We start from the raw sequence: 56,711 nt of genomic DNA, 5'->3' as shown, positions 1-56,711 counted from the left end.
ACCGAGCTCGTGATCGACCTGTACGACCCCGAACTCGGCCAGAACTACGTCCCGCGCCGCCTCGTCACCTCCACCACCCTGCCGGTCGCCGCCGGCCGCCGACAATGGCTCAAGACCGGCCTGGACTGGTCCCCGGACACCCCGCGCAACGCCTTCCTCGTCATCCGCGCGAATGACGCGATCGCCCTGCACCGCGCCGACCGGCCGACCCCCGGCGTCCTGTGCTTCACACGTGTCCCGTTGCGTCCCCAGGACGAATCCCCACAGCTGCTGCGCGAGTGGACGGACGCCGGTCTGCTGCGCCGTACCTTCTGCTTCCGTGCGGGGGAGACGGCGGCGTACGCCCCGGCCAAGGCCGTCGACGGCTACGCCCGCCCGTACGCGGGACCGCACATGTGGGTCTCCGCACCCCTGGCGGACGATCCCTCGCCCTGGCTCTCGCTGACCTGGCCCGAACCGGTCACCCTGGGCCGTATCGAGGTCATCGCCGACGACGACGTCAACGAGGACCTGATCAACCTCCACCACCACCGCACCCCCTTCGACACCCTCCCCACCCTCCTGTGCGACTACCGCGTCGAGGCGCGGGACGCGGACGGCACCTGGCGCGTGATCGCGCGCGCGGCACAGAACCGACGGCGCCGCGTCACGCACGCACTGGCCGGTCCGGTCACCACATCGGCGATCCGGATCGTCGTCGAAGCCACCAACGGCACGGACTCGGCGCACCTCGTCGCCGTACGCGCCTACGCGGCGGGGGAGTGACGCGATGGTCAGGAGAGTGCTGGTCACCGGGGCCGCCGGGCGCATCGGGCGAGCCGTCCTCGCACTGCTCGCCGAGCGTGGGACCGAGGCGAACGCTCTGGTTCTCGACGATCCCGGTGATCTCGCGGCACGCCTGGTCGTCACCGGTGACGCGGCCGACCCGAAGACCGTACAGGCGGCCATCGACGGCGCCGACGCGGTCGTCCACCTGGCCGCGATCCCAACTCCCGAACGCAACAGCGCACGTGAGGTCTTCACGGCCAACAGCCTGACCACCTTCACCGTGCTGGAGGAGGCCGGTCGGGCCGGGATCCGGCACGTGGCACTGGCGAGCTCGTGGGGCGTCACCGGTCTGCCCTGGACGGCGGCCGAGAATCCGCATCCGCCGTACGTTCCGGTCGACGAGGCGATGGACTCCCAGGTCGCCGACGCCTACGGCCTGTCCAAGCAGGTCGACGAGCTGACCGCGGGGATGATGGCGCGACGGCACGGCATGAGCGTGGTGTGCCTGCGCTATCCGTACGTGGGCGGCTTCGAGGAACGGCTGCTCGCGCACGCCGCCCGGCTCACGGCCGACCCGGCCGCCGGCGCCAGGGACCTGTGGACGTACCTAGAGGTCCACGACGCGGCGAGAGCGGCACTGCTCGCGCTGGACGTGCGTGGCAGCGGCGCGCACGCGGTGCACCTCTGCGCCCCCGAGATCATCGTCCCGTACCCGACGGAGGAACTGCTGCGCCGCTACCACCCCGGCACCGTGCTGCGCGGCCCGCTGCCGGGCCGCGCAGCCCCGGTCGACACCTCGGCGGCGCGCAGACTCCTGGGGTTCACGGCCAGGAATCTTGTCGACCGCGAGGGTGTCGCTTCTTGCTGAAGCGACACCTTGAGGTCCCCACTTCCGATTTATGCCGCGAGGTCGAGAACAAGCGCGGCACGGACCCGGGTGTGATCAACCAGGGGCTGTTCTACCTGAGCTGGCTCGTGGACCACTTAGCCGCGTTCGAGCACCTGGTCCGCGACCGGCTCGGGGGCTGGCGCGCGAGCCGCTGGGCCGGCGACCGGCCACCCTGCCGGTGACGATCCGCCGGTACCGGTGCACCGGGTGTGGGCAGGTGTGGCGCCACACCCGCCGCAGGGACAAGTGCGGCACCGTGATCATCGATCTCACGCCGGTACGGGTCCGGCGAGGCTGCTGGACATGATCCCGGGCCGCTCCAAGGCCGCGTTCAAGGCCTGGCTCATCCAGCGCGCCCAGGCGGTGGCGCGAGGCCGTGGAGATCGTCGCGATGGACGGTCTACCGGCTTGCTCCTGCTGGGGGTCGGCCAAGATACGACGGAAACCGGCAACCAGTGATCTTGAGTTGAAGTTGCCGCAGACGGGGTGCTGGGCCGGAACGGCGTCGGCTGCCCGACCAGCGACAGCGATGCGCAGACGCAGCCGGAGGCCCGATCTCGTGTCACCGTTCGCAGCGAACTTCTTCGCGTACCCGCTCAGATCGGTCAACGGCGCACCCGATAGCGCACGTGAAGCACCCGGTTGCCCTGAATCACCACAGGGTCAGCATCTCGTGCGGTCCGTCCGCCGTGGCCAGCAGCGGATCTGACCGGCTAGTAGTCGGCTCAGGCAGGGGAAGCGCCGGTGATCGGCGGCGGGTCGTACGTGCCGTCGAGGACTTCGGGCCGCGGCTGGTACATACGCAGGATGGGACGGAAGGCTCCTGACGGAGTAGGCAGCCAGTTTGCCGCCGCCTCGGGGGTGACGGGCCGGTCGGGCTGGAGGTACAGGGTCAGGGCGCCGTCGTCGGCGTAGTGGAGGCCGGGGGTGCGGTCGCCGATGGAGTAGCGGTCGATCGGGTTCTCGACGAGGTAGTAGTCCGGGGTGTCGTACATGGTCAGCGACCAGAAGGCGTCCACCGGGGGCGGAGAGTCGAAGCGCAGGGTGTACGCCTTCCTGCCGTCCAGAGGGTGTCCGTCCCCGTCTTTGTGGACGATGGCGTAGGCGGCCTCGTAGCCGTGGTTGCCCCACAGACCGGCGCGGGCGGCGCCGGCGCGCTGCAGGTGGGCGGCCTCGTCGTCCTTGATGATCCACTGCGGGTCGTCCAGGGTGCCGACCTCGAAGAAGTCGCGGTTGTAGTCGAAGGCGTGGATGTTGAGTTCCCAGCCGGTCCCCGGCGCGTGCGCTCCGCCCATCAGTCCGCCTTCCACAAGTCTCCGGCCGGCCTGGAGCCCCGCCCGCAGCGCCCGCGCCAGGGCGTCGTCGGGCTCGGCGTAGGGCGTGGAGGGTTCGAGCAGCCCCAGAGGTGCGAAGCGCTGCTGGTACGCGAGGTCGGTGGGCGACGGAGGGAAGGCCCGCATCCACACGCGAAGCTCTTCGAAGAACCGCAGGTCCTCGTCCACGCCGGCGTCCGGCACGGGCAGACCGTCCACGGGACCGGGTGCGCCGAACGGCTCCAGGGTCGTGGCCTGCTGCAGGGCCCGTACGGCGGCGACGTCGTCGGGCCCCGCGCAGGCCCAGCGGCCCACGATCGTGGCCACCGAGGTCGGGGCGGAAATCTGCCGGATTCCGTCGGTAACGTCGCCGGTCCAGCCGGGTCCGGTCAGCAGGAAGGCGCCCGCTCCGGTGCCGGTGGCCCGTCGCCCCAGGTAGGCGAAGTTGTTCGTCCAGGCGTCGACGAACTGCATCACGTAATAGCGCCCGGCCGTGTCCGGCACCCGCAGCAGCAGCGGCCCTCCGCTGAGATCCAGCTGGGCCAAGGAGTAGACGGTGTCGTTGTTGACGCTGACGAAGGTGTCCCGGGGCCCGGCCAGCGCGCTGGCGTGACTGAGGACGTTGAACGGGGCCGCGGGCAGCGCGGACATCCCGTCCTGGACGAAGCGGGACACCTGCTCGAGGTCGAAGACCAGCGGGAAGCCGTAGACGTACGCCTCGGTCGCAAGCTGTTCGAGATCTTCCGTCATGCGCGCACCGCCTTCGTGGGGGACTGCCCGTCGTCGCCATCCTCACCCCGTCGGCCGAGCCCCGCCACCGCGCCACGGGGCGGCGCCGGGCCCGGCCCGTGCCACGCCGGCCGGACCCGCTTCGGCCGCAGCAGGCCGCCCCTTCCCTCCCGGACGCCCGCCTTGTCCACAAGACACCCCTCAGGCACGCAGCCGGGCGGCCGGCTCGCTCATCCAGGCGCCGGAGGTGTAGGGGGCAGGGGGGCCACCTCCATGCCGAGTTCGGCGAGGGCGAGTACGAGCCGGTCCTCCTTCAGGGGCAAGGTGAGCAGGTCGTGCAGTTCACCCGTCAGTCGGGCGACCAGGCCCGGTTCCGTGGTGCGAGGTCCGGCGGCGCGTAGAAATCGCCGAGTGGGAGCCTCCGTGTCCCGCTTCAGCACGACGCGGGCCGCCCGTACCTCGACGGGCTCCTGTCCCGCCAGCATCATCGCCTGGAGTCGTCGGCATGGCGGTGTCGACGGCAGAGTACTTGACCCTCTTGGAGCGGTCGGAAGCCGCAGTGACGGCAGTCAGGGTGTCAGGGCTGTCCCGGTCGTTCGCGTACGCCTCGCGCCGGGCCGGGCTCCACGGAGCCTGTTCGGCCGACGGGGAACGTCGCCCTGCGCATCGCGTCGTACGCCGTGATCACCAGTGCCTGGGAAAGGCTGGTGTCGGGCCGGCACGGGAGTCGGGTGCCGCGGCATTCGGAGGAGCTGGACGGGTGGGTGGAGACGCGGAGACGGGAGCACTTCGGCTGCCGGCATGCGAGGAGGTCGACCCGGTTCCGGAACGCTCCGGTGTCCGGCGGCGGACGCCAGGGGCGGTGTGATCCGCCGATGGCGACCATGCGCCGTTCGTGTGTGACGTCAGGCGTATTCTCCTGGCGGAGAACCTGGGGGGACGATGACTGACGACCGCAAGACGACTGTGCCCGTGTGGACGCTGGCAACCGCTGATGTCCGAATGGCAGGGCTGACCGCGGGCGAGTCCATGACGGCTGAGCGTCTGGCTGAACTGCGCGGAGTGCTGGCCGTCCTGGCCGACGAGCCGATCGTCACACTTGAGGTGCATCCGCTGCCCGACAAGATCGACCGAGGCCGCGGCATTCCGCTCGACGTCGTGAGTCCCCTGGCGCAGCACCTCTCCCAGATCGTCACGCAATCGGCGCGAAGTTCCCTCACGGTGGCCAGAGCGACCACTTCCGGCGAGAGCCTGTATCGCATGGTGGTTCCGGCGAAGGTCGCCGCCCAGTTCGGGCAGGGCCTCGTTCGCCCGATGGTGTCCAAGGGGGGTGCCGGTGGCATCTTCGGTGGGCTCGTGAACTCGACGGGCACGATCGCCGCCCAAGCGCGGTTCGTGCCGGTCGGGGGAGCGGCAGCGGCGGGCACGGTCGGCGGGGCCGGTGTGACCGCCGGTGCCGCGGCCGTCGGCGGCACCGCGCTCACCGTGGCCGCTCCGCTCGTGCTGATGGCCGTGGCGGTGGGGGTGAGCGCGCACGCCGACCACAAGCGCCAGCAGGCCATCGAACACATCACGGGACTGCTCGAGCAACTTCATGAGGACAAGCTCGACGACGAGCTCAGCGAACTCGACGCCTGCCGCAACGCCATCGACAAGGCCACCGCCATTCTGCTCGACCAGGGCAGGATCGGTGTCTCGCTGGGACTCGACTCGGCGGTGCATGCCATCAATACGGCGCTGAGCAGAACCGACCGCCGCCTTGCCCGCTGGCAGAGCGCACTTGACAGACTGTCCGAGGGCGAGGCCGTCGAACTCAGTACGTTGACCAAGTCGTTCCCCGGCGTCGATGACCAGGGCGGCATGTTCCGCACCCACCTCGAACTCGCTTCCCTGGCCATCGCGCTGATGCGGCGAGTGGTCGTCCTTCAGGCCGTCGACCACGCCCAGAGCGAGCCCGGCAATCCGTTCGAGAACTTCACCCGCGCTCTCAGCCGCGATCAGCAGCGCCTCGACGAACGGGAATCGAGCATCGCCGATGTCCTGGTACGCCTGTCGGCACTTGAGCTGGCCCGCCCGAACGGTTTGCGACCCGTCTTCACGACCGGTGAAGTCGATCGCCTCATGAGCGCGGCACACCGGATTCACAAGCTGGGCGAGGGCGTCACCGTCAACAGCCGCACGACGGACGTGGCGATTGAGATCGCGCGCTACGAGGACGGCTCGGTGGTCGTGTTCCCCGCGCTGCCCGCGTAGACGCAGGCCGAGGCGCGATCGCACGGCAGGCGCGGGCCCGCCGGCCCGCCGCGCCAAGAGCACCCCGGAGCAGGCCGGGCTGCCCACCAGCGGCCGGCGCCGGGTCCCGGGGGCGCGAGGAGGTCGCCGTCCTCGCCGGCGTGAGCACCGAGTGGTACACCCGGCTGGAGAAGGGCCACATCAGCGGCGTGTCCGACGAGGTGCTCGCCGCGGTCGCCGACGCGCTGCAGCTGGACGAGGACGAGCGCACCTACCTGTTCGACCTGGGTCGGGCCGCCCGGCCCGCCCGCCGTCCCGCCGCCGGGACGTCGAGGTCCCGCCCCGCGTCCACCGGCTGCTCGACTCGATCACGATGTCCGCCGCCTTCGTACGCAACGGCCGCCTGGACGTCATCGCCCACAACGCGCTCGGCCGGGCCCTGCACGCGCCGATGTTTGACAGCCCCACCACCGACAAGCGCGGTCGGCCCACCTTCGCCCGCGACCACTTCCCCGACGGCGGCTCCCGGGACTTCTTCGTCGACTGGGACTCCGGCGCCGCCGCCACCGTCGCGCTGCTGTGCTCCGAGGCGGGCCGCTAGCCCCATGACCGCGCCCTGCGCGAGCTGGTCGGCGAACCGTCCACCTTCGGCCCCGACTTCCGCACCATGTGGCCCGCCCACGACGTGCGCATCCGCCACGACGGCACTGACCGTCAGGGTGAACCCACACGCCTGCGCGCGGCCCCTCTCGCCCGCGGCGAGGTCCCGCCACGGATTCATGGCGGCCCGGGTCGCGGCATGGGTGCAGGGGTAGGAGGGGTCCGAGGACAGCCACGCGGAAGGATCCGTCCGTGTCCAGTCGGCCGGGTCCGTCCGTGTCCCGTTGGTCGGGGCGGAGGCTCCAGTCGGCCGGTACGGAGGCTCCCGTTGGCATATCTTCGCCAATGGCGCTTATGGTGCACTTGTCGCGGGACGGGAGGTACACCGGTGGGTGGAGCCGATACCGAGGGGCGTGGGGAGGGGCCGGACTCCGCCGTGCTGGAAGCCCTGTTCACGCAGTCCCCGCTGGGCCTCTTCCTCTTCGACGAGCGGTTGCGCGTGCGCCGCTACAACGCCAGTCCCCGCGGCCTCAGCGGCATCTCGGCGGAAGAGGTGATCGGACGTACCTTCGCTGAGGTCGACACCGGCTTCGACACGACCGAACTCGTCGTCCTCGCGGGGGAGACGCTGCGCACGGGCCACTCCGTGATCCACCACACCGTGAAGGGCAGCCCCGTCGGCCGGCCGGATCGGGAGATGGCGGTGTCGGTCTCGCTGTTCCGCGTGGAGGAAGCCGCCGACGGGCGACCCGGGGTCGTGATGGCGGTCGAGGACGTGACCGAGCGCGAGGCCGCCCGCGCCAGGCTGGACCTCCTCCACGACGCGCACCGCCGGATCGGCACGACGCTGGATGCCACGGTCACCGCGCGTGAACTGGCCGAGGTGCTGGTACCGGCCCTCGCCGACGCCGTGACCGTACACATCGTGGACGCCGTACTGCGCGGCGAGCGGCGCCGCCCCGGCCCGGTGGACGCCGGGCAGCCGTTGCGCAGAACGGCCTTCCTGGCCGGACCCGGGGCGCGCCCCGAGGAAAGGGACACGGTCCTGGAGACGCTCCCGTTCGCCACCCCGTTCACCAGGACCCTCGAAGACGGCACGCCACGCCTGGTGGCACGGCTGGACGCGGCGGGCACCTGGCCCCCCGAGATGTCCGAGCACGCCCGCGCCCTCGCCGCCGCCGGGGTCCACTCGGTGATGACCGTCCCCCTCGCCGTACCCGAGGCGGTGCTCGGAGTCGTCACGCTGTACCGCTCGGAGCGGACCCAGCCGTACACGCGACAGGACCTCGACCTCGCCGCCCAGGTCGCCTCACGGGCCGCCCTCGGTATCGACCACGCCTCCAGCTACGCGCGCGAGCGGAACACGGCCACCGCCCTCCAGCGGCATCTGCGGCCGAGCCGCACTCCCCGGCTGACGACCGTCGAGACGGCTCACCTGTACCTGCCCTTGACGGCCGGCGGGGACTGGTTCGACGTGATCGAACTGTCCGGGGCCAGGGTCGGCCTCGTCGTCGGAGACGTCACCGGACACGGCATCGAGACGGCGGCCACCATGGGACGGCTCCGTACCGCGCTGCGCACACTCGCCGATCTGGACCTGGAGCCGGACGAAGTGCTGACGCACCTCGACGAGATCGCCGCCCGGCTCGCCCGGGAGGGCGCCGACGGTGACGGGCACGGAGACGGCACCGGCACCGGCACCGGCACGGCGGTCGCCACCTGCGCGTACGCGGTCTACGACCCCGTCACGCTCCGGTTCTCCCTCGCGTCCGCCGGGCACCGCGCCCCTCTGCTCGTCTCGCCGGCGGGCGAGGTGACGACCGTGGGGATCGATGCGGGTCCTCCGCTCGGCACGGGCCACGGCACGTACGAGACGGTCTTCTGCGACCTCGACGACGGCGCGGTCCTCTGCCTCTACACCGACGGACTGCTCGGGGGCCGTGACGACGCCAAGGACACGCTCCGGCGGGTCCTCGCGTACCCGGACCGGGCGCTGTCGGAGACGGTCGACGCGGTCGCCTACGCACTGGCCGACGAGCACGCCGAGGACGACACCGTCCTGCTGCTGGCCCGCACCCACGGGCTCACCGAGGACCAGGTCGCCCAATGGGACCTCCCGGCCGACCCCTCGGTGGTCTCCACCGCCCGCGCCCTCACCGAACGCCAGCTTGCGGCCTGGGGGCTGAGGGACCTCGCCTTCGAGACCGAACTGATCGTCAGCGAACTGGTCACCAACGCCATCCGCTACGGAAACGGGCCGGTGCGGCTCCGCCTCATCCGGGACCGGTACCTGACCTGCGAGGTCACCGACGGCAGCAGCACCTCGCCGCACATGCGGCGCGCCCGCGACACCGACGAGGGCGGGCGCGGTCTGTACCTGGTGATGAGCCTCAGTCACCGCTGGGGCACGCGCTACGCGGCCCGGGGCAAGACGGTGTGGTCGCAGCAGGCGCTTCCCGGCGCTCCCACGTGACCCACCGGGCATGCGGTGCCGAGGGGGGTGTGGTGCTCCGATGGAATCCGTACGCCTCAGAGGGGCCGTACCGATGGCTCAGTACGCCCTCAGAGGTGGCCGTCCAGCAACTCCCGGACCTCGACGGTCGTCATGACCCCCGTGCCGTGCGCCACCGCCTCTCCGTCCTTCAACAGGACGTAGGAGGGGGCTCCGGTGACCCCGTACCGCTCGGTCGCGGCCGGGCAGCGCGTGATGTCGGTACGGACGACCGTCAGGCGGTCCGCGTACTCGTCGGCGATGCCACCCACGACGAGGTCCATGGCCCGGCAGTTCTCGATCGCCTTGGGCCAGGTCCCGGTGAAGTACGCGAGGACCGGCACTCCGCTCATCCTGAGGACGAAGTCGAACTCCGCGTCCTCTCGGGGCTGGTGAACCCGCTTCGCCATGAATGCTCCTGACCTCGTGTTCCGTCGTTCCAGCCCCATGATCCCTCGCGTGGAACGAGCACGAAACCCGCACCGCGCGAGCTGGTTCTCCCAGGGCCTGTCGTCACACTCCCGCCTGCGGGGGACGACGGGAGTGTGACGACAGGCCCTAGGGGGCGACCCCAGCACGTTTCCGGGATCTCCCGGAGTGCGCCGAGGCGTCCGCCGCTCCTAGCGTGGAGGCATGCCACGATTCCGACACATCAAGACCTTCGCTCTCTGCGCGGCCGTACTCGCCGCCACCACCACGATGGCCACCACCACTACCGCAGTCGCCGTCGATCCGGACCCGTTAGCCCGGTTCCACGGCCGGCACGTCGACTGGCACGCCTGCGCCCTCGGCGCGGACGACGAGGTCGGCCGGGCGCTGGACGCCGCGGGCGCCGACTGCGGCGACATCACCGTGCCGCTCGACTACGCCGACCCCGGCGGCCGTACGATCTCCGTCGCCGTGTCCCGCCTGAAGGCCACCGACACCGAGCACCGCGTCGGCCCGCTGCTGCTCAACGACGGGGGACCGGCCGGCGCCGGCCTCCACATGCCGCTGTCCGTGTCGAAGGTGATGGGGGAGGTCGCCGACCGCTACGACCTGATCGGCATGGACCCGCGCTTCGTCGGCCGGAGCACCCCGCTGGACTGTGGCTGGGACATCGGCTCGGCCCCCATGCGCTCCGCGGGCGCCGACCGGGCGGCGTACCGCGAGGAAGTCGCCCTCGCGCGTGACCTGGCCGGGCGGTGCGAGCGCGCCCACGGCGATGTGCTGCCGTACGTCACCACCCGCAACACCGCCCGCGACATGGACGTCATCCGCGCCGCCCTCGGCGCGGACACCCTCTCCTACCTCGGTTACTCCTACGGCAGTTACCTCGGCGAGGTCTACTCGCAGCTCTTCCCCGGCCGCACCGACCGCATGGTGCTCGACGGCGTGATGTCCCCGGACCGCTACGGTACGGCGCTGCTGCACGGCGCCGAGGCGGCCAACGAGGGGGCCCTGCGCGCGTGGGCGTCGTGGGCTGCCGCGCGGCACGGCACCTACGGGCTGGGTGCCACACGTGCCGAGGTCCTGGCGACGGTCGACCGGATCCTCGCCGCCGCCGAAGAGGAGCCGCTACGGATAGGGAAGGCGTACCTCCTGGACGAGCACGTCCTCCCCGCCGTCCTCATCGGCGGCCTCGGCAGCGACCTCGACGTACGGCGCGCCGACCTGGCCGCGACCGTCGGCCTCCTCGCGCGTGCCGCGGACAGGGAGCCGGTCGAGCCGTCCCAAGAGTTCGCGGGGCAGCTGGAGTTCCTGCTGACCTCGGCGGGCTCCGCTCCCGCGAGCCAGATGACCGCGATCATCTGTGGCGACGTGGCCGAGCGGCGCGGTGCCGCCGCCTATTGGCGTGCGGTCGAGGAGTCGCGCGAGCGGTACCCCCTCGCAGGGCCGCTGGCCGTCAACATCACCTCCTGCGAGTTCTGGGACCGGCCGGCGGAGCCGCCGACGGTGCTCGACAACGACGTCCCGGCCCTGCTCGTGGCCGCCACCGGCGACCCCCGCACCGTCTACGCCAGTGCCCGGACCATACGCGAGCAATGGCCGAGCTCCCGCCTGCTCACGGTGAAGGGCGCCCGCCAGCACGGCCTGTACGGCGAGTACGGCAACGCCTGCGTGGACGCGCGCGTCAACGCCTACCTGAACACGGGCAGGCTTCCCGCGTACGACCTCACCTGCGAGGCGCGAGGCTGACATCGAGCCTGCCTCGGCAACGGCCTGGGCCTCGGTAGCTGCCTCGGTAACGGCCGCTGCGACGGCCTCGGCCTCCGGCGGGGCGGGCGTCGCCCTCCATGACGCCCGGCTCGTCCGGTGGGCCCTGATCCGGCGCCCCGAGCGGGCCGGCGCGTCAGCCGGTGTGGAGGATTCGGAAGCGGTCGGGTGCCGACGGGTCGCGGTCCACGACCTGCACGGGCGGCCAGGCCCACTGCAGGACGTCGATGCCCGGCGGGCGGGAGAAGCGGATCTGGCCGCGGGTGCCTTCGACGGCCACGTGTGGCCAGGACTCGGCGATGCGGGACCGGTCCACGCCGTGGGAGCGCAGTACGTCCGCGAGGACCGTGATCGTGTCGTAGCCCTCGAAGGCGACGAAGGAGGGTGCCTCGGCAAGCCGTTCGCGGAGGGTCGCCGCCACGCGCGTGCCGAGGGGGCCCGGGCGTTCGGGCAGGTAGCGCAGGAACGGGATGGCGGCGCCGTCGTCGCCCAGCAGCGCCGCCCACTCGGCGAACTCCGGCTGCCCGGCCGGCGCGCCGATCAGGATGTCGGCGAGGCGGCGGTCCCGGCGGACCGCCCTGACGATCGGCACCGCCGGCTCCGGGTGGCCGACCAGGAGGAGGAGGGCGGTCGCGCCGCTGTCGACGAGGGCGTCGCACAGCGCCGTGGGGGTGAGCGTGCGCGTGTCGAGTTCGGTGACGTCGCCGCCGCGAGGCGCGAGACGGTCGCGCAGGATGCGGGCCCCCGATGCCCAGTAGACGCTCGGGTCGGCCGCCACGGCTATGTGCCGGTGGCCCGCTTCGAGCAGGAAGTCCGCGTAGATCCGCCAGCCGTGGGACTGCGCGGGGGCGATGCGCGCGACCCGTGCCGTCGGCCGTTCGGTGAGCGCGTCGAGCACCGCCGACGAGCAGAGGTACGGCAGACCGAGGGCGTCGGCCCTGGTGGCGGCGGTGCGGGCGACGACGCTGTGGTACTCGCCCGCCAGGGCGGCCACCCCCAGGTGGGCCAGCTCGTCGACGGCGGCCAAGGCCTTCTCCGGGTCGGCCGCGGTGTCCCTGACTACCAGCTCCAGCGGCCTTCTGCCGATCCCGCCGGAGTTGTTGACGTCCTCGACGGCCAGTTCGAGGCCGGCGAGCAGCTGCCGCCCCGCCGTGACCCAGCCGGGCCGGGTCAGCGGAACCAGTGCGCCGATCAGGACGGCCGGTTCGGCGGCCCGTGTGGATGCAGGCGGCGATGGGGGCGTGGTCATGGGCCGGAGTCTCCCGAGCGACGTTGGGGTGGGTGATCGGACGTATGTCCGGATCATCGAACGAACGTCAGATGGCGCCGAGAGTAGCCGAGCTGACGGCGCCGGCCCCGGCCGCGGCCCCGGCTCCCCGGGCATGGGCAACGCGCCGGCCGTACTGCTCGGGCCGACGCGTCGGTGTGCCGCGATGAGGTCACTGCTCGCTGATGTTGACCATCCATGTGATGCCGAACTTGTCCGTGCACATGCCGAACACGTCGCCCCACATCTGCTTCTCCAGCGGCACCGACACGGCACCGTCGGCGGACAGCTTGTCCCAGTAGCCGCGCAGTTCGGCCGCCTCGTCGCCGCTGAGGCTCACCGCGAAGTTGTTGCCGGGGTTGTTCTCCATCCCCGGCGGGTTGTCGGCGCCCATCAGCGTGAATCCGGCGGAGGTCTCCAGCAGGCCGTGCATGACCTTGTCCGCGTAACCGGGCGGTGTCTTCGCTCCGAACGAGCCGTAGGTGTTGAGGGTCAGGTTGCCGCCCAGGACTTCCTTGTAGAACTCCATGGCTTGCTTCGCTTCACCGGTGAAGGTGATGTACGGGTTGAGACGGGAGGCCACAAAACGCTCCTTTCGTGACGAATGGTCAGAGTCGGCAGCGTACGTCCGGCCGCGTGGGGCGGGGGTGACCCCGGATCGTCCGAGCGGTGTGGTCACCCGGCTGGGCGGCCGACTCCCGGCTCCCGTCCCGCCCGGCCTCCGTTTCGCGTCCGGCCCGGCCCCCGGCCCCGGGCCCCCGGCCCCGGGCCCCAGGCCCAAGCCCCCATCCCGCCCTCGCGGCCCGACGGTCGTTGTTTCTAATCCTCTAAGCAGATTAGTATTCGCGGAGCCTTCGCTCAGCCGGTCGCCCGTCCGGGGCGGCGCCGAGGGCACCGCCGTGCGCGCTGTCCCCGCGCGGACCCCGGGGCACCGTACGGACCCGGCAAGGCGGACGAGGAAGAAGGAGCTCCACCGTGGCTTCCCACCGCCGCCCGAAGCAGTCCGGTCCGCGATGCACCGGCGTCCTCACCGTGGCCACGGCGGCGGCCGTGGCGTTCGGCACGCAGTCCGCTTCGGCCGACCCGCTGCCCGACCCGAACAAGAAGGGCGTGGAGGCCCAGGTGGACCGCCTCTACGAGCAGGCCACCCAGGCCACCGAGAAGTACAACGGGGCCAAGGAGAGGGCGGACCGGCTCAAGAAGCAGATCGCGGTCGTGCAGGACGAGGCCGCCCGCAAGCAGGGCGAACTCAACGAACTCCGCCAGCGGATCGGCGGCCTGGCGGCCGGTCAGTACCGGTCCGGCGGAATCGACCCCTCCATACAGCTCTTCCTCTCCGAGGCTCCCGACACCTATCTGGAGAAGGCTTTCGCCCTCGACCGCGTAGGCGAGCGGCAGACGGCCGTCCTGCAGCAGTTCCTCTCCCGGCAGCGCGCGCTCCAGCAGCAGCGCCAGGAGGCCTCGGGCAAGCTGCGCGACCTCGACGCCGTACAGAAGGACCTGGGGAACCGGAAGAGGGAGATCCAGGGCAAGCTGAGCGAGGCCCGACGCCTGCTCAACACCCTGTCCGCGAAGGAGCGGGCGCGGATCGACGAGGCGGAGGACCGTGCTAACCGCGCCGGTGAACGCGTCGACCTCGGGAGCGAGGCGAGCGCCTCGCAGCGCGCCGCCGCGGCCTTCGCCGCCGCTCAGGGCCGGGTCGGGCTGCCGTACGTCTGGGGCGCGAGCGGCCCGAGCTCCTTCGACTGCTCCGGGCTCACCTCCTGGGCCTTCCGCCAGGCCGACGTGTCCATCCCCCGTACCTCACAGGCCCAGGCGAATGTCGGTACGCGCATCAACTCCCTCGGCGACCTCAAGCCAGGGGACCTGATCATCATGCGGACCGACCTGAGCCACGTCGGCTTCTACGCGGGCAACGGACAGATCCTCCACTCGCCCAAGCCCGGTGCGAAGGTGCGCTACGAGTCGATCGCCCGCAGCGGCATGCCCTTCATGTGGGGCGTCCGCATCGGCTGACCTCTCCCGCCCCCGCCGGCTCGGTCGCTTCGGCGGGGTACAGCGGCCGGTGCCACCGTGAGCTGGCCGTTTACCATGAGGGCCGAACGAGGACGAGCCCAGTGGAGAGGAAGCAACCCATGCGTCGGCTGGGGGAGCTCGAAGCGGAGATCATGGACCGCTTCTGGAGATGGAACCGCCCGGCCACCGTGCGCGAGGTCGTCGACGACCTCAACCGGCAGCGGGACGCGGCGTACACGACCGTCACCACCGTCACCAGCATCCTCTTCCACAAGGGCCACCTCACGCGTACCAGGGAGGGACGGGTCTGGCTGTACGAGGCCGTCGCGACCCGCGAGGCGTACTCGGCCGCCCTCATGGAGGACGGCCTCGGCGCCAGCGAGGACCGGCCCGCGGCCCTCGTCCACTTCGTGGAGAACCTCGACGAGGACGAGATCGCCGCGCTCCGCAAGGCCCTTCGGGACGTGGAACGACGGGCGAAGGATTGAACGCCGCCCCCGCGCTCCTGGGCTGCGCCGCGATCGTGGGCGTCGCCGCCCCCCGGCTGATGGCACGCAGCGCCGTACCGTACGGGGCACCCGCGCTCGGCGCCGCCCTGTGGATCGCGCTCATGATGTCGTTCACCCTCACCACCGCCCTCGCCGCCTCCCAGCTGGCGACGCCGACGGAGCACCTGCACGCGGGGATCGTGCAGCTGCTGCACGCCTGCGGCCTGGGGGAGGGGACGGAAGGGCCGGACCCCAGCCCCACGACCGCCGATCGTCTCGCCCTGACGATGCCCCTCGCGGTCCTGGCCGCCTACGGCGGCGCGTTCTTCTACCACCTCGCCCGCGCCGGACGCTTCCGCGCCCGCCACCGCGACCGGCTCGACAAGGTGGGAGTACGCTCCGACCGTCTGCGCGCGACGGTGTTCGCGCACCGCGTTCCCGTCGCGTACTCCCTCCCGGGCCTCCGCTCCCGGGTCGTCGTCAGCGACTCGGCGGTGCGGCTCCTCACGGACGAGCAGCTCGGCGCCGTCCTGGAACACGAGCGCGCGCACGTATCCGGCCGCCACCATCTGCTGATCGCGGCCGTGGAGGCGTTCTCCACCGTGTTCCCGTGGCTGCCGCTGGCCCGGCACGCGCGTGCCGAGATCCCGGTGCTGCTGGAGATGATCGCCGACGACCGGGCGCTGCGGAGCCACTCGCGGCAGGCGCTCGCGACGGCGCTGTTCGAGATGGCCGCAGGCCGGACGCCCGCGGGCGCGTTCGCCGCGGGCGGCTCGACGGCGCTCCTCCGGATGAAGCGTCTGCTCGGCCCCCGCAGAGCCCCGCACCCCGTGCTGCGGGGCTCGATGGCGGCGGCCACGCTCGCCGTTCCGCTGCTGCCGGTACTGGCCGCCTGCCCGCCGGGCGTCTGAGCGGGCGGCCCCGCCCCGCCGGCACCCGACCCGCTCAGGCCGTCGGCGTCCCCGCCGGCAGCCGGGCGATGATCCCGCCGAGGTCCGAACGGGCCGGAAGCGTGCCGAAGGCCAGCCCCCGGTCGCCCGCCAGGCGGGAGGCGCAGAAGGCGTCGGCCACCGCGTGCGGCGCGTGCCGGACGAGGAGCGAGCCCTGCAGGACGAGCGCCAGGCGCTCCACCAGGCGGCGGGCGCGCAGCTGGGCGTCCTCGGTGAGGACGAGTTCGCCGCGCAGTTCGCGCCAGGCGGCGTCCAGTCGTGCGTCGGCGCCGGCGGCGGCCTCGACCTCCGTACGGAAGGCCTCCAGGGAATCCGGTTCGCGGGTCAACGCCCGCAGGACGTCGAGGGCGTTGACGTTGCCGGAGCCCTCCCAGATCCCGTTCAGCGGGGCCTCGCGGTAGAGGCGGGGCATGCCGGACGCCTCGTCGTAGCCGTTGCCGCCCAGGCATTCGAGCGCCTCGGCCACGGCGGCGGGCTGGCGCTTGCACACCCAGTACTTGCCCACGGAGGTGGCCAGGCGCAGGAACGCGCGCTCACCCGCGTCGCCGCGCTGCGCGCGGTCCGCCGCGCCGGCGATCCGCAGGGCCAGGGTGGTCGCGGCCTCCGACTCGACGCCCAGATCGGCGATGACATTGCGCATCAGCGGCTGGTCGATGAGCTTCGCCCCGAGCACCGAACGGTGCCGGATGTGGTGGGCGGCCTGCGCGAGCGCGGCGCGGGTGCCCGAGGCCGAGCCGAGGATGCAGTCGAGGCGGGTCATGGTGACCATGTCGATGATCGTCCGCACGCCCTGGCCCTCGGCGCCGACCGGCCAGGCGACGGTGTCGTCGAACTCCGGCTCGCTGCTTGCGTTGCTGCGGTTGCCGAGCTTGTCCTTGAGGCGCTGGATCCGGAAGGTGTTGCGGCTGCCGTCGGGGAGCACCCGGGGGACGAGGAAGCAGGACAGGCCGCCGGGCGCCTGCGCCAGGACGAGGAAGAGATCGTTCATCGGGGCGCTGGTGAACCACTTGTGGCCGCGCAGCCGCCAGGTGCCGTCCGCCGCCTCCACCGCCGTGGTGGTGTTGGTACGGACGTCCGTACCGCCCTGCTTCTCCGTCATGCCCATCCCCGCGAGCAGGCCCCGCTTGCCGGCCGGGGCGCGCAGCCCGGGGTCGTACACCCGGCTGGTGAGCAGGGGTTCGTACTCCTTGGCGAGCGCCGGGGCGGAGCGGAGGGCCGGGACGACGGCGTACGTCATGGACACCGGGCAGCCGTGGCCCGCCTCCGTGGTGCTCCACACCATGAACCCGGCGGCGCGGGCCACATGGGCGCCGGGCCGGTCGTCGGCCCAGGGGGCGCCGCCGAGGCCCTCGCCGATCGCGACGTCCATCAGGGAGTGGTAGGCGGGGTGGAAGTCGACCTCGTCGACGCGGTTGCCGTAGCGGTCGTGGGTGCGCAGCTCGGGTTCGTGGCGGTTGGCCTCCTCCGCCCACCGCTGGACCTCCTCGCTGCCGGCGCGGCGGCCGATCCGGTGCAGGTCGTCGAGGTACCACTCGGCGCCCTCCCGGCGTACGCCCTCCAGCAGGACGGGGTCGTCGGCGATGTCGTGGCCGACGAGGGGCGGGGCCTGGTTGGTGACGTCGTGGGTGTGCGCGGTGGGGTTGCTGCGCAGCGGCGGCACTCCGGCGGTCGCGGTCATGGCGGGCTCCTCCTGGTCGGCGGGACGGGTCGGCGGGACGGGTGCGGGTGCGATGCGGTGGGGCGGGTCCTTCGTGCGGGTCCGGCTTGCGGTGCGGTGCGGTGTGGTACGGGGGACAGCCCGGCCGGGTCGGCGGCGCGGGGTCAGCGGGGCGGGTCGGCCGGGTGGGCGCCGGTGCAGCGCAGAGTCATCGCGGTGAGTTCGGTGAGCAGCTCGTCGACGGCGAGGTCGGCGCCGCCGTCGGCCCCCTCGACGGGCGCGCCGAGCGGGTCGACGAGCACCTCGCCGACGGCGCCGGTCAGCGCGGCGGCGGTGACGCGGGCGTCCTGCGGGGGCAGCAGCCCGGCGGCCGTGCCCTCGCGGACGACCTCGGCGAACAGCTCGTGGTAGCGCCGCCGGAACTCCAGGCGCTCGGCCCCCAGGGCGGGTTCGGCGGGCGCCGCGAGCAGGGCGTAGGCCAGTCCGGGGCGTTCCAGGGCGCGCCGGGCGAAGACCCGTACGCCGTCGGTCAGCCGCTCGACCGGATCGCCGTCCCCGTGGAGGACCTCGCTCAGCACCTCGGCCTCGCGGCCGGACGCGCGGCGGAAGACCTCCACGGCCAGGGCGGCCTTGGAGGGGAAGTGCTGGTAGACGGAGCCGGCCGCGATGCCCGCGGCGGCGGCGACGGCGGTGACCGAGGCGTTCGCCCAGCCGACCTCGGCCACGACCTGGGTGGCCTGGTCGACCAGGCGCTCACGGGCGGCCTCCAGCCGTTCGAGTTCCGCGGGGGTCTTCCGATAGGCCATACAAAGAAGTGAACCACCATTCAGCTCTTCGTTCCAGCCCCCGGAACCGAGTCGTTCGATCCCGAAGGGATGAATGTGCCGCGATGGCGCTCCGCCGGACAGAACGGGACGCCACGCTTCTGACGTGCGCAGACAAGGCAGCAAGGTGGTTCCCGCCCAGCGGAACGCCGCACCGGGACCGACGACCGGCCGGGCCGTGGTCCCGCCCGTGCCCCGGGGGCTCCCCCTCCACCGGAGCGGGCCCGTCGAGGCCCGTCTCCGCTACTGGTTCGACACCACCCTCAGCCGCGGAACCCCCGCCCTCGTCGGCTGGCTCGCCCTCGCCTGCCTCGCCCTCGTCGTGCCCGTGAGCGCGCTCCTTGTGTGGACCGACCACCGCGCCCCCACCACCCCCAGCGCGAGGATCGCCGCCGTGTGGCGGAACACGGGACAGACCCTGCGGCTCGGCGGCGAGGTCGGGCCCCCGCTGCGCGTCGCCCTGTCGGTCCTCCTCGCCCTCATCGCGCTCTTCTACGTCTCCACCCTGGTCAGCCTCATCACCACCGGCATCACCGACAAGCTGCTCGCCCTCGACCGGGGACACGCCAGAGTCGTGGAGAGCGGCCACACCGTCGTGCTCGGCTGGTCGGAACAGATCCCCACCGTCGTCGCCGAACTCGTCGCCGCCCACGCCCAACGGCGCCGGGGAGTCGTCACGGTGCTCGCCGACCGGGGCAAGGCAGACATGGAGGACGAGTTCCGCGCCACCGTCGGCCCGGTCGGCCGTACCCGGCTCCTCTGCCGCAGCGGCCGTCCCACCGACCCCGTCGCGCTCGCCCGGGTGAGCCCGGCGACGGCGGAGTGCGTGCTCGTACTGCCCAGGGACAGCCCCGGCGACGACGCCGAGGTCGTCAAGACACTGCTCTCCCTCACGGCGGCCGTGGGAGAGGAACACCCGGTGCGGGTCGTCGCGGCCGTACGAGGCGAGCGCTACCTGGGCGCCGCCCGGCTGGCCGGCGGCCCCCGGGCCACCGTCCTGGACACGGACGACCTCTCCGCGCGGCTCCTCGTCCAGTGCGCGCGGCAGCCCGGACTCTCCCTCGTCCATCAGGAGTTGCTGGACTTCGCCGGGCACGAGTTCTACACGGTGCGCGAGCCCGGTCTGTTCGGCCTGACCTTCCACGAGGCCGCCGCCTTCTCCCCGGTGTCGGCCGTCGTCGGCATCGCCCACGAGGACGGAAGCGTGTCACTCAACCCGCCGGCCCGGACCCCCGTCCTGGAGGGCGACGCCCTGATCGTGATCGCCGAGCACCAGGACGCGACGTACTGGACCGCCGCACCGCACCCGTACGACCCCACGGCGATCCGTGCGGCGGGTCCCGCGCCGACCGGCCGGGCCGAGGCCCCCGAGCGCTTTCTCCTGCTGGGCTGGAACCGGCGGGCCCACCGGATCGCCGACGCGCTGTCCCGGCGTACCCCACCCGGCTCCGTGCTCGACGTCGTGGCCGAGGCGCGCGCCGCCACCGTCTCCGGCATCCGGGACCTCACGCAGGCCCTCGGCCACCGTCTGTTCGTACGCCACCACCCCGGTGACCCGACCCTGCGCGAGACGACGGACGCGCTGGACCCCGCCGGACACGACGCCGTGATCGTCCTGGCCGCCGACCCCCGGCCCGGTCACGACGATCCGGACGACCGGACCCTCGTCACCCTCCTCCACCTGCGGGCACGCGAACGCGAGCGGGCGGCGGCCGGGGTGGAGAGCCCGTGCGTTCCCGTCGTCACCGAGATGGCCGACGACCGCAACCGGCTGATCGCCCCCCATGCCCCCGGCGCCGACTTCGTGGTCAGCGGCAGGTTGATCGGACTCCTGATGACGCAGATCTCCCAGAACCCGCGGCTGGCCGCGGTGTTCCAGGAGCTCTTCGCCGAAGGAGGGAGCACCCTCCGTATCCACCTGGCGGGCCGCTACATCGAGACGGGCCGCGAGGTCTCCTTCGCGACCGTCGTCGAATCGGCCGCCCGCCAGGGCGCGTGCGCCATCGGCTACCGCGCCCGCGGCCCCGCCCACGGCGTGTGCGTCAACCCGCCGAAGTCACAGGTCCGGCACTGGCACCAGGAGGACGAGATCGTGGTCCTGGAGCAGGAGGAGTGACCCGTCCGCGATCCGGGGCCGGGCAGTCCGTCAGCCCAGAACGACCGGCAGGTCGAAGAGGTCGTTCTGCGTGACGACGGGCTTGTTGCGCAGCTCCTCGCGCGGCACCGCGAGCCGCAGCTCCGGGAACCTCGCGTACAGCGCGGGCAGCGCCACCGACGCCTCCAGACGGGACAGCGCCGCGCCGGGGCACACGTGCGGGCCGTGACCGAAGGAGATGTGACGGTTCGGCGTACGGGTCACGTCGAAGTCGCCCGCCGTCGGACCGAACTGCTCCTCGTCCCGGCCGATCGCGCCGAAGGACACGATGAGGGCCTCCCCCTTCGGCAGCACCCGGTCGCCGACCTCGATGTCCTCGGCGGCGAACCGGATGAGTACGTGCGAGGTGGGCGTCGACCAGCGCAGGGTCTCCTCGATGACGTTCTCCCACGGCACCTCGCCCTTGAGGACCAGGGCCCGCTGCTCGGGGTGGGTCTCCAGGGCGACGACGGCGTTGACGATCAGGCTGATGGTCGTCTCGTGCCCGGCCGCCACCATCAGCTGGAGGGTGTTGGTGATCTCCTCCGTGCTGAGCCGGTCGCCGCCCTCCGAGGCCTCGATCAGCGCGCTGGTGAGGTCGTCGCCGGGCTGCTCCGTCTTGGCCGCCACGATCCCGGCGAAGAGGGCGCCCAGGTCCGCCATCATCTGCGGCACCTCCTCCGGAGGCGTCTGCGTCGAGAAGAACTTGTCGAAGAGCGCCTTCAGCCGGGGCTGGTCGGCCGTGTCGACGCCCATCAGCTCGCACACCACGTTCATGGGCAGCGGGAAAGCGAACTCCGCCTTCAGATCCACGGTCTCGCCGGCCGGACGCTCGGCCAGCCGGTCCAGCATGCCCCCGGTGAGCGCCTCGATGCCCTCGCGCAGCCGCTCCACCCGACGCGCGGTCAGCGCCTGTGCGACCAGGGTGCGCAGCCGCCGGTGCTCCTCGCCGTCCACGGTCAGCATGGACCTGCCGGGGTTGGCCAGGCCGATCAGCGGCCAGTCCATCGGTATCTCGCCGCGCTGCCAGGCACCCCAGACACCGATGTCCTTGACGAGCCGGGAGTCGGTCAGCAGCCGCCGGGCCTCGGCGTGGTGGGTGACGGCCCAGCAGGGCACCCCACCGGGCAGCACGACACGGGCCAGCGGGCCGGCGGCGCGCAGCCGGGCGCCTTCGCCGTCCAGGTCGCTGACGAACGGGTCCAGGGTGATGGCCTCGGCGCCGGTGGCGGCGGTGTGGTCGTACGGGCAGCTCATCCGATGGCTCCAAGTGCGGGTGTCGGGGTGTAGGTCACGGGGAGCGCGGTCAGACCGCGCAGCCAGGGGGAGGGACGACGGGAGAGGGCGCCCGCGGTCACCGCGAGGTCCACGTCCGGCAGCCGGTCGAGCAGCACCTCGATGCCCGTCCTCGCGATGGTCTCGGCCACCTCCTGGGCGGGGAAGGGGCAGCGGTGCTCGCCGTGACCGAAGGAGAGGTGGGCGTTGTTGCCGCCGGTGAACGCGCCGGAGTCGGTGCGCACGTGCGGGTCGGAGTTGGCCGCGGCCAGCCCGAGCAACAGCAGATCGCCCTGGCCGATCTTCCGGCCGCCGAGGTGGGTGTCGCGCGAGGCCCAGCGGCCGGCGACGTTCTGGGTGGGGGTGTCCTCCCAGAGGACCTCGTTCATGGCCTCGCCGACGCTGTGCCGGCCGCCCGCGAGCGAGGCCGCGAAGCGGTCGTCGGTGAGCATCAGACGCAGCGAGTTGCCGATCCAGTCGGCGGTGGGCTGGTGGCCCGCGGCCATCATCACCATGAGGTCCTGGGCGACCTCCTCCAGGGAGAACCCGGCGGTGTTGCCGAGCATCCGGGAGGCCACGTCGTCGCCGGGTGCCGCGGACTTGGCGGCGAGCAGCGCGAACATGGACTCGCCCAGGTGGCGCTGGCCCTCCAGCGCCCCCTCCTGGCCGTTGATCATGTCGTTCATGGCGGTGACGAGCGCGGGGCCCTGCTCGTCGGCGAAGCCGTAGACGCTGGCGAGGACCCGTACCGGCAGGAGCATCGCGTACTCGGCGATGATGTCGCAGGACCCCTTGGCGCACAGCGCGTCGATGAGCTCGTCGGCGAAGCGCTCGGCCCGCTGCCTCAGCACGAACGGGTCGATCGCCTCCAGTGCCCCGGAGATGACGGCGGCGCGCTCGCGGTGCCGCTCGCCCACGGTGTAGAGGATGGACGGCTGCTTGCGGCCGATCATGGGCAGCAGCGGCCAGTCCGCCGGGATGACGTCCCACTGGTGCCACAGGTCGGAGTCGCGCGAGAAGAGGACCGGGTCGCTGGTGACCTGGTGCAGCTCGCGGTAGCCGAGGACCAGCCACGCGGGTATGCCGCCGTCCAGGACGACCGGCGCGACGGCCCCGTGTTCGCGCCGGATCTGCCGGTACAGCTCCGTGGGGTCGGTCTGGAACCTGGGCCCGCTGAGGGGGACGGGCTGGGGTTCGGGGTGGTTCACGGGGTGGGCTCCGGGATCGGCTGGGACGTCGGCCGCGGGGCCGAGGCGACGACGGTGCGCAGGTGCTCGACGAGCGAGATGAGGACCTGCTTGCTGGACTCCCGCGAGCGGGCGTCGCAGAGGACCAGCGGAACCTCGTCGGCGAGGTCGAGGGCCTCGCGGATCTGGTCGGGGGAGTGGGAGGTCCCGCCGAAGTCGTTGCAGGCGACGACGAACGGCGTGCCGTGGTGTTCCAGGCGGTCGATCGCGTACCAGGAATCGGCGAGCCGGCGCGTGTCGACGAGCACGACCGCGCCCAGCGTCCCGGAGAACAGCCGGTCCCAGAGGAACCAGAACCGCTCCTGGCCGGGCGCCCCGAACAGGTACAGGACGTTGTGGGCGTCCAGCGAGATCCGGCCGAAGTCGAAGGCCACGGTGGTGGCCGTCTTCGAGCTGACGCCGACGGTGTCGTCGACGCCCTCGCCGGCCTGCGTCATCGTCTCCTCGGTGTTCAGCGGACGGATCTCGCTGACCGAGCGGACCAGGGTGGTCTTGCCGACGCCGAATCCGCCGACGACAACGATCTTCAGTCCGTTGTCGGCGGTGCTGTGCAGGGTCTGGCGCTGTTCAGAGATTACGGAGTCCAACGAGCACCTGCTCCAGGATGTCGTGATCGGGAAGGCGGTACGACGAGCGGGGATGCCGCACGTGGATCCGGCCTGTGTCGTGCAGGTCTGCCAGGAGGATCCGGGTGATCGACACGGGCAGGCCGAGTTCGGCGGCGACTTCCACCACCGCTGTGGGGAACTGGCACATCCGGAGGATCGTGGCGTGCTCGGACTGCATACCGGGAACCGGGTCGCTCTCGGAGACGATGAGCGTCACCAGGTCGAAGGCGTCGGAACCGGCGCGGCTGCGACCGCCGGTGAGGGTGTAGAGCCGGTCGGGGGAGTCGTCCCGTCCCGGCCTGCCGCGACTCATCCCCGGGGCCTCGCTACCAGGTGCTCGCCCAACTGCTCGACCAGCTCCGACATGTTGTGGCCGACGAGCCCGGCGTCGGCGTCCTCGTCGGCGACGAGCGCGAGGTGGGCGCCCTCGCCGGCCTCCACGATGAAGAGGATGCCGCCGTAGAACTCGGCCATCGCCGAGCGGACCCCGCCCGTGCCGTCACCGAACTCCACGGAGGCGCCGTGCGAGAGGCTCTGGATGCCCGCGGCGATGGCCGCGAGCTGGTCCGCCTGGTCGACGGAGAGCCCGGCGGTACGGCAGAGCTTGAGGCCGTCGCGGGAGAGCACCAGGGCATGACGGGTGCCCGGGGTGCGTTCCAGAAGGCCCTCCAGGAGCCAGCTGAGCTTCTCGTCGGTGGTGGTGCCGGTCATTGCGGGGTGCCTTCCGGGGACGGGGAGTTCGGGGTGGGACGGGGGTCGGTCGCGTCCGGCTCGGTCGCGTCCGGCCGCGAGGTCTCCAGCGGGGCGGAGTCCGGCTGCGGGGACTCCTGCTGCGGGGACTCCGGCTGGGAGGCCGCGCGGACGGCCTGGCGGAAGCTGCCGAAGCGGGTCGCCGCCCCGGCCGCGGCGCCGGTGCGCGGGCTCGCCGTACGGGGCTTGGCGGCGGCGTCGGGCCCCTCGGGGTGCGCGGCGGCCAAGGCCCGGCCACGACGGCGGCGCGGCAGACCGCTCTCACCGAACCGAGGGTGCTCGCCGGTGCCTTCGGCCGCGCTGTCGTGCACGGTCTCGGGCTCGGGAGCCGGAGTGACGGCCGGCGCGGGGGCGGCGGTCCGGTCCGGTGCCTCGCCGGAGGCCTGCGCGGGCACGGACACCCCACGGCCCGCGAGGGGAGCCGGCGGGGGTGTCGGCGCGGCCTGCGCTTCCATCGGCGTACGGCTGATCAGTTCCTGGGGCAGCATCAGCAGGGCGCCGGTGCCGCCGCGTGCCGAGGGGCGGAACGACACGGTCAGGCCGTGCTTGCGGGCCAGCCGGCCGACGACCGCCAGACCCAGTCGGGTTCCGGACAGGCCGGCCAGATCCTGAGCCTCCGAGCCCACGGCGGCCTCCGCGCGCCGCAGCTGTACGTCGCTCATCACCAGACCGCTGTCCTCGACGGCGATCATGATGCCGGCCGGGACCTCTTCCACGTAGATGTGGACCTCGGCGGTGGGCGGCGAGAAGTTGGCGGCGTTGTCCATGAGTTCGGCCAGGGCGTGCATGACGCCCTCGGCCGCGTGTCCGGCGACGGCCGCGTCGCTGCTGGAGTGCAGCCGCACCCGCTGGTAGCCGCCGATCCGGCCCATGGCGCCGCGCAGGATCGACTCCATGCCGATCGGGCGGGCCCAGCGGCGGCCGGAGCGGGCTCCGGTCAGCACGGCGACGGAGTCGGCGAGCCGGCCGGCCTGGGCGGTGCGGTGGTCGAGGTGGAGGAGGTCGGTGAGGACGTCCTCGTCCGCGTGCCGGTGCTCCATCTCGCGCAGGTCCGCCAGCATGCTGGTGGCGAGGGCCTGCATACGGCCGGCGGCGTTGGCCGAGGCGGCCATGGCGGCGGAACGGCCGGATTCGGCACGGCGCAGCCGGGTTTCGAGCCGCTGGACGTCGGCGGCCCGCTCGCGGGCGAGCGCCGCCGTCCTGGCGGTGTGGGAGCTGACGAGTTCCTCGGTACGGGCCGCGTGGGCGGCCTCGGCCGCCGAGGCCCGCTCCTCGTACCGCTCCTTGAGGGTGGCGTTCTCGCGCGCGGCGGACGCCCGGGACTGGGCGGCGTACGTCTCTCGCGAGGCGAGCTCGGCGGACAGGGTCTCGACCCGCCGGCTCAGCGTGCGTGAAGTGCGGCCGTACCAGGTGACGGCGAAGGCCGCCGCGGAGAGCAGAAGGACGCCGCAGGCGGCGAACCAGGCGAGCGCGGTGCGGACGCCGTCCGGTGCCGCGGTGGCCGCGGCGGCGGCGACCGCGCCACCCGCTGCGGCTGTCAGCGACAAGGCGATCAGGGCAGGGCGGAAAGGGGTGGGTGACGCCGACATCAACCAGACTCTCGGGACAGGCACACGGGGAAGGGAGTCGTAACGTCGGCACTATAGATCTGTTGTTGATCAATACGGAACTCGGTCGACCGGATCGTCATTCATTACAGGGCACATGTTTCCCCTATGCGCCCAAGAAAGTCCGAACTTGTTCGGTCCGTGCCGAAGTGCCAGGTGACGCAGGGTTCCTGACCTTCCGTGGGGCCGCCCCGGGCCCGGCGCACCGGCGCGGGCACCGGTACGTCGGACGGGAGCAGAGAGACAGGAGCCGGGAGCCGGAGGCCCCGGCCGGGGTCAGGCGGTCCCGGGACCGTCGGCCGGATCGTGGATCGTGATCGCCTGTACGGGGCAGGCGCGGGCGGCCTCGTCCAGCAGCGTGTCGTCGCTGTCGGACCCGGTCCCGGCGCCGCCGTCCTCCCGGTCCGGGACGACCATCCCGAAGCCGTCGTCGTCCTGGGTGAAGAAGCCCGGCGAGGTCAGGGCGCACTGACCGGCACCGATACAGAGGTCTCCGTCGATCGTGACGCGCATCCGCGGCACTCCTCTCACCAGCTGACGGGAAGCGCGAGCATCCCCTGGACGGTGTCGCCCGGCTTGAACGGGATCTCCTCGGCGGGTGCGTCGAGACGCAGCCCCGGCAGCCGGCGCAGCAGCGTCCCGAGCGCGATCTCCAGCTCGGCACGGGCCAGGTTCTGGCCGAGGCACTGGTGGATGCCGAAGCCGAAGGCCACGTGGTGGCGGGCCGGGCGCGCCCAGTCGAGGGTGTCCGGATCGCCGTAGGCGGCGGCGTCCCGGTTGATGACCGAGGTCGAGAACGCCACGCCCTCGCCCGCGCGGATGACCGTCCCTGAGACGTCGATGTCCTCGCGCGCGACCCGCAGGAGTCCGTCGGCGATCGACAGGAACCGCAGCAACTCCTCGACGGCGGAGGGGACGAGAGAGGGATCGGCCCGCAGCTCCGCCAGCCGCTCCGGATGGTTCAGCAGTGTGAACGTACCGAGGGAGATCATGTTCGCCGTGGTCTCGTGCCCGGCGACCAGCAGGATGGTGGCGAGCTGCACCAGCTCCTGGCGGTCGGGGCCGCCGTCCCCGGAGCCCTGGGCCACGAGGTCGTCGATGACGCCGTCGCCCGGCTTCGCCCGCTTGAGGTCGATCAGGGCGCCGAGGTACTCCTCCAGCTGGGCCAGGGCGTCCTCGGTGTCCGCGCCCGTCGGCCCGCGCAGCAGCCGCCGCGACTGCTCCTCGAAGAAGTCGTGGTCCTCGTACGGCACTCCGAGCAGGTCGCAGATGACGATCGAAGGCACCGGGAGGGCGAAGGCGCTCACCAGCTCGGTGGGCGGCCCCTGGGCCTCCACGGCGTCCAGCAGCCGGTCCACGGTCTCCTGGATGCGGGGCCGCAGGCCTTCCGTGCGCTTGAGGGTGAAGCTCGGGATGAGCAGCCGGCGCTGGGCGTTGTGCTCGGGGTCGTCCCAGCCGAGCAGCGCCGCGCGGCGGCGGCGCCGCAGCGTCCCGGCGCGCTCGGTCGGCATCGGGAAGTCGGGCCGGGTGGAGTCGGTGGACAGGCGCGGGTCCGCGAGGAGCGAGCGGGCGGCTCCGTGCCCGGTGACCAGCCACACCTGCCGCCCGTCCCAGAGCGTCACCCGCGACAGCGGGCGTTCCTCGGCGGGCCGGGGGTACTCGGCCGGGGGGTGGTAGGGGCAGGTCCGGGACTGCGGGAACGCAACGGCTTTCGTCATGGGAGGCCTCGCTAGGTGCGAATCGGTGACTCTGACGTGGGTGCCGTCTCCACTACATGCCTCAGGCACCTATCTGGTCTACGCGTAGTTCGGCCAATCCACCCGTTCGGACCCGTGGGGTGTCGGCCATCCAACCGACCCGACCCGTGGGTGTCGGCCACCCGCCCGACCGGAATGCGGGGGACACGGCCCGTCGGCCGTTGCTATGTTGGGCGCCATGTCCAGCCCTGAGGCGGAGAGAAGCCGGCCACCGGTGATCGGTGGCTGATCGCGCAAGCCTCTGACGACCCTGCTTCCTTCGGCTCTTCGCCGAGCAGTGCGTCGCGGATCCGCCATGGATCGACCGCATCGCGGGATCGCGCCCGGAGCTCTCTCCGAGGCGTCTCCCACGCGACCCCCGGACCTGCCGTCCGCGCGTCGCGTCTCCCCCTTTCTGCGATGTAGTTCGGAGCTTCTCCATGCCCTTCGCCGTCTACGTTCTCGGGCTCGCGGTCTTCGCCCAGGGAACGTCGGAATTCATGCTGTCCGGTCTCGTGCACGACATGGCCGCCGACTTCGGTGTGTCCCTCCAAGCCGTCGGCTCGCTCACCTCCGCCTTCGCCCTCGGCATGGTCGTGGGCGCGCCGCTCGTCGCCGTGCTCAGCCTGCGCCTGCCCCGCCGCCGGGCGCTGCTGGCCTTCCTCGTCACCTTCCTCCTCGCCCACGTCGTGGGCGCCCTCACCCACAGCTTCGACGTCCTCTTCGTCACACGGGTGGCCGCCGCCCTGGCCAACGCCGGCTTCCTCGCCGTCGGCCTCTCGACCGCCGCCGCCATGGCGGGACCGGGGGCCAAGGGCCGGGCGACCTCGGTCCTGCTGAGCGGTGTGACCCTGGCGTGCGTCGCCGGTGTCCCGCTCGGCGCCCTGGCCGGCGAGTTCTGGGGCTGGCGCTCCGCCTTCTGGGGCGTCGCGCTGATCTCCGCGCCCGCCGTCCTCGCGATCCTGTGGTCCGTGCCCGTGACGCCCGCCGACCCCGGGGCGCCCGGTGTGCGCCGTGAACTGCGGGCGTTGCGCGGCCCCCGGCTGATCCTGACGCTCGTGCTCGGAGCGCTGGTGAACGGCGCGACGTTCTGCTCGTTCACGTACCTCACCCCCGTCATCACCGGTGTGACGGGACTGGGCGCCGGGTGGGTGCCCGCCGCGCTGGCGCTGTTCGGCACCGGATCCTTCCTCGGCGTCAACCTGGCCGGCCGGCTGGCGGACACCCGGTCCGGCCGGGTCCTCGCGGTCGGTGGCGCGGCGCTGACGGCGGGCTGGCTGGTCCTCGCCCTCACGGCCGGCAACCCGGTCGTGGCCCTCGCCCTCGTCTTCGTCCAGGGTGCGCTGTCCTTCGGGGTCGGCTCCACCCTGATCACCCAGGCGCTCTACGGGGCCTCCGGGGCGCCCACCCTGTCCGGCGGCTTCGCCACCGCCGCGCTGAACGTCGGTGCGGTGGCCGGCCCCGTCCTGGGCGGCCTCGCCCTCGGCGCCGGACTCGGCCTCCGCGCGCCGCTGGTCGTGAGTGCCGTCCTCGTGGCCACCGCCCTCCTCGTCGGCGGCGTGGGCCGCGTAACCCTTGGGAGGGAAGGCGCGTCCGTGCGTTCGGGAGCCGTGGAGTCGGGGTGGGCCAACGTCCAAATGTGATCGGTTCATTGCATGTTCGGTGCGGTGAATGGTCATTTAATGCGCCCTGAATGACCGGTGGAGGTAGCCCTTCCAGCTCCGGCACATGGGGAACCCGAACTGACTATGCTCCCCTCTGTGTTGCGGTGCGGTCACAGCGAGTCATGGACGCTGTGGTGCGCGCGGACGGAACGTGGCTGTGACGGGAAGCGACCATCGACGCGCTCTCGAAGCGCCCCGTCGGCCCATCGCTTCACCCCAGTCCGCTCATTTCCCGTCTGCTGAGGGACCCCTTGATGGTTCGTGCAGGATCGATGTCCAGAGCCCGCCCGCCCGCGCCTCCCCGGGTATGGCTCCTCACCCCCGGAGTGCTGGCCGGCGCCCTGATGGCCGCGCTGCTCCTCTCGCCTGCACACATACGGACCGCCGTGGCCTGGTACGGGCTGGGCGCGATCGTCCTGGCGATCGCCGCCTCGGCCGAGACCGCGCGCCGGCTCCGCTCCGCCGACGAGGCCCGCACCACCCGGGCGGGAGTCGAGGAGCGCGAGTACTACGCACAGCGCGAAGCGGCCCTGCTCGGGCGCCTCGCCGACCAGCAGGCCGCCACCGTGTGGCTCGCCGAGGAGCTGCTCCCTGCGGCCGTCGCCCGGCTCCGCAGGGGCGCCCCCGCCTCGGAGGTCCTGCGGTCCGCCGCCTTCGGCAGCCACCTCGACGAGGGGTTCGCCGAAGCGCTCAGGGGAGCCCTGGGGTCACTCCTGGAAGCGGTGGAGGCCGAGGAGCACACCCGTGACGCCTCCCAGCGGACCCTGGTCGCGGTCGCGCGCCGGGTCCAGGCGATCGTGCACCAGCTCGCCAAGGACCTGCACACCATGCAGATCGTCCACGGCAACGACCTCGTCGTCTCCAGGGGCCTCCAGGACGTCGACCACCGCAACGCCCTGATCGGGCGGCTCGCGGCCAGCATCGCCGTCCTCGGCGACGCCCGGCCCGGACGCCAGTGGTCGAAGGCGATCCCGCTCTACGACGTGCTGCGCGGGGCCATGTCCCGCATCGTGGACTACCCGCGCGTGAAGCTGACGTCGGTGGCCGAGGTGGCCGTGGTCGGCCCCGGCTCCGAGCCGATGATCCACCTCCTCGCCGAACTCCTCGACAACGCCACCACGTTCTCGCCTCCCCACACCCCGGTGGAGGTCACCGCGAGCGAGGTGCCCTCGGGCATCGCGATCGAGATCGAGGACCGCGGCGTCGGACTCACCGAAGAGGTCCGGCACCGCATCGAACGCGTCATGAAGCAGTCGATGTCGGGCATCCAGCTGGCCAGCCTCGGTGAGGTCACCCAGCTCGGCCTGCCGGTCGTCAGCCGGCTCGCCCGTGAGCACGGCTGCGAGGTCGACCTGCGCACCTCCGCCTACGGAGGCGTACGGGCCGTCGTCCTGGTGCCCAGGAATCTGATCACGACGGTGCCGCAGCCCGCCATGCGCCGTTTCCCGGAGCCGATCCGGAAGCGTACGGTCGGCGGTCCGGTCCTGCCGAGGGTGGTGCCGAGGGTGGTGCCGCCGGTGGAGGCCTCGACGGAATCCGGCGAGGTGAGGAAGACGCCCAACGGGCTCCCGCAGCGCCGCAGGGAGTCGCCCGTCCCGACGCCGGTCGTCGTCGCCGGGACGACGACCCCGCCCGCATCTGGGGGATCCTCCGGCACGACCCGCCCGCCGGGTCTGATGTGGGAGGCCTTCAACGGCGACAAGCGAGCGTCCGCCGAACCCTCCACTTCCCCCAGCGAACCGTCAGATGAGGTTGAGTAACATGCAGCCACTGCCCAACATGGACTGGATGCTCAAGGAGCTCGTGGGCAGCGTCCCGTACGTGCGCCACGTGGTCGTCCTGTCGTCGGACGGGCTGTGCATCGGGCAGGCGAACACGGAGCCCGACGCCGCCGACGCCATCGCCGCCGCCTGCTCCGGGATCCAGAGCCTCGCGCGGGCCATCGCGCAGATGTTCCCGGAAGGCAACGGAACGACCCGGATGGTCGGGATCGAGGCCGACGGCGGGTACTTCTCCCTGATGGCGGCCGGTCCGGGGGCCTACCTCGCGGTCCTCGCCGACCAGGAGGTCGACGCCGGCCTCCTGGGAGACCGCATGCGGACCCTGGTGGTCCGGATCGGCCAGCACATGACCAGCCCGCCCCGGGATGACGTCGGGCAGGCGATGTGACACCAGAGAACCGGAACCCCTGGGAGGAAGGCAACCCCGTCCCCCTCTACGTCATCACCGGCGGGGGTTTCTCGGCCGACACCTTCAACCTGGTCACCCTCATCGCGGCGAGGTCCACACCGGACCCCGCGATGCAGCCCGAGCAGGCGGCCATCCTCACCATGTGCACGTACCCGCTGTCGGTGGCCGAGCTCTCGGCGTACCTCAGTCTTCCGTTCAGCGTGGTCACCGTGCTCCTGTCCCAACTCGTCGACGAGGAAAGGGTCGAGGCCATCGCGCCCGTGCCCGTCGCGGCGTTCCCCGAACGAGGCCTACTTGAGGCGGTGATCCATGGACTACGCAAGCTCTGACGCGCCCGCCGTCGTCGGCCCGCGCGGCACCGACATGCTGCTGCCGTACGGCGCCCGGGGCGTCAAGGTCGTGATCGTCGGCGGCTTCGGAGTCGGCAAGACGACCATGGTCGGGGCGGTGAGCGAGATCCCGCCACTGACCACCGAGGAGACCATGACGCAGGCGGGCGTCGGGATCGACCACAACCCCGGCGCCCAGGGCAAGAAGACCACGACCGTCGCTCTCGACTTCGGACGGATCAGCATCAACGAGGAGCTGATCCTCTACCTGTTCGGGACCCCGGGACAGGAACGCTTCTGGTTCCTGTGGAACGGCATCTTCGAAGGCGCCCTCGGCGCCGTGGTGCTCGTCGACACCCGGCGGGTCGAGGTCTGCTTCGAGGTGGTCACCCGCCTGGAGGACCGCCGCGTCCCGTTCGTCGTGGCCGTCAACAGCTTCCCGGAAGCCCCGCAGTACCCCGTAGAAGAACTGCGCACCGCTCTGGCCCTCAGCGATTCCGTGCCCATCGTCACCTGTGACGCACGCGACCGGGCGTCCTGCCGGGACGCCCTGCTCTCGCTGATGGTCTACCTGTGCACCCTCGCAGCCTCCCAGGAGACCGCATGACCGTCCCACCCGCCGAACACACCACCGCGCTGCCCGGACAGACCCCGCCCCCGGGTTGCCCGGCCCATGTGGCCACCACAGGACCCGGCGGAGCGAGCCGGCTCTACGGCCCCGCCGCCGAGACGGACCCCATGGGCCTGTACGAGGAACTGCGCGCCGCGCACGGCCCGGTGGCGCCCGTCCTGCTCGACGGCGACGTACGCGCCTGGCTCGTCCTCGGCTACCTCGAGAACCGCGACGTGGCCAGCCGCCCCACCCAGTTCTCCCGCGACCCGCGCGTCTGGCACGGCTGGACGAGCGGGGAGATCGACCCGGCGACCTCGCCCCTGGTCCCGATGATCGGCTGGCGCCCCGACTGCGTGTGCGCCGACGGCGAGGAGCACCAGCGGCTGCGCGGCGCGCTCACCGCCGGCCTCGACCAGTTCGACCACCGGGGGCTGCGCCGCCACATCACCCGCTTCGCGCACGAACTGATCGACACGTTCTGCGAGGACGGCGAGGCGGAGCTCGTCGAACAGTTCACCGAGCACCTGCCCATGCTCACCCTCACCCATCTGCTCGGCATGTCGGACGAGGCGGGACCCGGGCTCGTGCACTCCGCCCGTGACCTCTTCAAGGCCACCGAGACCTCGCTCTCCAGCAACACGTATGTGCTGGAGAGCCTGGAGAAGCTCGTCGCCACCAAGCGGTCCCGCCCCGGGCAGGACATCGCTTCCGCGCTGCTCGCGCACCCCGCGGGCCTCTCCGACGAGGAGGTGCAGCACCACCTGCGCCTCATCCTGCTCGCCGGCTACGAGACGACCGCCAACCTGATGTCCAACGTCCTGCGCATGGTCGTCACCGACCCGCGGTTCCGCGGCTCCCTGGCAGGCGGTCAGATGACCCTGCCCGAGGCCGTGGAGCAGGTCCTCTGGGACGAGCCGCCGCTGATGGTGTGTCCGGGACGCTGGGCCAACGGCGACACCACCCTCGGCGGACAGGAGATCAAGGCGGGGGACATGCTCCTGCTCGGTCTCGCCGCCGGAAACGTCGACGAGGCGATCCGGCCGAACCCCGCGACCCCGGTCCACCACAACCGCGCGCACCTGTCGTTCAGCGCCGGCAACCACGAGTGCCCCGGTCAGGACATCGGCCGCATCATCGCCGACACCGGCATCGACATCCTCCTCACCCGGCTCCCCGACATCGCCCTGTCCGTGCCCGAGGAGAGCCTCAGCTGGCGCTCCACCACCTGGGCCCGGCACCTGACGGCGCTGCCCGTGCAGTTCGTCGCGCGCGCCCCCCAGGTGCACGACCACCCCGCCCCGCTGCCGCCGCCGCCCGCGCGGACCGACACGAGGCGACCGTCGGCGCCGCCGAGGCCGCAGACCGAGCCGGCCCGGGGCACCGTGTCCCGGGACACCTGGTGGACGCGCGTCCTGAGGCTGCTGGGGCGGCGGTAGACGCGTACGACCCGGCGGTGGACCCGTACGGACCCGTACGACCGCACCCCGCACATGACCCCGTGCCGCAGGCGAACGCACCGCACGGCCGTACCGACGGTACGGCCGTGCGGTGTCTTCACTCCTGGAAGGCGGGGACGTCCGCGGGGGCGTACCGGGGGGCGCCGGTGTACCAGGCGTGGATTCCCGACAGGAAGCCGCACGCGCCCCGGAGCCAGGTGTCCAGCTCGGCCCGCTCGGCCTCGTCGAGCCCGGCGCGCTCGACGACCGGCGGCAGTTCGGTCCGCCGGAGGTGCTCGAAGTCCCGCATCCGGGAGTTCACCAGGTTCAGGGCGGCGGGGACGGCGTCGTGGAGCGGGATGCCCAGGGAGGTGCCGAGGACCAGGACGAGGTTGTTGACGTCGTGCTCCTCGTTGACCTCGCGCTCGTAGGAGGCGATGTCGTTGGCGAGCCCCATGTAGTCCATGAAGGCGTCGAGAAGGGCGCGGACGGGCCGGCTGCGCCGTATCTGCTCGGGTATGCGCGCGCCGGTGGCCAGTTCCACGGAGTAGGGGGCGGTGTGCGCGGCGAAGCTCTCCCGGCGGAACGGCGCGTACTCGATCAGATGGGGGATCCGGCCGCCCCGGCTGTTGGCGAGTTCCTCGACGCCGGCGTCCACGTACCTCACCAGGGCCCGGTTGAACTCGTGCCGCCAGTGCGCGAGTCGGGGCGGGAAGAGCTGCCCCTGGAGGTCGGCGATCCCGCGCTCGACGGCGTTCGTCGGCTCCGGCAGCCGGGCGCCGGAATCCGGTCGCAGGAAGGCGTGCAGGCGCGTGGTGAACGTGCGCGCGGCGGGGAGGTCACCGGTCTGCTTGAAGGCGGAGGCGAAGTAGTCGTCCCAGGCCAACGCCCATATGTTGAACCGGTGGTTGAGGCGGAGGCCGGCGAGTGACGCGTCCGGCAGGGTCCAGGCGGTGAGCTGGTCGACGGTCATCGCGTGGAACTGGGCCGGGGTCCAGATCGGCCGGCGGGCTGGTGGCCCCCCTTCGCCGCCCAGCATGCCCATCGCGCGTGCCCATGTCTCGCTCTCCTCGCGCAGGGCCGGCAGGCAGGGGTTCACCCGCAGGGGATGGGGCATCCACAACTCGGGGATCTCGACGGCGTGCACGGTCATGGGGACCGACCCCCTCCTCTTTCGGCCCGCCCCGGTGTGCGGACGGCCCAACACACACGAACAACGGACGATTCACGTCATCTATGGCACCGAGGACGGCCGATTTCCGCCCTACGGCTCTCCAAACCTGCCCGCCCCGAACGACCGGCAACCCCTCGACGGACGTGGACCGGTGATCAGAAGGAGAATTAACCGGAGGAGAACGGTCTTGCGAACGATCCCTCTCGGGCGTATCCCGATCTCCCCGCACAGCGGGCCCATCATAGGGGCCTTGTCCGGGAGCCCGGCCAGCTGCAAGATCGCTGGGAGATGAACGACGGCGGACACGGAGTCCGAGGGCATGAGGGCGGGTACGAGGGAAACCGGGCGGGGTGTCATGGGGGCGTTGACCAAGGGCGGGAACGGTTTTGTTCCCACCGTGCCGCTGAACATCGCGGTACGGGGCGGTGAAATCGACGCCATGGCACTGCTGTTGACGGGCGGCGGGACGGTCGGCGGCGACGGGGACGTCGTCTTCCACGGGGCGCCGGCGCATTCCTCCGGCGCCGTACGGCTGACCGGGGACGGCACGGGCACGGCGTGGCTGGAGGTCGGGCTCGCCTCCGTGGAGGCGCGGATCGAGCGCGTGCTCGTCGTCGCCTCGACGGAGAAGAGAGCCATGCGGGACGTCGCCGGGCTGTCCGTGGAGGCGTTCGCCCCTGACGGTACGTCGGTGGCGCGGTACGACGTGACCGACGCGGCGGGGGAGACCGCGATGGTGCTGGCCGAGCTGTACCGGCGGGCGGGCGGATGGAAGTTCCGGGCGGTGGGCCAGGGTTACGCGAACGGTCTCGCGGGGCTCGCGACGGATCACGGGGTCGATGTGGCGGAGCCGACGGCTCCGGTGCAACCCGTGGAACCGGTGGTTCCGGTGCAAGCGGTGGCTCCGATGCGGCCGGTTCCGATGTCTCCGCCGGTTGCGCCCGGGCCGCCGGCGGGGCAGCAAGTACTGGGGGGAGCGCCGGGGTTCAAGGTCCCGGGCCCGCCGATGCCGACGCCGGCACCGGTTCCGCTTCCTCCCCCCTCGGCGGCTCCGGCACCGCTTCCGCCGCCGGTCACCCCCACCCCCTGGCCGGCCCCGCCGGTGGTGCCCGTCGCCCCCGCCCCGTACGCGCCCCCGCCGGTGGTGCCCGCACCCGTCGCCCTGTGGTCGTACGGCCCCGTCTTCGAGCCGCTCTCATGGACCGGCCGCGACAACGACGTGATCACCGTCGAGGGCCTCCCGCCGGGCCCGGTCGTCGTCCAGCTCGACATCGACGGCGACGGCTACACGGGGCTCACGGTCCTCGACCGCCGCAACAAGGAGGCGGACAACCTCGTCAACAGCACGGAGGACGACTTCTGGGGACGCGTGCTCGCCCAGGTCCCCCAGAAGGGGCCGCTGCGCCTCAAGCTGGAGGCGGAGGGGCCGTGGAGGGTGGAGGTGTCGCCGCTGGCGACGGCCCGTCACCTGACGGAGGACGAGGTGGAGTACCGGGGTCCCGACGTGCTGCTGCACACCGGTGGCGCGGCCGACCTGACCGTGCACTACCGAGGTGACGAGAACCTGATCGTCAACATCTACGAACTCGCCGGCCACCACGACCCCACGTCCCTGCCCGATGACGAGAACGTGCTGAACGAGAGCGGCAAGCGGCGCGAGACGGTGCCGCTGCCCGAGGGGCCGCTCGTGGTGCAGTTCGAGATGGCGGACGGCCCGTGGCGCGCCGGGGTGAGGCGCCTCGGGTGGTGACCCGGGGCGCCGCCCGCCGCCGACCCGGACGCGCCGGGCGCGTTCATGGTTCTGGTGGACGTTGTGCACGCCGAGGTCGCCCTCGGCGGAACCCTCGCGTGTTACTCGCGGGTACGGCATGCTGGTCGTCCAACGATCGCGAGGCCGGGGGCTGAGACAGCGGTGTCCACATTCGAGGAACTGACCACGGTGCACGCCTACCGGGACGACGCCCTGGGGGAGCACGACGCCGTGGGACTCGCCGCGGCGATACGGCGGGGCGAGGTGAGCGCCGCCGAGGTCGCCAGGGACGCGGCCGAGCGGGTGCGGGCCGTCGAGGGGCGGCTGCACGCCGTTCAGGTACGCGTGGCGGCTCCCGCGCCGGTCGCCGGGGCCGGCGGCGGAGCGCTGGCCGGGGTGCCGACGTTCGTCAAGGACAACACCGACTACCTCGGGCTGCCCACGGGCCACGGCAGCTCCGCCTTCACCCCGAGGACCGCGCGGCGGCACGCGCCCTTCGCCCGGCAGTTCCTGAGCACCGGTGCGACGGTGCTCGGCAAGACCCGTCTGCCCGAGTTCGGCTTCAGCCCGACCACGGAGTACGAGTCCGCCGAGCCCGTGCGCAACCCGTGGAACACGGGATATTCAGCGGGTGGTTCGTCCGGCGGCAGCGCGGCCCTGGTCGCCGCGGGGGCGGTGCCCTTCGCCCATGCCAACGACGGCGGCGGCTCGATCCGTATCCCCGCCGCCTGCTGTGGACTCGTCGGCCTCAAACCGACCCGGGGCCGGGTCGTGAGGAACGCCCAGAGCCGTCAACTGCCCCTGGACATCGTCACCGACGGCATCGTGAGCCGGTCCGTACGGGACACCGCCGCGTTCCTCGCGGCGGCCGAGACGCACTGGCGCAACCCGAAGCTGCCACCCCTCGGCCTGGTCGAGGGCCCCTCGGCGCGGCGGCTTCGCGTCGGATTCCTGGTCGACTCACCCAACGGCGTCCCCACCGACTCCGCCACCCGCGAGGCCGTCACGGAGACCGTGGCCACGCTCGAACGGCTCGGTCACACCGTGGAACCGGTGGAACTGACCCTCGATCCCCGGTTCACCGAGGACTTCCTCACGTACTGGGGGATGCTGTCGTTCCTGCTCGGTGTCACGGGCCGAGGCTTCGGCGCGGACTTCGACCGGCACCGCACGGACGGCCTCAGCCGGGGGCTGCGCGAGGACTACCTCAAGAGCTGGCGGAGCACCCCGGGCGTGCTGCGCCGGCTGGGGCGCACCCGGGAGGCGTACGCGGCGGCGTTCCGCGGGCTCGACCTCGTACTGTCGCCCGTGCTCGCCCACACGACACCACGGCTGGGCCACCTCAGCCCCACCGTTCCCTACCGGACCCTGATCGACCGGATCCTCGCGTACGTCGCCTTCACCCCGGTCAACAACGTCGTCGGCACCCCGTCGCTCTCCCTGCCGGCCGCCCGCCCGACGGAGGAGGGACTGCCCATCGGCGTCATGTTCTCCGGCCGCCCGGGCGCCGAGCGCACCCTCCTGGAACTCGCCTTCGAACTGGAGGCGGACCGCCCCTTCCGACGCGTCCAGGACCTGTGACCGGGAATGAGGTGCGCTGGCCGTCGCCGTACGGGGGTAGACGCCTCCTGAAGTGCGGCGACTCGACACCATGAGCGGCACGCGGATCACGCCGGACGGCCGCGGCCATGCGAACCGTCGTAGGTGAGGCCGGCGACCGGCCCAGGCTCAGCTGCCGCCGCCCAGGGCGCGCCTGAGCTGGTCCTTGTTCATCTTCGACCGGCCGTCGATGTTGCGGCGCTTGGCCTCCTCGTAGAGCTGGTCGTACGTACGCCCCTCGGCACCGCTGTGCGAGCGCCGGCCGCCGCGCTCACCCGAGGACATGTCCTCCCGGGACAACCGGCTGGAGGTCCTGGACTCGCCCTGCCGCGCCCGTTCCTTGTTCACGGTGCGGGCGGCGATCTCCTCGGCGCGCTTCTCGCTCTCGCCGCGCCGCTTCGCGCTCTCCTTGACGTGCTCGTACTGCCGCTCCCGCTTCGGGCTGGATCCGCGAGGCATCGCGTACTCCTTCCGGTGTGACAACGGGGCAGGCTTCCCCCGTCCCCCGGGCGGCTACCCGGCGTCCCGCAGGTCACTCCACCCGCTTCGTCGTGTGTCTGCTCCGGGCCCACAGCGGGAGCGCGAACCAGCACAGCAGGTACCAGGCCAGGACCCCGCCCACGAGCCACGGCACGATCGCGTTGTCGGTGGCCACCCGCAGGATGAGGACGAGCGCGCAGGTGAGGGTGGCCAGCAGGAACACGATGCCGATCAGGATCAGCCGGGACGCCCAGGCGACGGCCTCGGGTTTGATCCTGCGTCCGGAGACGATCCGGTGGAAGGAGACCGGGCCGATGAGGGCTCCGGTGGCCAGCGATCCGAGGACCACGGTCAGGACGTAGATCGCCTTGTCGGCCGCGTCCAGGCTCGCGTACCTGGCGGTGAAGACGACGGTCAGCAGGAAGCCGAGGAGGATCTGTACGCCCGTCTGGGCCACCCGGATCTCCTGCATGAGGTCCTGCCACTGCCGGTCCGCGCGCTCCTCTGTGGTCTCCACCCGCCCCCGGCCGCCCTCGGCCGCCCCTCCGCCGTCCTCGCGTCCGGCCATCCTTCCCACCTTTCGGCTCACCCGCTCCGCCGCGTCTTCGCAGCATCACACGAGAGCGCCCCGCCGGCCGCGCCGCACCGCGCAGGGGAAACGGCAGGACGTACGCCCTCACCGGAATCGTGGACGGGTTCACCGTGTACGACGGGCCGCCCGGGGAACTCGCCGAGGGAGAGGCCCCCGGACCGAGGCGTGGAGCCGACGATGAGCGAACCAGCTCCGACGAGGAGTCAGACCCGTCGCCTCGGACTGCGGGGCCCGGATGCGGTGGTCGCCCGCTGCCGGGACTTCTGCCGCGACGCGCTCACCGACTGGGACTGGCCGGGATCGGCGCCGTCGGCCGGGCTCACGGACGGAGAGCGGCAACTCGCCGTCGAGGACGTCCTGCTACTGGTGTCGGAAGCGGTCACCAACGCCTGCCTCCACGCCGGCGGCCCGACGGAACTCGTGATCCGGCTCGCCCCCGCGCAGCCGGGGACGCCCGAGGGGGCCGCCGGGGTGCGGATCGAGGTGAGCGACCGGGGCGCCGGGATTCCTCGTCTACGGCCACGGGGCGCGCCGGGGCAACCGGGCGGCAACGGGCTGATCGTGATCGACCGGCTCTCCCACGCGTGGGGAGTCGTCAGGAGGGAGGGGGGCAAGTCCGTCTGGATGGAGATCGCGGCGCCGGTCCCCGCCGGCGGGGACCCCGGACCAGCCCTCGGGCTCCCTCACCTCTGAACCCCCGGGCGGTCCGGGGGTTCGGTCGTCAGCGCGGTGCGCAGACCACCGAGGATGCGGCTCAGCAGCCGGGAGACGTGCATCTGCGAGAGGCCGAGGCGCTTGCCTATCTCCGACTGGGTCAGCTCCTCGCCGAACCGCAGCGCCAGGATCGTCCGGTCCCGGGCGCAGAGGGCGGCGACGAGCGGCTTGAGCGTCTCCAGGTTCTCGATCTTCTCGAAGGCCGCGTCGTCGGCGCCGAGACGGCGCGCGAGCAGGCCGGGACCGCCGTCCTCGTCGTCCACGGGCACGTCGAGGGAACGGCTGACGAAGCCGTTCGCGGCGATCCTGCCCTCGCGCAGCTCGGCCTCGCTGACGTGGAGACGCGCGCTGAGCTGCGCGTCCGTCGGCGGCCTGCCCAGCTCCTGTTCGAGGGCCTCGTTCGCCTTCGCCAGGTCGAGCCGCAGTTCCTGGAGGCGGCGGGGTACATGGACGCTCCAGCCGGTGTCCCGCAGATGCCGTCTGATCTCGCCGAGCACGGTCGGCAGCGCGAAGGACATGAACTCGCACCCGCGCCCGGGGTCGAACCGGTTGATCGCCTTGATCAGACCCACGGTGCCGACCTGGACGACGTCCTCCCAGGACTCGCCGGAGCGGCGGAACCGGGTCGCCGCGTACTTCACCAGGCTGAGGTTCAGCTCGACCAGGGTGTTCCGTACGTACGAGTAGGTGGCCGTGCCCTCCTCCAGCGACCGGAGCCGCCGGAAAAGGATCACCGACAGCGCACGGGCGTCGGCGGTGCTGACCGTCAGCGGATCCGCGATCTCCGGAAGATCGTCGGCCACGCGGGAGGCGAGGCCGTCGGCTGTTCTGGCGGTGCTGCTGCGGTTCGGCATGCAAAGGCTCCTCAAGGAGGCCCCCATGTCCTCCTACCCACTCACGCGCCCGGGAAGCGGAGCGGGCACCGGTCGTGAGGCGCGGGAACGGACCGTGAGGAAAGGGAATGGCGCGCGTCCGGCGGGGAAGGGGCCCCTTGGAGGGAACAGGGCGAGGAGAAGAGATCGGGTGGGAAGAACAGTGACCGCAGGGCATCGCACAACGGACGGGAACGGACCCCCGATCCCACGTGACGCTGCCGAGGCGCGCGCCCTCGTGGCGAAAGCGCTGGCGGTGGGGGCGTCCGGGCACGGGAGCGCGCCGTCACCCGTCGCACTCGGGGACGCGCTGCTCGTGACGTCCGAGCTCGTGACCAACGCGCTCCGTCACGGGGGCGGCCTCACCGGCTTCGACGTGGAACTCGACCCGACGGAGGTGACGATCTCCGTCGCGGACGCGAGCGACGAGCTGCCGCACCCCTCGGGCCCCTCGGGTCCGGAGCGGGCCGCCGGCCTGCCGGAAGGCGGCTTCGGGTGGCCCATGATCAGGCTGCTCGCCCTTGAGGTCAGGCTGAGTCTGCCCTCGGAGGGAGGCAAGACCATCGAGGTACGGCTGCCGCTGCACTGACGTGCACGAGGAGGAGGGCGAGTCGAGCGGGCCGCCCGCGACGGCATCCGCCGCCCGCCCGGCTCACCGGTTCAGGAACTCGGCGCACCGGTACGGGCCGAGCACCGTGTCCCCGGGCGCCCGCAGGGTGACCTCCACGTCGTCGGCCCTGACCTCGGGATCGAGCACGGACTGAGCGCGGGCCAGCGTGCACACCAGCTGCCCGGTGCCCAGGTCGCGGCCCGTCTCCTCGTACGGCTCCTCCAGGCGTACGGTGACCCGGGTGCCGTGCCCGGTCACCCCGTACCCGCCGATCCGGACGAGGTTGGTGAGGCCGTCGCGCTGCTCGGCGGGCGGCGGGCCGGAGGCGAGCAGCTTCACCACCGTGGCGAGGTTCTCGATCTCCCTGTCGAGCACGGGCACCCCGCGCAGCCCGCTGTCGGACGCGTAGTACAGCCGGACGCCCCGGGTCGGCCCGGAGGCCGCCTCGCCCGCGCCTATCACCCCGGTCGGCCGGACACCGCACCCCACCAGGGCGACGCCGAGAGCCACGGCGACCACCGGTCCGCGTATCCTCACCGCGCCTCCTCCCCGGTACGCCGCAGGGGCAGGCGCAGGGTGAACACCGCACCGCCCTCGGGCCCTTCGGTGACATCGATCGTGCCGCCGTGCAGCCGCGCGTTCTCCAGCGCGATCGCCGTTCCCAGGCCGCTGCCGTGCCCGCCGTCGTCGTCCGAGCCCCGCGTCCGCGCCGCGTCCGCCTTGTAGAACCGGTCGAAGACCCGCTCACGGACCTCCGGCGACAGTCCGGGACCGTGGTCGGCGACCGCCACCGTCACCCAGGAGCCGTCCGCCGTGGCCGTCGTGCCGAGGGTCACGGTGACGGGCGGGGCGCCGTGCCGCAGCGCGTTGCCCACCAGGTTCGCGACGATCACGTCGACCCGGCGCCGGTCGACGACCGCGCGCACCCCCTCGTCGAGCCGGGTCGTCACCCGGTCCGTCCAGCCGCGCAGCGCCAGCGAGCCCCGTACCGTGTCGGCGAGGTCCGTCTCGGCCGCGTTCAGCCGGACCGCGTGGGCGTCGAAGCGGGAGATCTCCATCAGGTCCTCGACGAGCCGCGAGAGCCGCGCCGTCTCCGCGCCCACGGTCCGGGCCGCCCGCGCCGCGTCCGGCGGCAGCTGGTCGGCGTCCTCCTCCAGGACGGTCGCGACCATCGTCATCGCCGCGAGGGGTGTGCGCAGTTCGTGCGACACGTCCGCCACGAAGCGGCGTGCCCGCGCCTCCTGCTCCCGCAGACGCGCGTCCGAGGCCTGGAGGGCGTCCGCCGTGTCGTTGAACGTCCGCGCCAGATCGGCGAGTTCGTCGTGACCCTTCACCGTGACCCGGCTGCCGAGATCCCCGGCCGCGAGTCCGCGCGTGGCCCGCCCCAGCTTCCGTACGGGCCGGAGCACGGTGCCCGCCGCGAGCAGCGCCAGGACGGCGGCCAGCACCACCACCGGCAGGACGCCCGCGCGCACGGAGTCCAACAGCGCCTCGGTGTCGTCCCGTTCGGCCCGCAGATCGGTGATCACGAAGACCTCCAGGCCGGAGGTGCGCCGGTCCCCGTCCGCGTACGTCACGGGCGTCCCGACCACCAGATACGGTTCGCCGCGCCACTCCACCCGCTGGAACCGGGCCCCGTCCCCGGCCCGTACGGCGGCCCGCAGCTCGGCGGTGATCCGGCCCTCCGTGTCGGCCAGCGAGTCGGAGACCGCGACGAGGTCCTGGTAGCGGGCGACGACGATCCGGGCGCCGAGACCGTCCGAGACCTTCGCCGCGAACCGGGCGAGCGACCGCCGGTCGGGCGGCAGGTCGAAGTCGGCGGCGACCGCCGTGACCCGTGTCCGTACGTCGTTCACGGCGGCGTCCTGGGTGCGCCGCAGGACGGCGGTGCGGGCGTCCCGGTAGGCGAGCGCGGTCGCGGTGACCGCGCTGACGAGCGCGACCACCACGAACGTGACGACCAGACGGGTCCGCAGCCCTCCGACGAGCCGCCGCTTCCGACCGGCGCTCCCGGCGCGCCCGGACTCCGCCGACCGGCCGCTCACAGCGGGCCGAAACGGTAGCCGAAACCCCGTACCGTCTGGACGTACCGAGGCCGCGCCGGTACGTCCTCCAGCTTCGACCGCAGCCGGCCGACGGCCGCGTCCACCAGCCGCGAGTCACCGAGGAAGGTGTGGTCCCAGACCGAGGCGAGGAGCTGTTCGCGGCTGAAGACCCGGCCGGGGGAGGCCGAGAGCTCCAGGAGCAGCCGCAGCTCGGTGGGCGGCAGCGGGACCGTGACACCGTGCTTGGAGACGGTCAGCCCGGCGCGGTCGATCACGAGCCCGGCGTGATCGGCGGCGTCCGCCCGCGTCCGCCCCGAGGGTTCCGCGCGCCGCAGCGCGGCCCGGATGCGGGCCTCGAGGACGGGCGCGGTGACCGGCTTGACCACGTAGTCGTCGGCGCCCGCCTCCAGACCCGTCACGATGTCGTGGTCGTCGCCGCGCGCGGTCAGCATGATGACCGGCAGCGTGGCCGTCCGGGCGCGGATCCCCCGGCACACCTCGAAGCCGTTCATGCCGGGCAGCATCAGGTCGAGGACGGCCAGTTCGATCCTTCCGCCGCCGGGGGAGTCGAGCAGCGCGAGCGCCTCCTCGCCGGTGGCGGCCGTGTCGACGCCGTACCCGTGCCGGCGCAGCACGAGCTCCATCCCGTCCCGTACGGACGCGTCGTCCTCGATCAGCAGTACATGCGGCATACGGTCGATTATGGGTGCCGCGAACACCCGTCCGGCGCCTCCACGGGGGGCCGGCCCGCAGGTCGGGGGCATTGTTACGTTCCCATCATGTCGCCATGGAACCGTCATCACGTGCCCTGGCGAGGGTGGGCGCATGACCCCGAAGACAACCCCCCGTGCCACCGCCCGGCTGCGCCTGACGGCGCTCGCCGTGCTCCCCGTCCTCGCCTTCTCCGCGGCCTGCGGCAGCGGTGACGGCGCCGGCGGCGCACGGAAGAGCGAGGACATCGCCTCCGCGCCGGAGACCGCCGCGGCCTCGCCGTCCACGAAGGCCGACGGCGGCCCGAGCACCCGGCCCGCCGGGAACAGCGCCTTCTACGACGCCCAGCTCGCCTATGTCCGCTGCATGCGCGTCAAGGGCGGCTACAAGGACTACCCGGACCCGAAGCTCAGCGGTCACCTCGACTGGGCGAAGGTCGACGAGATCGCGTCGCGGCCCGGCCAGATGGAGGCCGCCAAGGGCGGCAGGAACGGCGTCTGCGTGACCGAACTCCAGAAGGTCATGCTGGCCGAACCCGAGCGGGACCAGCAGAAGGACTACGAGTCGATGCTCGCGCACGCCACCTGCATGCGCGACCACGGTGTCTCCCGGTTCGCCAACCCGACGATGAGCGGTGGCAACGCCCAGCCCGGCGGCGACCCGAACCCGGCCTCCCCGACCATCGACAGCCACTCACCGGTGTACAAGGCGGCCCGTGAGGCGTGCGCGACGAAGCTCCTCGACGGCCTGGACGGCATGCAGTGAGGCGCCGCACCGCCTTCCGCGCGCTCGCCGCGGTCACCGTCGCCGCGGCCGTCACCGGAGGCGCCGTGCTCCTCGGCGCCGGGGACCTCGGTGTCCTCGGGGGCCGGGGCGACGGCGGCTCCGGCGGCCCGGGGAAGGGCGGCGGCCTGCCGCCCGCCACCGCCGCCGTCGTCCGCACCGACCTCGTCCGCTCCAAGACCGTCGACGGCAGCCTCGACTTCGCCCAGCGGCGCGCCGTCAGGTCCGCCGTCGAGGGCACGGTCACCGTGGCCGCCCCCGAAGGCCGGACGCTCACCAGGGGACAGGCCCTCTACGAGCTGAACGACAAACCCGTCACCCTCCTCTACGGGCCGGTCCCGATGTTCCGCGAGATGAAGCCCGGCGACCGGGGGAGCGACGTCCTCCAGCTGGAGCGCAACCTCCGCGACCTCGGCTACGGCGCGGGCCTCCCTGTCGACACCCGGTACGACGAGGACACCGCCGCCGCCGTCACACGGTGGCAGAAGTTCCTGAACCGCGAGCCCACCGGCAGGGTCGGCAGGGGTGACGTCGTCTTCCAGCCCGGCCGCGTCAAGGTGGTCTCCGCCGACGCGGCGCTCGCCGACCGGGTCGGCCCCGACACGGCCGTCCTGACCGTGGCCTCCACGAGCCCCGTCGTCCGGGCGCGACTGGACCAGTCCGACGGCGCGCTCACCTCACGGGGCACCAAGGTCGAGGTCACCCTGCCCAGCGGCAGGACCGTGGCCGGACGCGTGGCGGGCACCGTACGCCCCGAGGAGACCGGCCCCGACGGGGCTCCTGCCTCCCAGGAGGGCATCGTCGTCGAGGTCGTCCTCGACGGCGGCGCGAACGCCGCAGCCGGCGAGGACACCAGGGCGACGGCCAGTGTGAAGTTCGTCAGCGAGGCCAGGAAGGGCGTCCTCGCCGTACCCGTCGAAGCGGTCCTCGCCCTGCGCGGCGAGAACGGCGGCTACGGCCTCCAGGTCGTCCGGGGCACCACCACGACCACCGTCCGGGTGGAGACCGGCATGACCGCCGACGGACAGATCGAGGTCAGCGGCCCGGACCTGCGCGAGGGCATGAAGGTCGGAGTGGCGGCGTCATGACCCCCGACCCGGTGATCGAACTGCGCGACGCCTCCAAGTCGTACCCCGGCGGCGTCCACGCCCTGCGCGGCGTGAACCTCACCGTCGACGAGGGCGAACTGCTCGCCGTCGTCGGCCCGTCCGGCTCCGGCAAGTCCACGATGCTGCACGTCATGGGCACCCTGGACAAACCCACCGGCGGCACCGTCCGGATCGCCGGTCACGACGTGTCCGCGCTCTCCGACGCCCGGCTCTCCGCCCTGCGCGCCCGCCACATCGGCTTCGTCTTCCAGCACTTCCACCTCGCGGCGGGACGTGACGCCGTCGACAACGTCGCCGACGGACTGCTCTACGCGGGCGTGCCGGCGCGCGAACGGCGCGCGCGGGCCCGGGAGGCCCTGGCCCGGGTACGGCTCGACCACCGCCGCTCCCACACGCCCAACGAACTCTCCGGCGGCGAGAAACAGCGCGTGGCCATCGCCCGCGCGCTCGTCGGAGACCCGCGACTGCTGCTCGCGGACGAACCCACGGGGGCGCTCGACACCGCGTCGGGCGAGATCGTCATGGAGCTGCTGCACGAGCTGAACGCGTCGGGGACGACCATCTGCGTGATCACCCACGACAACGGGATCGCGGCCTCGCTGCCGCGCCGGGTCCGCTTCCGGGACGGCGAGATCGTCGCGGACGAACGCGGCGCCACCGCCGGGAAGGAGGTCTCCCCGTGAGAGGAACCCACCGGGCGCGGAGCCCCCGTGGCGCGAACGCCACCGATGCGGCGGGCGGCGCATCCACGTCCGCCCCCGCCGCCGCCCGCGTCCTCAAGCCCGCCCGGCTCTCCCTGAGCGATGTGTTCCGGGTCGGAGCCGTCGGGCTCCGCGCCCGACGCGCGCGCGTGGTCCTCTCCGCGCTCGGTATCGCCATCGGCATCGCGACCATGGTCGCCGTCGTCGGACTGTCCGAGTCGAGCCGGGCGGACCTCATGGCACGGCTCGACCGGCTCGGCACCAACCTCCTCACCGCCGAGGCCGGCAAGGACGCCCAGGGAAGGGAGGTGAAACTGCCCAGGAACGCCGTCGCCATGGTCGAGCGCATCGGCCCGGTCCAGCACGCCACGGCCACCGGCGACGTCGACGCCCGCATCCGCCGCAGCGACCTGGTGCCCGAGGAGCGCACCGCGGGCGTCACCACCCAGGCGGTCCGCACGGACCTCCTTGCCGCGCTCGGCGGCGAGGTCGCCGAGGGCGCCTGGCTGGACCCGGCCGGCGAACGCCTGCCGGTCACGGTCCTCGGAGCGGTGGCCGCCGACCGCCTCGGCATCACCCGCACCGGCGAGACGATCATGATGAACGACACCCGCGTGGTCGTCATCGGCATTCTGCGGCCCATCGAACTCGTCCCCGGCCTCGACCGGGTCGCGATGGTCGGATTCCCCGCCGCCGAAAGCCACTTCGGCTTCGACGGCCACCCCACCACCGTCTTCGAGCGCTCCACGGACTCCTCGGTGGAGGACGTACGGGCGGTCCTGGCCCGCACCATCAGCCCGGGGAACGAGTCGGTCGTCAAGGTGTCCCGGCCCTCCGACGCGCTGGCCGCCAAAGCCGCGACCGACAAGGGCCTGACCGCCCTGATGCTGGGACTGGGCGCGGTGGCCCTCCTGGTCGGCGGCGTCGGCGTCGCCAACACCATGGTCATCTCCGTACTGGAGCGCCGTCAGGAGATCGGCCTGCGCCGCTCCCTCGGCGCGACCCGCACCGCGATCCGGCTCCAGTTCCTCACCGAGTCGCTGCTCCTGTCGGCGCTGGGCGGGGCGACGGGGGCGGTCCTCGGCGCGGCGGCGACGTTCGGCTTCGCACGGGTGCAGGGGTGGACGGCGGTGGTGCCGCCCTGGTCCCTGGCGGGCGGCCTGGCCGTCACCCTCGCCATCGGCGTCATCGCCGGGCTCTACCCGGCGATCCGCGCCTCCCGCCTCCACCCCACGGTGGCGCTGAACGCGACATGACAGGACGAGGGGGCCCGGGCCGGGCCCCCTCGAAGACCCGCCGCGTGCCTACCGGCGTACCGTGTTGTCCGTCTTGAGATCCTCGACCGCCTCGTCGAACTCGTCGAGCTTGTCGGGGCAGTAGACCTGGAGCACGATCCGCTCCGCCTGCACCGCCTTCGTGTCGGCGATGACCGGACGCATGCCCGGACCGGTGGCGCCGTTGGAGAGCTCCTCCATGCGGTAGAGCGCCTTTCTGAGGGCGTTGCCGGGGGCCGCGCAGACCTCGCCGCCGTCGGTGCCCAGCAGACGCTGGGTGTTCTCCAGGTCGGGGGCCGGGTAGCCGGCCTTCACCAGCTCCTCGCTGAGCTGGGTCGCCTTGTCGGCGGTCGCGTCGCTCCGCTTGAAGTTGTTGTACTGGATCAGACCGGTCACGGTCAGCCCGACGAGGATGACGATCGCGCCGATGTAGATCCACTTGTGCTCGGAAGCGAATCGGGTGGGGCTCATGAGGTCCCTGCCTCACCCCGGGCGGCGGGGGAGCGCCAGCTCGGCTTGCGGAACTTGAGGAAGGCCCACGGGATGAGCAGGCCGAGGATGATCAGACCGCCGCCGACGATGACGATGTACGACCAGACGCTGCCGCTGCCGAACTGCGAGGGCGGGACGAAGCCGATGGCGAGTGCCGCGAGCGAGGAGAGCAGACCGACGGAGCACAGCACCCCCAGGGCGGGTGCCCGGTAGCCGCGCGGGTGGTCGGGCTGGTTCTTCCGCAGGCGCATGGCGGCGGCGAACATCAGCAGGTAGACGATGAGGTACACCTGCGTGGTGATCGTCGAGAAGATCCAGTAGACGCTGGACACATTGGGGATGAGCGCGTACATCAGGGCGATGATCGAGGTGACGATGCCCTGGGTGACGAGGATGTTCTGCTGGATGCCGAACTTGTTGAGCTTCTGCAGGAACGGCGGCAGATAGCCCTCGCTGCGTGAGATCTCCAGCAGGCCCTTGGACGGTCCGGCCAGCCAGGTCAGCATGCCGCCGAGCGAGGCGGAGATCAGCATGACGGCGGCGATCGGGGTCATCCAGCCGATGTTGAAGTACGAGAAGAACGCGTCGAACGCCTGCATCACGCCCGCGGTCAGGCTGAGCTGGTCGGCCGGGACGACCCAGCTGATCGCGAGCGCGGGGAGGATGAAGATCAGCAGGACGAGTCCCATCGCCAGGAACATCGACTTCGGGTACTCCTTCGGCGGGTCCTTCAGCGAGGAGACGTGAACGGCGTTCATCTCCATCCCGGAGTAGGAGAGGAAGTTGTTGACGATGAGCACGAGGCTGGCCAGGCCCGTCCACTGGGGGAGCAGATGGCTGCTGTCCATCGGCGCCGCTGACGGGTTGCCCTGGCCGAGGAAGACCATGCCGAGGACGACGAGGACGGTGCCGGGCACGAGCGTGCCGATGACGAGGCCCCAGCTCGACAGCCCGGCCAGCGCCTTCGTACCGCGCGAGGAGACCCAGACACCGGTCCAGTACAGGACCATGATGACGATCGCCGTGTAGACGCCGTTGTCGGCGAGCGAGGGATCGATGACGTACGCGATCGTGCTGGCCACGAACGCCAGCAGGCTCGGGTAGTAGAAGATCGTCATCGCGAACTGGCACCACACCGCGAGGAACCCGAGGGGCTTCGTAAGCCCCTCCGCGACCCAGCGGTACACACCGCCGGACCACCCCGACGCCAGCTCGGCCGAGATCAGCGCGGTCGGCAGCAGGAACACGATCGCCGGGACGAGATAGAGGAAGACGCACGCCAGGCCGTAGACGGCCATGGTCGGCGCGGCTCGAAGACTGGCGACCGAGGCGGTGGTCATGAGGGCCAGCGTCACCCAGGTGAGGGTGGGCGTGGCCGCCGACCTCGCCACCGGCCGTGCCTCCGGTTTCGGCAGATCTGATGGGACGTCCATGGAACTCATCGGACACACCTCGCGTGGGACGGACGGAATGCCGCCACCCTCCACGAAGCCGGACGTCCCCGCACGGCAGGTGCGCCGTCGGGGTGACGTCCCCGGCACTCCGTGGGAGAACCCCTCGTCCCGGATGCGGCCGATGGCCTCCGAACGTCTACCGGGACCCATCGAGCCGGGAGGGGCACTTGGGTGAGACGGTCGGCCGGACGGTCGCGACCGAGGCCGGCACCGCGCTCGCCGCCGGGTGCGTCGGGGGCGCGATCAGCGGACCGGCGGGCCGAGGCGTGCGCGGGTGTACTACGACGGCGTCAGCTTCTTCGCCGGACTCCCGCACATCGAGGCCGAACTGCCCGGTGCCGAGAGGGGGTCACTTGCCGCGGCGGATCCGTGCGGCCTGGCGGGCCTCGGCGGTCTTGCGGGCCTCGGCGGCCCGGCGGGACTCGTTCTTGGCACGGCCGGGACGGCCCGGGACGGTGCCCATGCCGCGGAAGGCCGCCCCGCCGCGCTTGACGCCCTCCTTGCTGGGTGCGCTGCCGTCCACGGGAACGCCCGAGGGGGTCCGGGCGCCGGTGATGCGGCTCAACTCCGCCTCGCCCGAGCGCACCCGGGTCTCAAGGGGACGGATGCCGGCGTCCGCCATCAGACGGGCCACCTCGCGCCGCTCCTCCGGGGTCACCAGGGTGACGACGACACCGGACTCGCCGGCGCGGGCGGTGCGCCCGCCCCGGTGGACGTAGTCCTTGTGGTCGGCCGGCGGGTCGACGTTGACGACGAGGTCGAGCTCGTCGACGTGGATGCCGCGCGCGGCCACGTTGGTGGCGACGAGGACGGGGACCTCGCCCGACCGGAAGCGGTCCAGGGTGCGGGTCCGCAGCGGCTGGGACTTGCCGCCGTGCAGCGCGGCGGCACGGACGCCGCTGCCGAGGAGGTGCTTGGTGAAGCGGTCGACCGAGGCCTTGGTGGCCAGGAACATGATGACCCGCCCGTCGCGGGCGGCGATCTCCGTGGCGGTGGCGAACTTGTCGGCGCCGTGCACGAGGAGGACGTGGTGGTCCATCGTGGTGACCGTCGCGGACGAGGGGTCGACCGAGTGGACGACCGGGTCCGTCAGATACCGCTCGACGAGCAGGTCGACGTTGCGGTCGAGGGTGGCGGAGAACAGCAGCCGCTGGCCCCCGGGGCGCGTCAGGTCCATGATCTCGGTGACCTGGGGCATGAAGCCCATGTCGGCCATCTGGTCCGCCTCGTCGAGGACGGTGACGGCTACCCGGTCCAGTCGGCAGTCCTTGCGCTCGACCAGGTCCATCAGGCGGCCGGGGGTGGCGATCACGACCTCGGCGCCGTCGCGCAGGGCCGTGGCCTGCCGGCCGATCGACATGCCGCCGACGACGGTGGCCAGGCGCACCTTCAGGGCGCGGGCGAAGGGGTCCAGCGCGTCCGTGACCTGCTGGGCCAGTTCACGGGTGGGGACGAGGACCAGCGCGAAGGGCTTGCGGGCCTCGGCGCGGCGCCCGGCGGTGCGGACGAGCAGGGGCAGCCCGAAGGCGAGGGTCTTGCCGGAGCCGGTCCGGCCGCGTCCCAGGACGTCACGGCCCGCGAGGGCGTCGGGGACGGTCGCGGACTGGATCGGGAACGGCTCGTCGACCCCGAGCCGGGTGAGCTCGGCGAGGACCTCGGCCGGCAGACCGAGCGCGGCGAAGCCGGTGGCCGGAGTGCTCGGGGCGGAGGCGGGCTCGGCGGCGTCGGGTGTGCTGGGGGTGGTGTTCATACGGGACCTTCCTCGAAAACGGTGCGCTTCGAGGAATTCGCGACCGGCCGCGGACGGCCCCATGAATTTCTGGAACGTACCGAACGCCAGGTGCGTACGGATCCGGCCACACCGACGGTGAGGAATTGGTGTCCGGCCCGTGAACAAGCCTGGAAGTGCTGAATAATGCCTGGAAATGCAACGAGCCGGGGCCCTCACCACACGGGTGAGGGCCCCAGCTGCGTCGGACGTGTCAACGTCAGGCGGGGAGGATGTTCTCCGCCTGCGGGCCCTTCTGGCCCTGCGTGACGTCGAAGGTCACCTTCTGGCCTTCCTGGAGCTCACGGAAGCCAGAGGTGGCGATGTTGGAGTAGTGGGCGAAGACGTCCGGGCCGCCACCCTCCTGCTCGATGAAGCCGAAGCCCTTTTCAGCGTTGAACCACTTCACGGTGCCGTTAGCCATGTCAAATCTCCTTCGGGGCGTAGCCCTGGAAGCCGCACTGTGCGACTCCCGGCGTCGCCGTGATGATTGCCCCGTCCGGAAAACTGCACCGAAAACACAGAAAGTGCCTGACGATGTCGAATCGTCAAAGGCACTTGTAAGTTTCTTTGGGAACCACGACTGCAACTGCTATTGACTGTAGCACATCGTCGCCGTGGGTGCACGGAAATGGCTATTCGCCGTCGTGCTGTGGAACGGGTGGGGATCAGACCGCCGGGGACGGGAAGGTCGGGTACTCCACGCCGGACACGTGCTGGACCACGCGGATGACCTGGCACGAGTAGCCGAACTCGTTGTCGTACCACAGGTAGAGGATCGCGTTGTCGCCGTCGACCTTGGTCGCGCCGGCGTCGACGATCGACGCGTGACGCGAGCCCACGAAGTCCATCGAGACGGCGTCGGGGGCCGTGGTGAAGTCGATCTGACGCTTCAACGGCGAGTGCAGCGAGACGTCGCGCAGGTACTCCAGTACCTCTTCGCGGGTGGTCTCGCGGCCCAGCCGCAGGCTCAGGATCGCGATCGAGACGTCCGGGACGGGGACGCGGATCGAGCTGCCGGTGATCGGGGCCTTGAGCTCCGGCAGCGCCTTCGCGACGGCCGAGGCGGCACCGGTCTCGGTGATCACCATGTTGAGCGGCGCGGAACGGCCGCGGCGGTCGGCCTTGTGGTAGTTGTCCAGGAGGTTCTGGTCGTTCGTGAACGAGTGGACCGTCTCCACGTGGCCGCGCAGCACGCCGTACTCGTCGTCCATCGCCTTCAGCGGCGGGACGATCGCGTTCGTGGTGCAGGAGGCGCAGGACAGGATCTGCTCGTCCGGCTTGATCGTGTCGTGGTTGACGCCGTGCACGATGTTCGGCACGTCACCCTTGCCGGGCGCGGTCAGGACGACCTTGTCGATGCCGGGGCGCAGGTGCTTCGAAAGGCCCTCGCGGTCGCGCCACTTGCCGGTGTTGTCGATCAGGATGGCGTTCTCGATGCCGTACGCCGTGTAGTCGACCTCGGAGGGGTCGTTGGCGTAGATCACCTTGATCGTGTTGCCGTTGGCGACGATGGTGCTGTTCGTCTCGTCGACGGTGATCGTGCCCTGGAACTGGCCGTGGATCGAGTCGCGGCGCAGCAGCGAGGCGCGCTTCACCAGGTCCTGGTCGCCGCCGCCGCGCACGACGATCGCGCGCAGGCGCAGACCGTTGCCCGAGCCGGCCTTCTCGATGAGGAGGCGGGCGACGAGGCGGCCGATGCGGCCGAAGCCGTAGAGGACGACGTCGCGGCCGTCACGGCGCTCGACCTTGTTCTCGCCGGTGGCGCCGGCCACGGCCTCGGCGGTGAACGCCTCGACCGTCAGGCCGCGGCTGTCGGTCTTGTAGTCGGCGGCCAGCACACCGATGTCGATCTGGCACGGGCCGAGGTCGAGGGTCGTGAGCGTCTGGAGGAACGGGAGCGTCTCGGTGACCGAGAGCTCCTCGCCGTCGATCTGCCGGGCGAACCGGTGGGTCTTGAGGATGCTGACCACCGACTTGTTCACCAGGGAGCGGCTGTGGACCAGGACGGTGACGTCCTGCTCCCGGTGCAGCTTCCCGATGATCGGGATCATCGACTCCGCGATCTCCTCGCGGTTCTTCCAACTGGTGAACGAGTCGTCATTGACAGTCACAAGATTATCTTTCGAGCTAGGCGGCGCTCATATGGTAACCCGCGGCCGGTTTGATCAATCAAGGGGTGCCGAACCGTACGATGGGACCCGTCGGGAACCGCCGGTAGGCGGGCGGGCCCGCCTACCTTGATGCGGGGGCATGGTGGTGAAGTTCGGGCTGCTCGGGTCGCTCGTCGTCCACGACGGGACGGAGCTGCGACCGGTGCCGGGCCCCAAGGTCCGGGTGCTCCTCGCGGCGCTCCTCCTCCAGGCCAACCGCACCGTCTCCCGGGACGCCCTCAAGGAGGCCCTCTGGGGCGCCTCCGTCCCCGCCAGCGCCGACGCCGCCCTCGCCAACCACCTCACCCGGCTGCGGCGCACCCTCGCCGCCGTCGACCGGGGTCCCGAGGAACGCCTGCGCACCGTCGCCCCCGGCTACCAGCTGCTCGTCCACGAGGGCGAACTCGACGCCGACGTCTTCGAGGGCCACGTCAGGGCCGTACAGCTCGCGCACCGGCGGGAGGAGTGGGAGGGCGTCCGCCGCGAGGTCGCGCTCGCCATGGGCCTGTGGCGCGGCACACCCCTCGCCGACCTCGCCCCCTTCGCCGAGGCCGAGGGGCCCCTGCTCCGCGTCCACCAGCTCGCGGAGGCCCGCCTCCAGGCCCTGGAGTGGAGCTTCGACGCGGAACTGTGCCTGGGGCGGCACCACGACGCCGTCGCCCCGCTCAGCACCCTCGCCGCCGAGCACCCGCTGCGCGAGGGCTTCCACCAGCGGCTGATGCTCGCCCTGCACCGGTCCGGCCGCCAGGCCGAGGCCTTCGCCGTCTACCACCGGCTGCGCCGGAGCCTCGTCGACGAACTCGGCACCGAACCGAGCGTCGCCGTCCAGCGGGCCCACGAAGAGGTCCTCGCCGGGGACCCGGGCCCCCGCCCGCGCGCCCAGGCACGCACCGCCGCACCGCGCCCGCCCTTCCAGCTGCCGTGCGAGGGCGACACCTTCACGGGCCGTACGGCCGAGGTCGCGAGGGTACGGGCGCTGCTCGGCGCGCCGGAGGCGCGGGACGAGGGGGGCGGTGGGGGTGCGTACGGGACCGATGGTGTCTCCGGGCCCGGGAGCCCGGCCACAACCGGGGGTACGTACGGCACCGGCGGTTCGTCCGGCGTCGGCGGAGAGCCGGAGGCGCCCGCTCGTGTCCGGCCCGTCGTCGTCTCCGGCATGGGCGGCATCGGCAAGACCGCCCTCGCCGTCCACGTGGCCCACCGCGTCCGTGAGGCGTTCCCCGACGGCGCCCTCTACGCCGACCTGCGCGGCTACTGCGTCGACGGCGCGCGGACGGCCAACGAACTGCTCGCCCGCTTCCTCTCGGACCTCGGGGTGCGCCACGACACCCTGCCCGAGGACACCGACGACCGCGCCCTCCTCTTCCGCGCCGCGCTCGCCGAGCGCCGGGTCCTGCTCGTCCTCGACAACGCGCGCAGCGCCGCCCACGTCGCGCCCCTGCTCCCCGCCGGCGGGCCCAGCGCCGCACTGATCACCAGCCGCCAGCTGCTCGCCGACCTGCCGGGCGCCGTCACGGTCCCGCTCGACCCGCTGGCCGCCCAGGACCAGCACGCCCTCCTCGCCCGGCTCGCCGGCGCCGAGCGCGTGGGGCAGGAGCCCGAGGCGCTGGCCGACATCATGGACGCCTGCGGCGGCCTGCCGCTCGCCCTCCACATCGTCGGCGGCCGGCTCGCCTCCCGCCCCTCCTGGCCCCTCGCGCTCCTCGCGAAGCGCCTCACCCCGCACCGGGGCCGGCTGGAGACCCTCGCCATGGGCGACTTCGACGTCCAGCGGACCTTCGCCATGAGCTACGTGGCCATGCGGGACAGCGACCAGCCCCTGGAACGCGAGGGCGCCCGCGCCTTCCGGCTCCTCGGCCGGAACTGGTCCGGCCACCAGGTCACCCCCCAGTCCGCCGCCGCGCTGCTCGACATCACCGAGGGCCGCGCCGCCGCCGTGCTCGACGTCCTGGCCGACGCCCATCTCGTCCTCACCCCCGAACCCGACCGGTACGTGCTCCACGACCTCCTCGGCGAGTACGCGTGGCACCGGGGCGACGAGGAGGACACCGAGGCCGAACGCACCACGGCCGTCCTGCGCCTGCTCTCCTGGTACGCCACGGCCCTCGCCACCGCCTCGAGCGTGGCCACCCGCGAGACGCAGTCCCCGCCACCCCTCGACGGACAGACCGGGACGGCCCTGGCCCTGCCCGAGTTCGCCGACGACGACGAGGCGATCCGCTGGACCGCCAAGGAACTCCCCGCCATCCAGGACGCCCTGACCCGCGCCGGGGAACTGGGCCGCTCCGACCTGGCCTGGCGGCTCGCCGTCGGACTCTTCGGCTACGCCGGTACGCACTGGTGGACGGCCGAGTGGGACACCTGCCTCGGGCAGGCCATGGACATCGCCCGCGCCCACGGCGACACGCTGGGCCAGGCCTG

The 56,711-nt window shown here is 72.3% G+C and carries 51 protein-coding genes and 2 pseudogenes (2 of these 53 only partly in view); 27 read left to right on the top strand and 26 right to left on the bottom strand.

Annotation, left to right across the window (positions count from 1 at the left end; genetic code table 11):
- From V4Y03_RS02520 to V4Y03_RS02505, 4 genes and pseudogenes are all read left to right on the top strand, one after another.
- Nucleotides 1-765: the end of an FAD-dependent oxidoreductase gene (locus V4Y03_RS02520; RefSeq protein WP_332433845.1), read on the top strand. 1,467 nt of this gene lie to the left of the window's left edge; the window shows 765 of its 2,232 coding nt (coding positions 1,468-2,232); its start codon lies beyond the left edge, outside the window; the stop codon is at nt 763-765.
- A 4-nt stretch (nt 766-769) separates the two neighbouring features.
- The gene (locus tag V4Y03_RS02515; RefSeq protein WP_332433844.1) at nt 770-1,636 is read left to right on the top strand and encodes an NAD-dependent epimerase/dehydratase family protein; all 867 of its coding nucleotides are present in this window, start codon (nt 770-772) and stop codon (nt 1,634-1,636) included.
- Nucleotides 1,630-1,833 (top strand): annotated as a pseudogene (locus V4Y03_RS33830) (hypothetical protein); the annotation flags it as partial. The gene V4Y03_RS02515 and the pseudogene V4Y03_RS33830, both read left to right, overlap by 7 nt.
- Nucleotides 1,770-2,057, top strand: a pseudogene (locus V4Y03_RS02505) (transposase); the annotation flags it as partial. The pseudogenes V4Y03_RS33830 and V4Y03_RS02505, both read left to right, overlap by 64 nt.
- 325 nt (nt 2,058-2,382) lie before the next feature.
- Here V4Y03_RS02505 and V4Y03_RS02500 read toward each other — a convergent pair.
- Nucleotides 2,383-3,720, bottom strand: coding sequence for a DUF1254 domain-containing protein (locus V4Y03_RS02500; protein ID WP_332433843.1), 1,338 nt, complete (start codon nt 3,718-3,720; stop codon nt 2,383-2,385).
- Nucleotides 3,721-4,641: 921 nt separating this feature from the next.
- On the opposite strand from V4Y03_RS02500, the gene V4Y03_RS02495 reads away from it, so the two are divergent.
- From V4Y03_RS02495 to V4Y03_RS02485, 3 genes are all read left to right on the top strand, one after another.
- The gene (locus V4Y03_RS02495) at nt 4,642-5,952 is read left to right on the top strand and encodes a hypothetical protein (protein WP_332433842.1); all 1,311 of its coding nucleotides are present in this window, start codon (nt 4,642-4,644) and stop codon (nt 5,950-5,952) included.
- Nucleotides 5,953-6,103: 151 nt separating this feature from the next.
- Entirely contained in the window at nt 6,104-6,532 is a 429-nt protein-coding gene (locus V4Y03_RS02490; RefSeq protein ID WP_332433841.1) for an MmyB family transcriptional regulator, read from the top strand.
- A 387-nt stretch (nt 6,533-6,919) separates the two neighbouring features.
- Nucleotides 6,920-9,004 (top strand): ATP-binding SpoIIE family protein phosphatase, encoded by a 2,085-nt coding sequence (locus V4Y03_RS02485; protein WP_332433840.1) that lies wholly within the window; start codon nt 6,920-6,922, stop codon nt 9,002-9,004.
- An 89-nt stretch (nt 9,005-9,093) separates the two neighbouring features.
- Here V4Y03_RS02485 and V4Y03_RS02480 read toward each other — a convergent pair whose 3' ends face one another.
- On the bottom strand, nt 9,094-9,432 hold the full coding sequence (locus V4Y03_RS02480) for a thioredoxin family protein (RefSeq protein ID WP_317873726.1): 339 nt from the start codon (nt 9,430-9,432) through the stop codon (nt 9,094-9,096).
- 223 nt (nt 9,433-9,655) lie between these two features.
- Between V4Y03_RS02480 and V4Y03_RS02475 the strand changes: the two genes are divergently transcribed.
- Complete coding sequence (locus V4Y03_RS02475; protein WP_332433839.1) at nt 9,656-11,200, top strand: alpha/beta hydrolase; 1,545 nt, start codon at nt 9,656-9,658, stop codon at nt 11,198-11,200.
- 154 nt (nt 11,201-11,354) lie between these two features.
- Here the strand turns inward: V4Y03_RS02475 and V4Y03_RS02470 are convergent, their stop codons facing one another.
- Entirely contained in the window at nt 11,355-12,467 is a 1,113-nt protein-coding gene (locus V4Y03_RS02470) for an ABC transporter substrate-binding protein (RefSeq protein ID WP_332433838.1), read from the bottom strand.
- A gap of 190 nt (nt 12,468-12,657) precedes the next feature.
- Nucleotides 12,658-13,068 (bottom strand): VOC family protein, encoded by a 411-nt coding sequence (locus V4Y03_RS02465; protein WP_332433837.1) that lies wholly within the window; start codon nt 13,066-13,068, stop codon nt 12,658-12,660.
- Between the two features lie 392 nt (nt 13,069-13,460).
- Between V4Y03_RS02465 and V4Y03_RS02460 the strand changes: the two genes are divergently transcribed.
- From V4Y03_RS02460 to V4Y03_RS02450, 3 genes are all read left to right on the top strand, one after another.
- Nucleotides 13,461-14,501 (top strand): C40 family peptidase, encoded by a 1,041-nt coding sequence (locus tag V4Y03_RS02460; protein ID WP_332433836.1) that lies wholly within the window; start codon nt 13,461-13,463, stop codon nt 14,499-14,501.
- A 119-nt stretch (nt 14,502-14,620) separates the two neighbouring features.
- Entirely contained in the window at nt 14,621-14,989 is a 369-nt protein-coding gene (locus V4Y03_RS02455; protein WP_332433835.1) for a BlaI/MecI/CopY family transcriptional regulator, read from the top strand.
- Nucleotides 14,986-15,900 carry a M56 family metallopeptidase gene (locus tag V4Y03_RS02450; protein WP_332433834.1) on the top strand — a complete coding sequence of 305 codons (915 nt, stop codon included), beginning with the start codon at nt 14,986-14,988 and terminating at the stop codon, nt 15,898-15,900. Before V4Y03_RS02455 ends, V4Y03_RS02450 begins: the two co-directional genes overlap by 4 nt.
- 34 nt (nt 15,901-15,934) lie before the next feature.
- Here V4Y03_RS02450 and V4Y03_RS02445 read toward each other — a convergent pair whose 3' ends face one another.
- A complete protein-coding gene (locus V4Y03_RS02445; RefSeq protein WP_332433833.1) occupies nt 15,935-17,617 on the bottom strand; it encodes an acyl-CoA dehydrogenase family protein in 1,683 nt (560 codons plus the stop codon).
- 143 nt (nt 17,618-17,760) lie between these two features.
- Nucleotides 17,761-18,402 (bottom strand): TetR/AcrR family transcriptional regulator, encoded by a 642-nt coding sequence (locus V4Y03_RS02440; RefSeq protein ID WP_332433832.1) that lies wholly within the window; start codon nt 18,400-18,402, stop codon nt 17,761-17,763.
- 124 nt (nt 18,403-18,526) lie between these two features.
- Between V4Y03_RS02440 and V4Y03_RS02435 the strand changes: the two genes are divergently transcribed.
- Nucleotides 18,527-20,536, top strand: coding sequence for a CASTOR/POLLUX-related putative ion channel (locus tag V4Y03_RS02435; protein WP_332433831.1), 2,010 nt, complete (start codon nt 18,527-18,529; stop codon nt 20,534-20,536).
- A gap of 30 nt (nt 20,537-20,566) precedes the next feature.
- On the opposite strand, the gene V4Y03_RS02430 is transcribed toward V4Y03_RS02435, so the two are convergent.
- The 8 genes from V4Y03_RS02430 to V4Y03_RS02395 form a co-directional block, all read right to left on the bottom strand.
- Nucleotides 20,567-21,811, bottom strand: coding sequence for a cytochrome P450 family protein (locus V4Y03_RS02430; protein WP_317877776.1), 1,245 nt, complete (start codon nt 21,809-21,811; stop codon nt 20,567-20,569).
- Nucleotides 21,808-23,037: a cytochrome P450 gene (locus V4Y03_RS02425; protein ID WP_317877777.1), complete on the bottom strand. Its 1,230-nt coding sequence runs from the start codon at nt 23,035-23,037 to the stop codon at nt 21,808-21,810. Before V4Y03_RS02425 ends, V4Y03_RS02430 begins: the two co-directional genes overlap by 4 nt.
- Nucleotides 23,034-23,663, bottom strand: a complete 630-nt coding sequence (locus V4Y03_RS02420) for a GTP-binding protein (RefSeq protein ID WP_332433830.1) — start codon at nt 23,661-23,663, stop codon at nt 23,034-23,036. The genes V4Y03_RS02425 and V4Y03_RS02420 overlap by 4 nt, the downstream gene beginning before the upstream one ends.
- Nucleotides 23,644-23,997 carry a DUF742 domain-containing protein gene (locus tag V4Y03_RS02415; RefSeq protein ID WP_332433829.1) on the bottom strand — a complete coding sequence of 118 codons (354 nt, stop codon included), beginning with the start codon at nt 23,995-23,997 and terminating at the stop codon, nt 23,644-23,646. Before V4Y03_RS02415 ends, V4Y03_RS02420 begins: the two co-directional genes overlap by 20 nt.
- On the bottom strand, nt 23,994-24,395 hold the full coding sequence (locus V4Y03_RS02410) for a roadblock/LC7 domain-containing protein (protein WP_317877780.1): 402 nt from the start codon (nt 24,393-24,395) through the stop codon (nt 23,994-23,996). Before V4Y03_RS02410 ends, V4Y03_RS02415 begins: the two co-directional genes overlap by 4 nt.
- Entirely contained in the window at nt 24,392-26,023 is a 1,632-nt protein-coding gene (locus V4Y03_RS02405; RefSeq protein WP_332433828.1) for an ATP-binding protein, read from the bottom strand. The genes V4Y03_RS02410 and V4Y03_RS02405 overlap by 4 nt, the downstream gene beginning before the upstream one ends.
- A 294-nt stretch (nt 26,024-26,317) precedes the next feature.
- Entirely contained in the window at nt 26,318-26,554 is a 237-nt protein-coding gene (locus V4Y03_RS02400) for a ferredoxin (RefSeq protein ID WP_317873305.1), read from the bottom strand.
- A gap of 14 nt (nt 26,555-26,568) precedes the next feature.
- Nucleotides 26,569-27,759, bottom strand: a complete 1,191-nt coding sequence (locus tag V4Y03_RS02395; RefSeq protein ID WP_332433827.1) for a cytochrome P450 — start codon at nt 27,757-27,759, stop codon at nt 26,569-26,571.
- 458 nt (nt 27,760-28,217) lie between these two features.
- On the opposite strand from V4Y03_RS02395, the gene V4Y03_RS02390 reads away from it, so the two are divergent.
- From V4Y03_RS02390 to V4Y03_RS02365, 6 genes are all read left to right on the top strand, one after another.
- Complete coding sequence (locus tag V4Y03_RS02390; protein WP_332433826.1) at nt 28,218-29,420, top strand: Cmx/CmrA family chloramphenicol efflux MFS transporter; 1,203 nt, start codon at nt 28,218-28,220, stop codon at nt 29,418-29,420.
- A 293-nt stretch (nt 29,421-29,713) separates the two neighbouring features.
- Nucleotides 29,714-31,201, top strand: coding sequence for an ATP-binding protein (locus V4Y03_RS02385; protein ID WP_332433825.1), 1,488 nt, complete (start codon nt 29,714-29,716; stop codon nt 31,199-31,201).
- 1 nt (nt 31,202) lies between these two features.
- Nucleotides 31,203-31,610 (top strand): roadblock/LC7 domain-containing protein, encoded by a 408-nt coding sequence (locus V4Y03_RS02380; protein WP_242427228.1) that lies wholly within the window; start codon nt 31,203-31,205, stop codon nt 31,608-31,610.
- On the top strand, nt 31,607-31,960 hold the full coding sequence (locus V4Y03_RS02375; RefSeq protein ID WP_332433824.1) for a DUF742 domain-containing protein: 354 nt from the start codon (nt 31,607-31,609) through the stop codon (nt 31,958-31,960). Before V4Y03_RS02380 ends, V4Y03_RS02375 begins: the two co-directional genes overlap by 4 nt.
- Nucleotides 31,941-32,567: a GTP-binding protein gene (locus V4Y03_RS02370; protein WP_332433823.1), complete on the top strand. Its 627-nt coding sequence runs from the start codon at nt 31,941-31,943 to the stop codon at nt 32,565-32,567. Before V4Y03_RS02375 ends, V4Y03_RS02370 begins: the two co-directional genes overlap by 20 nt.
- Nucleotides 32,564-34,009, top strand: coding sequence for a cytochrome P450 (locus V4Y03_RS02365; RefSeq protein ID WP_332433822.1), 1,446 nt, complete (start codon nt 32,564-32,566; stop codon nt 34,007-34,009). The genes V4Y03_RS02370 and V4Y03_RS02365 overlap by 4 nt, the downstream gene beginning before the upstream one ends.
- 118 nt (nt 34,010-34,127) lie before the next feature.
- On the opposite strand, the gene V4Y03_RS02360 is transcribed toward V4Y03_RS02365, so the two are convergent.
- A complete protein-coding gene (locus tag V4Y03_RS02360) occupies nt 34,128-35,162 on the bottom strand; it encodes a terpene synthase family protein (RefSeq protein WP_317873298.1) in 1,035 nt (344 codons plus the stop codon).
- Between the two features lie 418 nt (nt 35,163-35,580).
- Between V4Y03_RS02360 and V4Y03_RS02355 the strand changes: the two genes are divergently transcribed.
- The gene (locus V4Y03_RS02355; RefSeq protein ID WP_332433821.1) at nt 35,581-36,933 is read left to right on the top strand and encodes a TerD family protein; all 1,353 of its coding nucleotides are present in this window, start codon (nt 35,581-35,583) and stop codon (nt 36,931-36,933) included.
- A 162-nt stretch (nt 36,934-37,095) separates the two neighbouring features.
- Nucleotides 37,096-38,514: an amidase gene (locus V4Y03_RS02350; RefSeq protein ID WP_332433820.1), complete on the top strand. Its 1,419-nt coding sequence runs from the start codon at nt 37,096-37,098 to the stop codon at nt 38,512-38,514.
- A 147-nt stretch (nt 38,515-38,661) separates the two neighbouring features.
- Here the strand turns inward: V4Y03_RS02350 and V4Y03_RS02345 are convergent, their stop codons facing one another.
- Both V4Y03_RS02345 and V4Y03_RS02340 read right to left on the bottom strand, forming a co-directional pair.
- On the bottom strand, nt 38,662-38,991 hold the full coding sequence (locus V4Y03_RS02345) for a plasmid stabilization protein (RefSeq protein WP_332433819.1): 330 nt from the start codon (nt 38,989-38,991) through the stop codon (nt 38,662-38,664).
- Between the two features lie 73 nt (nt 38,992-39,064).
- The gene (locus V4Y03_RS02340; RefSeq protein WP_332433818.1) at nt 39,065-39,580 is read right to left on the bottom strand and encodes a DUF6328 family protein; all 516 of its coding nucleotides are present in this window, start codon (nt 39,578-39,580) and stop codon (nt 39,065-39,067) included.
- A 201-nt stretch (nt 39,581-39,781) separates the two neighbouring features.
- On the opposite strand from V4Y03_RS02340, the gene V4Y03_RS02335 reads away from it, so the two are divergent.
- The gene (locus V4Y03_RS02335) at nt 39,782-40,297 is read left to right on the top strand and encodes an ATP-binding protein (protein ID WP_332433817.1); all 516 of its coding nucleotides are present in this window, start codon (nt 39,782-39,784) and stop codon (nt 40,295-40,297) included.
- Here the strand turns inward: V4Y03_RS02335 and V4Y03_RS02330 are convergent.
- Entirely contained in the window at nt 40,288-41,172 is an 885-nt protein-coding gene (locus V4Y03_RS02330; RefSeq protein WP_332433816.1) for a SigB/SigF/SigG family RNA polymerase sigma factor, read from the bottom strand. The two genes, V4Y03_RS02335 and V4Y03_RS02330, sit on opposite strands and share 10 nt — an antisense overlap.
- A 256-nt stretch (nt 41,173-41,428) precedes the next feature.
- Here V4Y03_RS02330 and V4Y03_RS02325 point away from each other — a divergent pair, with 256 nt between their 5' ends.
- Nucleotides 41,429-41,779 (top strand): ATP-binding protein, encoded by a 351-nt coding sequence (locus V4Y03_RS02325; protein WP_332433815.1) that lies wholly within the window; start codon nt 41,429-41,431, stop codon nt 41,777-41,779.
- Nucleotides 41,780-41,842: 63 nt separating this feature from the next.
- Here the strand turns inward: V4Y03_RS02325 and V4Y03_RS02320 are convergent, their stop codons facing one another.
- Genes V4Y03_RS02320 through V4Y03_RS02310 form a run of 3 tightly spaced genes read right to left on the bottom strand, consistent with a single transcriptional unit; the run spans nt 41,843 to nt 44,537 of the window.
- On the bottom strand, nt 41,843-42,337 hold the full coding sequence (locus V4Y03_RS02320; RefSeq protein WP_317873291.1) for a hypothetical protein: 495 nt from the start codon (nt 42,335-42,337) through the stop codon (nt 41,843-41,845).
- Entirely contained in the window at nt 42,334-43,845 is a 1,512-nt protein-coding gene (locus V4Y03_RS02315) for a HAMP domain-containing sensor histidine kinase (protein WP_332433814.1), read from the bottom strand. The genes V4Y03_RS02320 and V4Y03_RS02315 overlap by 4 nt, the downstream gene beginning before the upstream one ends.
- On the bottom strand, nt 43,842-44,537 hold the full coding sequence (locus V4Y03_RS02310; protein WP_317873289.1) for a response regulator transcription factor: 696 nt from the start codon (nt 44,535-44,537) through the stop codon (nt 43,842-43,844). The genes V4Y03_RS02315 and V4Y03_RS02310 overlap by 4 nt, the downstream gene beginning before the upstream one ends.
- 133 nt (nt 44,538-44,670) lie before the next feature.
- On the opposite strand from V4Y03_RS02310, the gene V4Y03_RS02305 reads away from it, so the two are divergent.
- The 4 genes from V4Y03_RS02305 to V4Y03_RS02290 all read left to right on the top strand — a co-directional run bounded on the left by V4Y03_RS02305 (nt 44,671) and on the right by V4Y03_RS02290 (nt 48,405).
- Nucleotides 44,671-45,321 (top strand): hypothetical protein, encoded by a 651-nt coding sequence (locus tag V4Y03_RS02305; RefSeq protein WP_317873288.1) that lies wholly within the window; start codon nt 44,671-44,673, stop codon nt 45,319-45,321.
- Complete coding sequence (locus tag V4Y03_RS02300) at nt 45,318-46,427, top strand: peptidoglycan-binding domain-containing protein (protein WP_332433813.1); 1,110 nt, start codon at nt 45,318-45,320, stop codon at nt 46,425-46,427. Before V4Y03_RS02305 ends, V4Y03_RS02300 begins: the two co-directional genes overlap by 4 nt.
- Nucleotides 46,424-47,131 (top strand): ABC transporter ATP-binding protein, encoded by a 708-nt coding sequence (locus tag V4Y03_RS02295; RefSeq protein WP_317873286.1) that lies wholly within the window; start codon nt 46,424-46,426, stop codon nt 47,129-47,131. Before V4Y03_RS02300 ends, V4Y03_RS02295 begins: the two co-directional genes overlap by 4 nt.
- A 113-nt stretch (nt 47,132-47,244) precedes the next feature.
- Nucleotides 47,245-48,405 (top strand): ABC transporter permease, encoded by a 1,161-nt coding sequence (locus V4Y03_RS02290; RefSeq protein WP_332437089.1) that lies wholly within the window; start codon nt 47,245-47,247, stop codon nt 48,403-48,405.
- Between the two features lie 48 nt (nt 48,406-48,453).
- On the opposite strand, the gene V4Y03_RS02285 is transcribed toward V4Y03_RS02290, so the two are convergent.
- From V4Y03_RS02285 to V4Y03_RS02265, 5 genes are all read right to left on the bottom strand, one after another.
- Nucleotides 48,454-48,894, bottom strand: coding sequence for a hypothetical protein (locus V4Y03_RS02285; RefSeq protein ID WP_317873285.1), 441 nt, complete (start codon nt 48,892-48,894; stop codon nt 48,454-48,456).
- Entirely contained in the window at nt 48,891-50,357 is a 1,467-nt protein-coding gene (locus tag V4Y03_RS02280; protein WP_317873284.1) for an APC family permease, read from the bottom strand. The genes V4Y03_RS02285 and V4Y03_RS02280 overlap by 4 nt, the downstream gene beginning before the upstream one ends.
- A 361-nt stretch (nt 50,358-50,718) precedes the next feature.
- A complete protein-coding gene (locus tag V4Y03_RS02275) occupies nt 50,719-52,119 on the bottom strand; it encodes a DEAD/DEAH box helicase (RefSeq protein WP_332433812.1) in 1,401 nt (466 codons plus the stop codon).
- A 238-nt stretch (nt 52,120-52,357) separates the two neighbouring features.
- On the bottom strand, nt 52,358-52,561 hold the full coding sequence (locus V4Y03_RS02270) for a cold-shock protein (RefSeq protein WP_030218719.1): 204 nt from the start codon (nt 52,559-52,561) through the stop codon (nt 52,358-52,360).
- A 244-nt stretch (nt 52,562-52,805) separates the two neighbouring features.
- Nucleotides 52,806-54,251, bottom strand: coding sequence for a glyceraldehyde-3-phosphate dehydrogenase (locus V4Y03_RS02265; RefSeq protein ID WP_332433811.1), 1,446 nt, complete (start codon nt 54,249-54,251; stop codon nt 52,806-52,808).
- Nucleotides 54,252-54,390: 139 nt separating this feature from the next.
- Between V4Y03_RS02265 and V4Y03_RS02260 the strand changes: the two genes are divergently transcribed.
- Nucleotides 54,391-56,711 carry the 5' portion of an AfsR/SARP family transcriptional regulator gene (locus V4Y03_RS02260; protein WP_332433810.1) on the top strand. Its footprint extends 664 nt past the window's final position, so the window shows 2,321 of its 2,985 coding nt (coding positions 1-2,321); its start codon is at nt 54,391-54,393; the stop codon falls past the right edge of the window.

Source organism: Streptomyces sp. P9-A4, assembly GCF_036634195.1.
Lineage (GTDB): Bacteria > Actinomycetota > Actinomycetes > Streptomycetales > Streptomycetaceae > Streptomyces.
Note: the sequence above shows the minus strand (reverse complement) of the source record. Positions and strands in the feature narration are given on the sequence as shown.

Excerpts from the sequence above, each read along its gene's own strand:
- V4Y03_RS02480 (WP_317873726.1), bottom strand. The coding sequence starts at position 9,432 with ATGGCGAAGCGGGTTCACCAGCCCCGAGAGGACGCGGAGTTCGACTTC.
- V4Y03_RS02380 (WP_242427228.1), top strand. The coding sequence starts at position 31,203 with ATGCAGCCACTGCCCAACATGGACTGGATGCTCAAGGAGCTCGTGGGC.
- V4Y03_RS02395 (WP_332433827.1), bottom strand. The coding sequence starts at position 27,759 with ATGACGAAAGCCGTTGCGTTCCCGCAGTCCCGGACCTGCCCCTACCAC.
- V4Y03_RS02305 (WP_317873288.1), top strand. The coding sequence starts at position 44,671 with ATGACCCCGAAGACAACCCCCCGTGCCACCGCCCGGCTGCGCCTGACG.
- V4Y03_RS02495 (WP_332433842.1), top strand. The coding sequence starts at position 4,642 with ATGACTGACGACCGCAAGACGACTGTGCCCGTGTGGACGCTGGCAACC.
- V4Y03_RS02390 (WP_332433826.1), top strand. The coding sequence starts at position 28,218 with ATGCCCTTCGCCGTCTACGTTCTCGGGCTCGCGGTCTTCGCCCAGGGA.
- V4Y03_RS02515 (WP_332433844.1), top strand. The coding sequence starts at position 770 with ATGGTCAGGAGAGTGCTGGTCACCGGGGCCGCCGGGCGCATCGGGCGA.
- V4Y03_RS02310 (WP_317873289.1), bottom strand. The coding sequence starts at position 44,537 with ATGCCGCATGTACTGCTGATCGAGGACGACGCGTCCGTACGGGACGGG.
- V4Y03_RS02360 (WP_317873298.1), bottom strand. The coding sequence starts at position 35,162 with ATGACCGTGCACGCCGTCGAGATCCCCGAGTTGTGGATGCCCCATCCC.
- V4Y03_RS02440 (WP_332433832.1), bottom strand. The coding sequence starts at position 18,402 with ATGGCCTATCGGAAGACCCCCGCGGAACTCGAACGGCTGGAGGCCGCC.
- V4Y03_RS02270 (WP_030218719.1), bottom strand. The coding sequence starts at position 52,561 with ATGGCTAACGGCACCGTGAAGTGGTTCAACGCTGAAAAGGGCTTCGGC.
- V4Y03_RS02365 (WP_332433822.1), top strand. The coding sequence starts at position 32,564 with ATGACCGTCCCACCCGCCGAACACACCACCGCGCTGCCCGGACAGACC.
- V4Y03_RS02280 (WP_317873284.1), bottom strand. The coding sequence starts at position 50,357 with ATGAGTTCCATGGACGTCCCATCAGATCTGCCGAAACCGGAGGCACGG.
- V4Y03_RS02295 (WP_317873286.1), top strand. The coding sequence starts at position 46,424 with ATGACCCCCGACCCGGTGATCGAACTGCGCGACGCCTCCAAGTCGTAC.
- V4Y03_RS02475 (WP_332433839.1), top strand. The coding sequence starts at position 9,656 with ATGCCACGATTCCGACACATCAAGACCTTCGCTCTCTGCGCGGCCGTA.
- V4Y03_RS02335 (WP_332433817.1), top strand. The coding sequence starts at position 39,782 with ATGAGCGAACCAGCTCCGACGAGGAGTCAGACCCGTCGCCTCGGACTG.
- V4Y03_RS02330 (WP_332433816.1), bottom strand. The coding sequence starts at position 41,172 with ATGCCGAACCGCAGCAGCACCGCCAGAACAGCCGACGGCCTCGCCTCC.
- V4Y03_RS02410 (WP_317877780.1), bottom strand. The coding sequence starts at position 24,395 with ATGACCGGCACCACCACCGACGAGAAGCTCAGCTGGCTCCTGGAGGGC.
- V4Y03_RS02370 (WP_332433823.1), top strand. The coding sequence starts at position 31,941 with ATGGACTACGCAAGCTCTGACGCGCCCGCCGTCGTCGGCCCGCGCGGC.
- V4Y03_RS02275 (WP_332433812.1), bottom strand. The coding sequence starts at position 52,119 with ATGAACACCACCCCCAGCACACCCGACGCCGCCGAGCCCGCCTCCGCC.
- V4Y03_RS02385 (WP_332433825.1), top strand. The coding sequence starts at position 29,714 with ATGTCCAGAGCCCGCCCGCCCGCGCCTCCCCGGGTATGGCTCCTCACC.
- V4Y03_RS02500 (WP_332433843.1), bottom strand. The coding sequence starts at position 3,720 with ATGACGGAAGATCTCGAACAGCTTGCGACCGAGGCGTACGTCTACGGC.
- V4Y03_RS02405 (WP_332433828.1), bottom strand. The coding sequence starts at position 26,023 with ATGTCGGCGTCACCCACCCCTTTCCGCCCTGCCCTGATCGCCTTGTCG.
- V4Y03_RS02340 (WP_332433818.1), bottom strand. The coding sequence starts at position 39,580 with ATGGCCGGACGCGAGGACGGCGGAGGGGCGGCCGAGGGCGGCCGGGGG.
- V4Y03_RS02415 (WP_332433829.1), bottom strand. The coding sequence starts at position 23,997 with ATGAGTCGCGGCAGGCCGGGACGGGACGACTCCCCCGACCGGCTCTAC.
- V4Y03_RS02285 (WP_317873285.1), bottom strand. The coding sequence starts at position 48,894 with ATGAGCCCCACCCGATTCGCTTCCGAGCACAAGTGGATCTACATCGGC.
- V4Y03_RS02470 (WP_332433838.1), bottom strand. The coding sequence starts at position 12,467 with ATGACCACGCCCCCATCGCCGCCTGCATCCACACGGGCCGCCGAACCG.
- V4Y03_RS02345 (WP_332433819.1), bottom strand. The coding sequence starts at position 38,991 with ATGCCTCGCGGATCCAGCCCGAAGCGGGAGCGGCAGTACGAGCACGTC.
- V4Y03_RS02445 (WP_332433833.1), bottom strand. The coding sequence starts at position 17,617 with ATGACCGCGACCGCCGGAGTGCCGCCGCTGCGCAGCAACCCCACCGCG.
- V4Y03_RS02430 (WP_317877776.1), bottom strand. The coding sequence starts at position 21,811 with ATGAGCTGCCCGTACGACCACACCGCCGCCACCGGCGCCGAGGCCATC.
- V4Y03_RS02455 (WP_332433835.1), top strand. The coding sequence starts at position 14,621 with ATGCGTCGGCTGGGGGAGCTCGAAGCGGAGATCATGGACCGCTTCTGG.
- V4Y03_RS02400 (WP_317873305.1), bottom strand. The coding sequence starts at position 26,554 with ATGCGCGTCACGATCGACGGAGACCTCTGTATCGGTGCCGGTCAGTGC.